This window comes from Amycolatopsis bartoniae, assembly GCF_014191255.1.
Lineage (GTDB): Bacteria > Actinomycetota > Actinomycetes > Mycobacteriales > Pseudonocardiaceae > Amycolatopsis_E > Amycolatopsis_E bartoniae.
The window spans coordinates 399240-456223 of the sequence record NZ_JACHWH010000004.1; the positions used below are offsets into that span (position 1 = coordinate 399240).

Here is a 56984-nt window from a genome sequence, read left to right on the forward strand (position 1 = left end):
AGGACGACCGGCCCCCGCTCGCCGTCGCCGGCGTCCAACCGGTACGGGATCGCCTCGTTCTCCGTCTCGGCCAGCCCGTTGTAGCGCCCGACGTCCAGGTAGACCCACCGCCGCCCGCCACGCCACGCGACCAGGACGACCTCGGCGCGGATCAGCCCGGCCTCGGCGACGACGGCGCGGCCCGGTTCGAGCGCGAGCTGCGGCGGTGTGGGGAAGTGGGCCGCGAGCGAGGCGCGCACGGCGGCCGCGTACTCGGCGAGCGAGGGCACCAGCTCGCGGTAGCGGATGCCGAAACCACCGCCGATGTTCAGGCGCCGCAACCGAATCCCCGCCTCGGCGGCGACCTTCGCGGCGGTGGCGATCCCGGTGTCCCACGCCGACGGGTCCGGCTGCTGCGAGCCGACGTGGAAGGCGAGGCCGGGCACCAGCCCGAGGTCGGCGGCCAGGCGCAGCAGCGAGACGGCCTCGGCGGGGACGCAGCCGAACTTGTGGCCGAACGGGGTCGCCGACGCCGGCCCGTCGACGAGGATTCGCACCGACACCGCGGAGCCGGGCGCGAGCCGGGCGAGCTGCCGCAGGTCGGACTCCGCGTCCGTGGTGAACTCGCGGACGCCGTGGGAGAAGGCGAACGCGACGTCGGCCGCCTTCTTGATCGGGTTGCCGTAGGACAGCGACTCCGGCCGCGCCCCTTCGGCGAGGCACGCGGTGATCTCGCCGGGGCTCGCCACGTCGAACCCGCCGCCCGCGGCCAGCACCGCACGCAGCACGGCGGGTTCCGGGTTCGCCTTGACGGCGTAGAAAAGGCGCGAGCCCGGGAGCTCGTTCGCGAACTCCCGGACCCGCGCCGTGACCACAGCGGGATCGACGACCAGGAACGGCGTCGGCGGTGCCTGCGCCAGGAAGCGGCGGATCCGGTCGGTGCTCACGCCACCCAGCGTGTCAGGTGCCGATGCCGGTCAGCGACCGGACCTCCATCTCGGCCTGCTTCGCCGGGTCGATCTCCTTGCGGCCGACGAACGTGCCGATGAACCCGCACAGGAACGAGAACGGGATCGACACCAGACCCGGGTTCGACAGCGGGAACCAGTGGAAGTCGAGGCTCTTGATGATCGACGTCGAGCTGCCCGACACCACCGGCGAGAAGAGCACCAGCACCACCGAGCAGATGAGCCCGCCGTACATGCCCCACAGCGTGCCCGTGGTGTTGAAGCGCTTCCAGAACAGCGTGTACAGCAGCGTCGACAGGTTCGTCGAGGCGGCGACCGCGAACGCCAGCGCCACCAGGAACGCGACGTTCTGGCCGTTGGCGAGGATCCCGCCGAGGATCGCCAGCAGGCCGATGCAGATCGCGGTGCGGCGCGCGACGCGCACCTCGTCCTCCGGTTCCGCGTTGCCGTGCTTGAAGATGCTGGCGTACACGTCGTGCGCGAAGGACGCCGACGCCGTGATCGTCAGACCGGCCACCACGGCGAGGATCGTGGCGAACGCCACGGCCGAGATGATGCCCAGCAGCACCGTGCCGCCGATGTGCAGCGCGAGCAGCGGCGCCGCCGAGTTCTCGCCACCCGGGGCGGACTTGATCTCGTCGGTGCCGACGAGCGCGGCCGCGCCGAAGCCGATGACCAGGGTGCACAGGTAGAACACGAACATCGCCGACGTGGCCCACACCACCGACCGGCGGGCCTCGGTGGCGTTGGGCACGGTGTAGAAGCGCATCAGCACGTGCGGCAGGCACGCGATGCCCAGGATCAGCGTGACCCCCAGCGACACGAAGTCGAGCTTCGTGGTGCCGTTCTTGCCGTACTGCGCGCCCGGTTCGAGCAGCTTCTCGCCCAGCGGGCTGTGGTAGGCCGCCTGGGAGAGCAGGTTCGACAGGCTGAAACCGAACTTGCCGAACAGGAACACCGTCATCAGCACGACGGCCAGGATCAGGATGGTCGCCTTGATGATCTGCACCCACGTGGTGCCCTTCATGCCGCCGACCAGCACGTAGAGCACCATGACCACGCCGACGACGACGAGCACGATCGACTGGCCGAAGCGGCTGTGGACGTTGAGCAGCAGCGCGATGAGCGCGCCGGCGCCCGCCATCTGCGCGAGCATGTAGAACAGCGAGATGACCAGCGTCGACGTGGCCGCGGCGGCGCGGACCGGGCGCTGCTTCATCCGGAACGCGAGCACGTCGCCCATCGTGAAGCGGCCGGTGTTGCGCAGCAGCTCGGCGACCAGCAGCAGGTCGACCAGCCAGGCCACCAGGAAGCCGATCGAGTAGAGGAAGCCGTCGTAGCCGTTGACGGCGATGGCACCCGCGATGCCCAGGAACGAGGCGGCGGACAGGAAGTCGCCGGAGAGCGCGATGCCGTTCTGCCTGCCGGTGAACGCGCTGCTCGCCGCGTAGTAGTCGGCGCGGGAGGACTTGCCGCTGCTGGCGCGGTACACGACGAAGAGCGTGATCGCGACGAAGATCGCGAACACCGCGGTGTTGAGGATCGGGTTGCTGCCGGCGCTGTCGGCCGCCGCGAGCGCTTTCATCATGGTGTTACTGGACTCCTGCCTGCTGCCGCACGGTCTCGATCTGCGGGTCGAGCCTGCGCCGGGCGAACCGCAGATAGGCGATCGTGATGAGGGCGGTCGAGACGAACTGCAGGACGCCCAGCACGATCGCGACGTTGATCTCGCCGTAGACCTTCTTGCTCATGAAGTCGTGCGCGTACGCGGCGAGGACGACGTACACGAGGTACCAGAGGATGAACAGCAGGGTCATCGGGAACGCGAACCGGCGGAAGCGGCTGCGCAAGGTCTTGAACTCGGGACTGCGCTGGATCGCGACGAAGTCGATCTCGGCGGCGCGGGGACTGGGCTGCGGTGCCTCTTCGCCCGGCCCGAACAGTGCCGGCGCGTGCGCGGCGTTCTCGGCAGAGGTTCTCGTCGCTGGATTCTGGACGACGTTCTGCATGGCTGCCTCCCGGCGAGCTGGCGAACCTTGAGCGGCACATGCTAGCCACGGCAAGATCGGGCCCCCGAAGCAGGCCGGGTTCACTGCGTGAGCGGCCGTTGGTGCTTTTACCTGCTGTGATGGGCCGTTCAGGCTAGCCGCGGTAGGAAGCGCTTTCTGCCGGTGTCACAATGAGTAACGGCGAAGCGTAGACACCACTCGATTGAGTGATAGGTGAACCTTTGACCAACTCGGAGTGTGAAAACGTGAAAGCTACCCGGATAAGCCCTGCTCAGCCTGGTTCCGGCGAAGTTGACCTACCGCCAAAAGCCACATGATCGGGCGTTATTCTTCTGCAACTCACCCGGTGGCAGCACGGTCAGTACGCCTCTGCCGGACCGCTCAGGCCACCCCTGGGCTATGTGGGTGAACGCGGATGAAAGCGGTCTCACCAGGGCTGTCACGCATCCGGAGGTTGCCCGGCGCCACTCTGCCTACTCGCCGGTCAATAGCTTGTAACAAAGGGTATTTCCGCAGGTCGGAGCCACTTTTTCCGCCCGGGTCAACTTCCGCCCCATTGGTGTACGCTTCCTTGGCCACGTTGACTCGCTGTGATCGAAGGTAACCGACCTTGTTCCGACTTCGGTGCACATCGCATGATGCAGAACCAGCGCGGAACGGCGGGTCGACGCGGCCGGGGACAGCGGCGGCGGCCCGGGCGGGGCACACACGGACGAACGTCGCAGGACGCGCACACGAGATGCCGGACAGGGAGTCACTTTCGTGACCGTTGCAGGACAAGGCCAAGTGCCGGTGGGACAGCTACTGGGCCAGCAACCGCGGCGACCAGCCAAGTGGCGCGCGATCACGAGATGGCGTGACTGGAGCATCGCGGGCAAGCTGGCCGCCGTCACGCTGGTCCCCATCATCATCGCGCTGGTGCTCGGTGGCATCACCATCAGCAACCAGGTGCAGCGGTCCACCGACTTCGAACGGATCGACCGCCTGGTCGTGCTCAGCAGCGACGTGCGGGGGCTCGTCGACGCGTTGCAGCAGGAGCGCACGCGCACCGCGGCCCTGCTCAGCCAGGGCACGGTCGGCAGCTCGCCCGAGCTGGACGCCGCCCGCGCCGCCACCGACACCGCGCTCAAGCCGCTGAGCACCGACACCACGCGCGTCACCCAGGTGGACAGCGCGGTATCCGCCCCCGGCGCCGCGAGCAACAACGCGCTCGCCCGGCTCGGCGAGGTGCGCCAGCAGGTCGCCGCGGGCCAGCTCGACTCCGTGCAGGCGCTCGACGCGTACTCCGCGATGACCACCGCGCTGCTGAGCCTCGACACCACGCTCGTCGCGGGCATGGGCGACCCGTCGATCAGCGGCACCGCCAACGCGCTGCACGACCTGCAGGTCGCCAAGGAGGAGGTCTCGACCTCCCAGGTGCTGGTCACCTACGGCATCGCGCGCGGCAACCTCACCCCCACCCAGCTCAACCAGCTGCGCACGGCGGAGGTCCGCCTCGCCGACCGGCTGGAGGACTTCCGCGCCGCCGCGACCGGGACGCAGGGCCAGGACTTCGACCGCACCGTCACCGGGCAGGACTTCGACACCCGCAGCCGGCTGGTCGCCAGCGTGCTGGCCGCGCAGGGCGTCACCGCGAGCGACGCGCTCGACGCGATCTCCGGTGAGCAGTGGACCGCGGTGTCCAACGCGGTCGTCGACTCGCTGCGCGCGGTCAGCACCCGCCTCGGCGACCAGGTCGCCAGCACGTCGGAAGACCTCGTCGACACCTCCGGTACCGACGCGGGCCTGCTCGCCGTGCTGCTGTTCGCCGCGCTGGTCGTCACCGCCGCGGTGGTCTTCCTGATCACCCGCCAGCTGCTGCGCTCGCTGCGGCTGCTGCGCACCAGCGCCCTCGACGTCGCCGACAAGCAGCTGCCCGCGGCGGTGCGGAACATCCAGGAGGGCCGCGAGCAGAGCGCCGAGGTCACGCCGGTTCGGGTCGGCACCGCCGACGAGATCGGCCAGGTGGCCAAGGCGTTCGACGCGGTGCACAGCCAGGCGCTGCGCCTGGCGATCGAGCAGGCCGCGATGCGGACCGGCTACTCGAGCGTGTTCGTCAACCTCTCCCGCCGCAGCCAGAGCCTCGTGCAGCGGCAGCTGCAGCTCATCGAGCGGCTGGAGCGCGACGAGGAGGACGCCGACCAGCTGGCCACCCTGTTCCAGCTCGACCACCTCGCCACCCGCATGCGGCGCAACAACGAGAACCTGATGGTCCTCTCCGGCGCGGAGCCGGGCCGCCGCTCCGGTCAGCCGATCACCATCGCCGACGTGCTGCGTGCCGCGGTGTCGGAGATCGAGCAGTACCAGCGCGTCGTGGTGCAGCCGCCGCCCGACGGCCGGATCGTCGGCTACGCGGCCAGCGACCTGATGCGCCTGATCGCGGAGCTGCTCGACAACGCCACCGCGTTCTCGGCGCCCGAGACGCAGGTGACCGTGGCGACCCGCGTGGCGGACAACGGCGCGCTGGTCGTCGACATCATGGACAAGGGCATCGGCATGAACGAGGCCGAGGTCGCCGAGGCGAACGCGCGGCTGACCGAGGCCGCGACCGTCGACCTCGCCACCTCGCGCCGCATGGGCCTGTTCGTCGTCGGGCGCCTCGCCGGGCGTCACCGCATCGGGGTCACACTGCACGGTGGCAAGGACATCGTCGGCGTGCGGGCCACCGTCACGGTGCCCGCGGACCTGGTGATGGGCCTGCCGCAGGCCGTGCCCGCGCCCGCCCCGGAGTTCCCGCAGGACCCGGCGCTGCCGCGGCGGCGCACCGTCAACGGCGCGGGCCGCGCGGGCGCGCTGACCAGCCTGGCCGGGACGGCGGGCACGCTCGGCGACGGCGCGGCCGCGCCGGAACCGTGGACGCAGAACGGGCACACCGGCCTGCTGCCACCGCGGCCGTCGGACGTCGAGGTCTCGGGCACCGCGTTGTTCAGCCCGATCCAGCCGGACGAGCAGGACGTGCCCGCGCAGCCGGAGTCGCCGGAGGACCTGCCGGGCGGCGCGCTGCCCGCGGGCAAGGCGCTGTTCGAGGCGAACACGAGCTCCGGTGCGCTGACGGAGTGGTGGAGCGCGGCGGCGGCCGAGCCCGCGCCGCCGCCCCCGCCGCCTTCGCCGCGCGAGACGACGCCGATCTTCGACGAGACGCTGTCCGCGTGGTTCCGGAGTGACCGCCCGGCGCCTGCTCCTGCGGCTGGGGCTTCGGGGAAGGCCGCGGAGGCTACTGCTTCGGCCGCGTCGCCCGCGGAAGCGGAGGAGACCGCCGAGGACACGAAGGCGAGCACCGGCTGGGACTTCGCGGTCGACGAGAACTTCCGCGCGGTGCAGGCGGTGTCGCAGGCGGAGCCGACGAGCTTCACCGAGGCCGGGCTGCCGCGGCGTCGTCGTGGCGAGCAGCTCATGCCGGGCAGCGCGACGTCGGCCGAGCCGGAGAGCACGGAGAGCGCGCCCGCGTCGTCGGTGCTGCCGACCCGCGATCCGGCCGACATCCGGGGCCGGTTGAGCAGCTTCCAGCGGGGCATCAGCCGCGCCCGGCACGCTGCCCGCGACGACAGCGCGACCCAGGCTGGTGGGCCGGAGCGGCCCGCGGGTGCCTCGGGGCTGTCCCAGGGGTCGGCGGGTGCTGGCGCTTCGGGGCTGACCCAGGGACCAGCGGGTGCCGGTGCGTCGGGCCTGCCCCAGCGCAGCCCGGCGGAGCAGTCCTGGCCGGACGCGGACCAGGCGGCCGCGGCGGAGGCGAACCCGCTGCCGCAGCGCCGTCCGGCCGGGGAGTCGCGGCGGCCGGAGGGTGGCCTGCCGCAACGCCAGCCGGGTGGAGAAGGTGCGCTACCCCGGCGCCAGCCGGGTGGGAGCGCGGCCTTCGCGTTGCCGCAGCCGAGCGGCGAAAGCCTTTTCTCGACCGGGGGGCGGGGCGGCGAGAGCACGTCCCGGCAGTCTGGCGGGGAGGATGCCTTGTCGCAGCGGCAGTCTCGTGGGGAGAGCGCCCTCTCGAAGCGGCAGCCCGGCGGGGAAGGTGCGCCGGAGCGGCAGTCTGGTGGGGAAGGCGCCCTGCCGCAGCGGCAGTCCGGTGAGGACGGTGCACGCCGGTCGGAGGGTGGGGACGGCTCGCTTTCCCAACGGCGACCGGCGGGTGAGGGCGACCTCGCGCGGCGTGGACAGGAGGCGGGAGAAAGCGCTTCCTCGGACGGCGAGCACGGCGAAGAAAGCGCTCTCCCGCGGCGGCAGCGGAGGGAAAGCGCTTTCTCGCCGGGGAACGAGGAGGAGCTGCCCCAGCGCCAGGGGGGCGAGGGTGGCCTTCCGCGCCGCAAGCCGACCGCGGGAAGCGACCTCCCGCAGCAGGGCGACGAGAGCGGTCTGCCTCGGCGGCGGGGCAGCGAGGCTGGCCTTCCGCAGCGGCAGGGTAGCGAGAGCGGCCTGGCCCAGGAGGGCGACGAGCAGGGCTTGCCCCAGCGGCAGGGCGGCGAGAGCGGTCTGCCCCAGCGGCAGGGCGCGGAAAGTGGCCTGTCCGAGCAGGGCTTGCCCCAGCGAGGCGGCGACACCGGTCTGCCTCGGCGGCGGGGCGGCGAGAGCGGCCTGCCTCAGGAGAGCACCGACACCGGCCTGCCCCAGCGGCGTGGCGGCGAGAGCGGCCTCCCGCAGCGCCAGACCGGCGCCACCGGCCTTCCGCAGCGGCAGGGCAGCGACACCGGCCTTCCGCGCCGCCAGCCGACCGGCGTCACCGGCGAGACTCCGCTGCCCCGCAGGCAGCCCCCGCCGGACCGGACCGCAACACCCGCCGCCGGAGCAGGAAACCCGCCGCGGCGGCACGTGAACGAGCCCCCTCGGCGGCTGGAGCCGCCGGAGGAGCCCGCCGAGACCTCCGGGGCCTTCCTGTGGCGCAAGCCCCAGGAGTTCCCCGAGGACAGCCAGGCCCCGCTGCCCCGACGGCAGCAGGGCGAACCCCAACCGGAGGCCGTCGGCGCGGAGCCGGCTTGGTCCTTCGCCACCGACGAGAGCTGGCGGACCGTGGAAGCGGTTTCCCAGTCCGCTCCGGTGAGCTACACGGCGGCCGGGCTCCCGCGCCGCCGGCGTGGCGAGCAGCTGCTCCCGGGCAGTGCGTCTTCCGCGGGGGTGCCGGGTGCCCGCACCCAGCGCGACCCGCAGGATGTGCGCGGCAGGCTGAACAGTTTCCAGCAAGGTGTCCGGCGTGGACGGCACCGCACGGCTCAGCCCGCCGAGTCTGATCACGAAACGATGGAGGGTGAATGACCTCGCCGCAGCCACAACACAACCAGTTCGGATGGCTGGTCAACGACTTCGCCGAGCGCGTCCCCGGTGTCGCGCACGCCGTGGTCGTGTCGGCCGACGGGCTGCTGCTGACCGCGTCGAACCGCTTGCCCCTCGACCGTGCCGACCAGCTCGCCGCGGTCGCCTCCGGCCTCGTCAGCCTCACGCAGGGGGCGGCGCGCTGCTTCGAAGCCGGAGCGGTCAACGAGACCGTGGTGGAGATGGAGCTCGGCATCATGGTGCTGATGTCCATCAGCGACGGGTCGTGCCTGGCCGTGCTCGCGGCACCCAACTGCGACATCGGTCAGGTGGCCTACGAGATGACCATGCTGGTCGACCGCGTCGGCCAGATCCTGACCCCGGAACTGCGCGCCCAGCTGCAGGGTTCCGGGGGTGCCCTGATCGGCGAACCGGTGGGATGATGCCGCGATGACCCCTCCTGCCGAGGACGACGACGCGACCTTCGCGGACGTCCTCAACGGCTTCACCTTGGATTCCGGCCGCGCGCGCCGGAAGCGCAGGAAGGCCAAGGAGTCCGAAGCCGAGGCGCCGGCCGCGCAGCAGGACGAGCCGGCGCCCGGTCCGGCCCAGGCGCAGCCGCACGAGCCGTCCCAGTACCCCTCACCCGTGCCGCGGACGGGGTACTTCGAGCCCGAGCAGGGGTCGGGTTACTTCCAACCGGCCCGGGGCACGGACTTCGGCACCGGCTACTTCGAGCCCGCCGTGTCCGGCAGCGTCGTGCCGGAGCGCCCCGAGCCAGGGCCCGTCGAGGACGAGACCGCGGCCGTGCGCCCGTACGCTCTGACGGGTGGCCGCACACGGGCCAGTTACGCACTGGAGCTGGAGACCCTCGTCTCCGTGAAGAACACCGTCGCCGCCCGCCTGGACGCGGGGCTCGCGATGCAGTTCGAGCACCGTCAGATAGTGGAAGAATGCCGGACGCCACGTTCGGTCGCGGAGATCGCGGCGCTGCTGCGGGTTCCCGTCGGCGTGGCCCGGGTGCTCATCAGTGACACGGCCGACGCCGGCTTGATCACCGTGCACAAGACCGTGTCCGGCAGTGACAACGCCGAGGCGCATCTCAATTTGATGGAAAGGGTGTTGAGTGGACTCCGTCGGCTTTAAGGCACCGCGGCCTGCCGCGCCGCAGACCATGACCTCGGCCAAGATCGTGGTCGCCGGTGGCTTCGGCGCCGGCAAGACCACCTTCGTCGGGTCGGTGTCGGAGATCGTGCCTCTCACCACCGAGGCGATGATGACCGACGCCAGCCGTGGCATCGACAACCTCGACAACACCCCGAACAAGGCCACCACCACGGTGGCCATGGACTTCGGCCGGGTGTCGCTGGACGAGGACCTGATCCTGTACCTGTTCGGGACGCCGGGCCAGCAGCGGTTCTGGTTCATGTGGGACGACCTCGTGCGCGGGGCGATCGGTGCCGTCGTGCTCGCGGACACCCGCCGGCTCGCGGACTCGTTCGCGCCCGTCGACTTCTTCGAGGACCGCAGGCTGCCGTACATCATTGGCGTGAACACGTTCGACGGGGTGCTCAGCCACGACCTCAACGACGTGCGCGAGGCGCTGGCGGTGGACTCGAGCGTGCCGATCGTGCGCTGCGACGCCCGGGACCGCGAGTCGACCAAGCAGACGCTGATCACGCTGGTCGAGTACGCCATGCGCCAGTGGATCCAGCTGCGGGCGGCCAACGCCCGCTGACGGGTGCCCCGTGGTCCACGTCACGTCGACGCTCGGGTTTAAAACAGTAGGAAGTCCGAGTATTTTAGGGGTATGAACGCGCCCCTGTACAAAGCTGTGCACCCGGTCCGGTTCGTGACGGCGTCGAGCCTGTTCGACGGGCACGACGCGTCCATCAACATCATGCGCCGCATCCTGCAGTCGCAGGGCGCGGAGGTCGTGCACCTCGGCCACAACCGGTCGGTGGACGAGGTCGTGACGGCCGTCATCGCCGAGGACGCCCAGGGCGTGGCGATCAGCGCCTACCAGGGCGGCCACGTCGAGTACTTCTCGTACCTGGTCGAGCTGCTGTGTGAGCGCGGCGCCGGGCACGTGCGCGTGTACGGCGGCGGGGGCGGCGTCATCGTGCGCGACGAGATCGAGCTGCTGCACTCGCGGGGCGTCGCGCGCATCTTCTCCCCGGACGACGGCCTGGAGCTGGGCCTGCCCGGGATGATCAACCTGATGATCCGCGAGTGCGACGTCGACCTGGCGCGGCAGCAGGCCGGCTCGGTGGACGAACTGCTCTCCGGCGATGTCCGCACGCTCGCCAGGGCCATCACGCAGCTGCAGGCGGGCGCGCTGCCCGAAGACTGGCGGAACGCGATCGCCGACGCGGCGAAGTCCCGCACGGTTCCGGTCCTGGGCATCACGGGCACCGGTGGCTCGGGCAAGTCGTCGCTGACGGACGAGCTGATCCGCCGGTTCCGGCTGGACCAGCAGGACAAGCTGCGCATCGCGGTGCTCGCGGTGGACCCGACGCGGCGGCGGGGCGGCGGCGCGCTGCTCGGCGACCGCATCCGGATGAACTCCCTCGGTTCGGCGGTGTACTTCCGTTCGCTGGCCACGCGCGGCTCCACCGGCGAGATTCCCGAGGGGCTCGACGACGCGATCCTCGCGTGCAAGGCGGCCGGCTACGACCTGGTGATCGTGGAGACGCCGGGCATCGGGCAGGGCGACGCGGGCATCGTCGACCACGTCGACCACTCGCTGTACGTGATGACGCCGGAGTTCGGCGCGGCCTCGCAGCTGGAGAAGATCGACATGCTCGACTTCGCCGACGCGGTGGCCATCAACAAGTTCGAGCGCCGGGGCGCCGAGGACGCGCGCCGCGACGTGGCGCGCCAGCTGGTGCGCAACCGCGAGGAGTTCGGCGCCTCGCCGGACGACATGCCGGTGTTCGGGACCAGCGCGGCGAAGTTCAACGACGACGGCGTGACCGCGCTCTACCAGTTCCTGCGGGACCTGTTGGCGGGCAAGGGCCTTCCGGTCACGGCGGGCACGCTGCCGCACGTCGAGGGCAAGGTGTCCAGCGGCGCGAGCACGATCATCCCGACCTCGCGCACGCGTTACCTCGCGGAGATCGCGGACACGGTCCGGAGCTACCACCGGCACACGCAAGAGCAGGTCGAGGCGGTCCGCGAGCGTGACCAGCTGGCCGCGGCGAAGGCGGCGTTGGAGCGCGTGAACGCCGACACGACGGCGATTTCCGAACTGCTCGACGAGGCGGAGTCGCGTGTGGACGGTGAGACGCGACGGCTGCTGGAGCACTGGCAGGAGCTGGCGGAGTCCTACCGCGGCGAGGAGCTCGTGTTTAAGGTGCGCGACAAGGAGCTGCGCACCCAGCTGTGGCGGGAAACCCTGTCCGGCAACCGAATTCCGCGCGTGGCGCTGCCGCGGTACGGTGAGAACGGCGAGCTGCTGTCGTTCCTGCGCCGCGAGCACCTGCCGGGCTACTTCCCTTACACCGCAGGGGTTTTCCCGTTCAAGCGGGAGGGTGAGGACCCGGCGCGGATGTTCGCGGGCGAGGGCGACGCGTTCCGCACCAACCGGCGGTTCAAGTACCTGTCGGCGGAGTCCGAGGCGAAGCGGCTGTCCACCGCGTTCGACTCGGTCACCCTCTACGGACACGACCCGGACACGCGGCCGGACATCTACGGCAAGGTCGGCACCTCCGGCGTGTCGATCGCGTCGCTGGACGACATGAAGGCGCTCTACGACGGGTTCGACCTGACCGCGCCGAACACGTCCGTCTCCATGACCATCAACGGCCCCGCGCCGACCATCCTCGCGTTCTTCCTCAACACCGCGATCGACCAGCGGGTGGACGCCTTCCGCGCCGAGCACGGCCGCGAGCCGACGCCGGAGGAGTTCGCCGAGCTGCGCGAGTGGACGCTGCACCAGGTGCGCGGCACGGTGCAGGCCGACATCCTCAAGGAGGACCAGGGGCAGAACACCTGCATCTTCTCCACCGAGTTCTCGCTGCGGATGATGGCCGACATCCAGGAGTGGTTCATCGAGCACGGGGTGCGCAACTTCTACTCGGTCTCGATCTCCGGCTACCACATCGCCGAGGCCGGGGCGAACCCGATCTCGCAGCTGGCGTTCACGCTGGCCAACGGGTTCACCTACGTCGAGTCGTACCTCGCGCGCGGGATGCACATCGACGACTTCGCGCCGAACCTGTCGTTCTTCTTCTCCAACGGGATGGACGCGGAGTACTCGGTGCTGGGCCGGGTGGCGCGGCGCATCTGGGCGACGGCGATGCGGGAGCGCTACGGCGCGAACGAGCGCTCGCAGAAACTCAAGTACCACGTGCAGACCTCGGGCCGCTCGCTGCATGCGCAGGAGATGAGCTTCAACGACATCCGCACCACGCTGCAGGCGCTGTGTGCGCTCTACGACAACGCGAACTCCTTGCACACCAACGCTTTCGACGAGGCGATCACCACGCCGACGGAGAACTCGGTGCGCCGCGCGATGGCGATCCAGATGATCATCAACAAGGAGTGGGGCCTGTCGAAGAACGAGAACCCGCTGCAGGGCTCGTTCGTCATCGACGAGCTGACCGACCTGGTCGAGGAGGCCGTGCTCACGGAGTTCGACCGGATCTCCGAGCGCGGCGGCGTGCTGGGCGCAATGGAGACGGGCTACCAGCGCGGCCGGATCCAGGACGAGTCGATGCTGTACGAGCGGCTCAAGCACGACGGCACGCTGCCGATCGTCGGGGTCAACACGTTCCGCAACCCGCATCCGGAGGAGGACGAGGTCGAGGTCGAGCTCGCGCGGGCCACGGAGGAGGAGAAGCAGTCGCAGCTGCGGCGCGTCGAGGACTTCCAGAAGCGCCACCGCGCGGAGGCCGAGCAGGCGCTGAAGGCGTTGCGGGAGGCGGCGACCAGCGGGGAGAACGTGTTCGGAGTGCTGATGGACGCGGCACGCGTGTGCACGCTCGGGCAGATCACCGACGCGTTCTTCGAGGTGGGCGGCCAGTACCGGCGCAACGTGTAGCCCGGTGGGAGGGGGCGCGCACCCTGCGCCCCCTCCCGCCCTGCCGCCTCAACCGAGGGGCTGCGGTTTTCCCCCGTCGAGCAGGCCGTAGGGCAGGATGCTGTCCGGGGTTCCGGTGATGGCTCCGGCCGGGTTGTTCATCAACCCGGTGACGAAGTTCGCACCACTGCCGTTGGGTGAGGGCAGCAGGAAGCTCAGCGTGCCTGCCCCACCGGCCAGGCTGTTGACCAGGTCACCGACGCCGCCCAGCCCAGCGGGGTTTTCGGCGCGCGGCCCCGGGTCGGTGACGCGCGTGCCGCTGTCGGCGGCGAAAGCGGGGGCGGACGTGGCCGCGGCCAGTCCCGCGGCGAGCACGGCGGCGCCTGCCCACCGGCTGATCTTCGGCATTTTCCGGTTCTCCTCAGTGTCAGTGTCGGTGTTGCTGGGGCTTCAATCGTTGTGCCGCCTGCTGAAACGGACCACTCGAAACGGCCTCCCGCACCCGATCGGGCGGTGCGGGCGGGAATACGCGGCGGAACCGGGGAGTTGCGCGCAGGTATGGAGTACGGCATCGCGACGTTCGTGACCGACGAGACCATCCAGCCGGCCCCGCTGGCGCGTGCCCTGGAGGAACGCGGCTTCGACTCGGTGTTCCTCGCCGAGCACTCGCACATCCCGGTCAGCCGGGAAACCCCGTACGAGGGCGGCGGCGAGCTGCCCCGCCAGTACTACCGCACGCTGGACCCGTTCGTGGCGCTGGCCGCGATGGCGCCGGTCACCGAGCGCCTGCTGCTGGCCACCGGGGTGGCGCTGCAGATCCAGCGCGACGTGATCCACACCGCGAAGGAGGTCGCGAGCCTCGACCTGATCTCCGGCGGCCGCGTGCTGTTCGGCGTGGGCGTGGGCTGGAACCGCGAGGAGATGCGCAACCACGGCACCGACCCGCGCACGCGTGGCGCGCTGCTGAACGAGCAGATCGAGGCGCTCAAGGCGATCTGGACACAGGACCAGGCGACATACTCCGGTGAACACATCTCGTTCGACCCGATCTTCTCCTGGCCCAAGCCGGTGCAGAAGCCGCACCCGCCGGTCTACGTCGGCGGGGAGAGCCCCAAGGCGCTGGACCGGCTGCTCAAGCACGGCGACGCCTGGCTGCTGCGTGGCTGGACCGACCCCGCCGAGGTCAAGCGGGTCCGGTCGTGGCTCGCCGACAACGGCAGGCCGGATGTGCCGTTCACCGTCTTCGCCGCCGATCCGGACAGGGCCAAGGTCGAGCAGTACGCCGAGGCCGGCGTGGAGCGGGTCACGTTCCTGCTGCCGAGCCTGCCCGAGGCCGGGACGCTCGCCAAGCTCGACGAGTTCGCGGCGCTGCGGTGAAGCTGGGCATCAGCACCTTCGTCACCGACGAGAGCATGTCCGCGGCCGCGCTGGCGCGGGCGGCCGAGGAGCGCGGGTTCGACGCGTTGTTCCTCGCCGAGCACTCGCACATCCCGGTCAGCCGCGAGACGCCGTACCCGCTCGGCAGCGAGCTGCCCCGGCAGTACTTCCGCGCCGCGGACCCGTTCGTGGCGCTGGCCGCGGCCGCGTCGGTGACCACCACGCTGCGTCTGGGCACGGGCGTGAGCCTGCTGGTCCAGCGTGACGTGATCCACACCGCGAAGGCCGTCGCGAGCCTGGACCTCGTGTCCGGCGGGCGGGTGATCTACGGCGTCGGCGTGGGCTGGAACCGTGAGGAGATGCGCAACCACGGCACCGACCCGCGTACCCGCGGGCGGCTGCTCGACGAGCGCATCGAAGCCCTGCGCGCGATCTGGAAGAACGACGAGGCGAGCTACTCCGGGCAGTACGTCCGCTTCGACCCGATCTTCTCCTGGCCCAAGCCTTCGCCGCTCCCACCGGTCTACATCGGAGGCAACAGCGAGGCCGCCGCGGACCGCGCCCGGCGGCTCGGCGACGGCTGGCTGCCCAACGCCGTGCGCGATCCCGCGCAGGTTCCCGCCCAGCTCGCTCTGGTGGCGGACACTGGGTTGCCGGTGACCGCGACTTCGGCGCCGCCGGACGAGCGGTTGCTCGCCGCCTACGCCGAGGCGGGCGCCGAGCGCGTCACCTTCTCGGTGGCGCCGGCACCGGAAGCGGACACGCTGCGCAGGCTCGACGAGCTCGCGCCGCTGCTCCGGAAAGTGGGTAGGTTGGGCACATCCGCAGTCAGAAAGGTTGATGAGGCGTGAGTGACGTTCAGATCGGCATCGCGGCGGCGCTGGAGCAGTTCTCGCCGCGCGAGTCCATCGAGCTGGCCGCGCTGGCCGAGCAGCACGGGTTCTCCGGGCAGATGGCCGCCGACCACTTCCAGCCGTGGGTGCCGCAGCAGGGGCAGGCGTCGTTCGTGTGGAGCGTGCTCGCCTCGCTCGCCGAGAACACCACCGGTGACCTCGGTCCCGGTGTGACGTGCCCGTCGTTCCGGCTGCACCCGGCGATGGTCGCGCAGGCCGCCGCCACGCTCGAAGCCACGTACCCCGGCCGCACGTGGCTGGGCATCGGCTCCGGCGAGGCGCTCAACGAGCACATCATCGGCGGCTACTGGCCGGAGGCGCCGGAGCGCGTGCGCCGCATGTTCGAGGCGCTGGAGATCATCCGCAAGCTGTTCACCGGCAAGGACGTCAAGCACTCCGGCGAGTTCTTCAAGCTGCACACCACGCGGCTGTGGACGCTGCCGGACACCCCGCCGCCGGTGTACATCGCCTCCGCGGGCCCGTACACCTCACGCAAGACCGGCGAGCTGGCCGACGGGCTCATCACGCCCGGCGCCTCGATCGACAAGCTGGCCGGCATCCTCGACAACTTCGGCCAGGGCGCGCGCAAGGCGGGCAAGGACCCCGACACCATGCCGAAGCTGCTGCAGGTGCACCTGTCGTGGGCGCCCACCGACGAGGAGGCGCTGGCCAACGCGATGGACCAGTGGCCCAACGGCGGGATGAAGTTCCCGAAGGCCGACGTGCGCTCCCCGTTCGACTTCGCGCAGATGGCGAAGCTGGTGCGCGAGGAGGACTTCGAGGGCCGCATGGTCATCTCGTCCGACCCCGACGTGCACCGCGCCTCGCTGCAGAAGTACGTCGACGCCGGGTTCAACCGGATCTACGTGCACAACGTGGGCCGCAACCAGAAGGAGTGGATCGAGGTCTTCGGCCGCGAAGTGCTGCCGAAGCTCAAGGGCTGACCACGGACGCGAGCTGGGCGGTGCCGTTCGTGAGGGCTCTGCCCAGCGCGCGGTAGTAGCCCAGCGGCGCCGAGGTCAGCACCACCACGACGTAGCGGGAGTCCTGCCCGACCAGCCCGGTGGTGTTGTAGTAGGCCGTCGAGCCGCTGCTGCCCCAGCCCTGCTTGATCGCCCACGTGGTGCCGGGCAGGCCGTCGGGGATGCCGAAGTACTGGTCGGTGCCGTCCGCGCCGTCGCGTGACGCGTGGTACAGCGCGTCGTAGATCAGGTCGTGCGCGGCGGCCGGGACGTCGTCGGCGAGGTACCGGTAGACGGTGACGAGGTCGGCGGCGGTCACCTTCGTGTCGCCCCACTCACCGGCCGTCGCGGGCGAGCTCGTGCTGGTCAGGCCCATCAGCTCCACGTCACGCGTGATGATCGCGGACCCGCCGTCGCCGACCCAGAACGAGCTGGCGATGGCGTCGTCGCTGGCCGAGAGCATCCGGGTGATCCGGTTCCGCGTCGCGGTGTCGGGCAGGGCCCAGTCGTTCCGCGCGAGCAGGTCGATGGCGATCAGCAGCTTGACCACGGACATGCTGGAGAACGTGGCGTCGGCGTTCAGGCTGGTCACCGTGGTGCCCGTGGCCCGGTCGAACACCTCCAGGCCGACCTTCGCGCCGGGCACCGACCGCCGGACGGCCTGCTGGACGCGTTCGGCGAGCGCCGCCGACTCCGCGGGCGAGAGGGCCGGGGTGGGCGTGGGTGTCGGCGTCGACTGGGTCTTCAGCGCCGGGGCGGTGGTTTCCGTGGTGGGTTCGGCCGTGGTCACCTGTGCGCTCGCCGCCGCCACCTGAGCCGGGTCGTGCACGACCGAGACCACCAGCATGACGGCGGCGCCGACGGCGACCGCTCCGAGGACGGCCCGGGCGGCCGCTGCGCGTTTCACACCCGGTCAAACTCGTCACCCGATCGGCTTGTTGCCGCTTCCCGGAGATACAAACGCAATGCTCAGGGGACTGACAGCGCGCACACAGGCAAGATCACCTTCCGCGCGCGGATGATCACTGCGCGGCGGGACGGTCCAGCAACAGGTGCACCGACAGCTCCAGCCGCGCGGCGACGTCGGCCGCCGAAGCGCGCCGGGTGACCCAGGCGACGAGGTTCGCCATCCACACGTCGGCGATGAGGTGGAAGACCGCCCTGTCGTGCTCCGTCGGGTCCTCGATCCGCATCGCCTTGGCGAACATGTCCTCCATGAGCCTGCCGACCTGCTCGACCTCGGCCGCGGCGGTGGTGTCGGCGAACATGAACGCGCGCACCATCGCCTCGGTCAGGTGCGGGTCGCGCTGCATCATCCGCGTGTTGCGGTTGAGCACGAACACGAGCCGCTCACCCGGGGTCTCGCCGGGGATGGCGCTGCGCTCCAGCTTCTCCTTGGCGCGCTCGAACTCCCGGGACAGTCCCGACACCAGCAGGTGGATCTTCGACGGGAAGTACCGGTACAGCGTGCCCAGCGCGACGTCGGCCTTGTCGGCGACCGCGCGCATCTGCACCGCGTCGTAGCCGCCCTTGGAGGCCAGCGCCAGCGTGGCGTCGATGATGCGCCGGCGCCGGTCCCGCTGCGCGGCGGAACCCAGCTCGTCGCCCAGCCCGTTCCTGGTCTGGGATGTCCTCGTCCTACCGGCCATCGACCTCTACTCCGAAACTTGTTCCACTGTCTGCGCACAGCTTACCTAACGGACCTTCTTCGAAAAAACTGAAACACGTTCTATAGTTGGTTCATGGCCATCGCGGTAACGGCGGAGCAACGGGCGTGGGCGGAGTCGGTCGGCAGCGGTGCGGTCGGCGAGCTGTGCTCGGTGGCGCTGCCCGAGGAGCTGGGCGGAGCGGGCGGCACGGTGACCGACCTCGCGGTGGGGCTCGAAGCCGCGGCCGCCGCGCTGGCGCCCGGACCGCTGTTCGGGACCGTCCTCGCCGGACTGGTCCTGGCCCGCGAACCGGACTCGACGCCGGCGAAGGAGCTGGTCCCGGCGCTCGCGGACGGCAGCGCGCGGGCGGCTGTCGCGTTCGGACCGGGTTCGGTCATCGCGACGCCGACCGAGGACGGGTTCCGGGTGTGCGGCCGGACGGACCCGGTGCTGGACGCGGATTCCGCGGCACACCTCGTCCTGGCGGCGGACTCCGCGGGCGAGACGGTCTGGTTCGTCCTGCCGCCGCGGTCGGTCGAGACGGCCGAGGGGTTCGACCTGACCCGCGAGGTCGGATTCCTGGTGCTGGACGAGGAAGTGCCACGCTCGGCGGTGCTGGCCGGCCCGCCGGTCGCGGAGCTGGCCGCGACGCTCGCCGCGGCCGAGGCGGCCGGTATCGCGGGCTGGTGCGTGCGGACAGCGAGCGAGTACGCGAAGGTGCGTGAGCAGTTCGGCAAGCCCATCGGCTCGTTCCAGGCGGTCAAGCACCTGTGTGCGGAGATGCTGTGCCGCGCGGAGCTCGCCGCGGCGCTGGCGTGGGACGCGGCCGAGGCCGGCGGGGCGCATCCGCTCGCGTCGGCGGTCGCGGCCGCGGGTGCGCTGGACGCCGCGGTCGACAACGCGAAGGACTGCATCCAGGTCCTCGGCGGCATCGGCTTCACGTGGGAGCACGACGCGCACCGGTACCTGCGGCGCGCGGTCACGCTGCGGCAGCTGCTCGGTGGCTCCGGGCGGTGGCGCCGCCGTGCCGCGGAGCTGGCGCTCGCCGGTGAGCGGCGGGAGCTGGGGCTGGTCGTGGACTCGGATCCCGTTGTGCGGGAAGAGGTCGCGAAGATCGTGGCTTCGCCCGAACGGCTGGCCGAAAGCGGTTACCTGATGCCGCACTGGCCGCGGCCGTACGGGCTCGGCGCGGATCCTGCGCGGCAGCTGGTGATCGACGCCGAACTGCGCCGGGCCGGGGTCCGGCGCCCGGACCTGGTGATCGGCGCGTGGGCGGTGCCCACGATCCTCGAACACGGCACCGACGAGCAACGCGCACGGTTCGCCGGGCCGACGTTGCGGGGCGAGATCACGTGGTGCCAGCTGTTCTCCGAACCCGAGGCGGGTTCGGACCTCGCGTCGTTGCGCACCAAAGCGACCAAAGTGGACGGTGGCTGGCGGCTGTCCGGGCAGAAGGTGTGGACCTCGCTGGCCCACGAGGCGGACTGGGCGATCTGCCTCGCCCGGACCGACCCGGAAGCGCCGAAGCACCGCGGGATCACGTATTTCCTTGTCGACATGACGTCTCCGGGGATCGAGATCCGGCCGTTGCGGGAGATCACCGGGGACGTGATGTTCAACGAGGTGTTCCTCGACGACGTGTTCGTGCCCGACTCCGACGTCGTCGGCGAGGTGCACGGCGGCTGGCGCCTGGCTCGGACGACGCTCGCCAACGAGCGGGTGGCGATGGGCAGCGGCACCTCGGTCGGCGAGGCGGTGGAGGAGTTGCTGTCCGCGGTGAGCTCGCCGGACGCCGCCGGGCTGGAACGGCTGGGCGCGCTGGTGGTCGAGGGCACGGCCTGTTCGCTGCTCGACCTGCGGGCCACACTCCGGCGGCTCGCGGGACAGGACCCGGGCGCGGAGTCGAGCGTGCGCAAGCTCGTCGGCGTGCGGCACCGGCAGGCCGTCGCCGAGGCGGCACTGGACCTGCGCGGCCCGGCGGGTGCCGTGGACGCGGCGGCGCAGCACGAGTTCCTGCTGACGCGGTGCCTGAGCATCGCGGGCGGCACCACGCAGGTGCTGCTCACCGTGGCGGCGGAGCGGCTGCTCGGACTGCCTCGCTGAAAACTGTCGGTGGTCCCGCCTAGGGTGGGGCCCGTGCAGCTCACCTCGGACACCAGGGCGGTCTTCGTGCCCTCGGACCCGCCGCGCGACGGCGTGCTCGCGCTGTGGGGGGATGACGCCGGACCCGTGCCGGTGGAGTTCGTGCTGCCCAGGGGAAGGGCGTTCGAGCGGACCAAAGTGGACGCTCATGTGCTGCCGCTGGCCGAGGCGATCCCGCTGTTGTTGTCGGCGCCCGAACCGGTCGCACCCGGCGTCGCGGCGTTGTCGGAGGCGGTGCGGGCCGCGCTCACCCTCGTCGACTCCGGGCGGTTGTCCCCCGGTGGCGTGCTCGACCGTGAAGACGAGGCGCTGCTGCGGGATCTCGCGGCCGCGTTGCCGCCCGAGGCGCACGCGTTGCCGTTGTCGGGGTTGAAAAAGGTCCGCCTGCACTCGCCGGAGACGCTGGTCCGCGCGCTGTGGGACGCGACGGCCGAGGTGCTCGCGCAGCCGGCTGCCCAGTTGCAGCTGCGCATCGAGGTGCGTGAGGAGTCCTTCGTTGCCGTCGTGGCGTGGCGCAGTGCGGCCGATCCGAGCCTGGTCCTCGACGCGGCGGACCTGGCGGAGGCGCCGGAGGTGGTGCTGGCCCGGTTCGGTGACCTGTCTCTTGCCCTGCGGCGAGCGGCCCGGGCGTGGCCGCCGCTGGGCCGGGCGTCCGACGAGGTGGTGCTGACCGACGACGAGGTGCTGGAGCTGCTCGACACGGGCGGGCCGCCCGGGGTGGAAGTGCTGTGGCCGCGCGGGATGTTCGCCGAGGACGTGCGGGTCACTGCGAGCGTCACGCTCGGTGGTGAGCCGGGTGCCTTCCGGCTGACGGATCTGCTCCGGTTCCGCTGGCAGCTCAGCGTCGAGGGGGAGACACTGACCGACGCGGAGGTCACGGTGCTGGCCGAGGCCAAGCGGCCACTGGTCCGGTTGCGGGGCCGGTGGGTGCGTGCCGACGGGTTCGCGCGGTTGCGCCGTCCACTTCGGACGGTTCGGGCCGCGGAAGCGCTGGCCGCGGCGTTGACCGGGACGCTGGAGGTCGAGGGCGAGGAGCTGGACTTCGCGCCGCCGCCGGTGTTGTCGGGGTTGCTGGAGCGGATTCGCGAGAGCCCGTCCACGCGGGTCGAGGTGCCTGCCGATTTGAAGGCGACGTTGCGGCCGTACCAGCGTGCCGGGCTGGCGTGGCTCGCGCGGATGACGGAGCTCGGTCTCGGCGGCGTCCTCGCCGACGACATGGGGCTGGGCAAGACGATCCAGCTCATCGCGCTGCACCTGCACCGGCGTGCGCTCGCCGCGGGGCCGACGCTCGTGCTGTGCCCGGCTTCGCTGCTGGGCAACTGGGAACGCGAGTTCGGGCGGTTCGCGCCGTCGGTCCCGGTGCGCCGGTTCCACGGCGGCAGGCGGCATCTCGACGAGGTGGGGCCGGACGAGGTGGTGCTCGCGACGTACGGGGTGCTCAGGCGGGATCGGGAGGCGCTGGCGGAGGTGGGCTGGGGGCTGGTCGCGGCGGACGAGGCGCAGCACGTGAAGAACCCGCTTTCGGTGACGGCGAAGGAACTCCGGCGGATTCCCGCGGCCGCTCGCGTGGCACTCACCGGTACGCCGATGGAGAACAGGCTCACCGAGCTCTGGTCCATTGTGGACTGGACGACGCCGGGGCTGCTCGGTTCGCTGGAGCACTTCCGCCGCACGGTCGCGCGGGCCGTCGAACGTCACCGGGACAGGGAGAGCACCGAACGGCTGGCGGCCACCGTGCGCCCGTTCCTGTTGCGGCGGCGGAAGAGTGATCCGGACATCGCGCCGGAGCTGCCGGGCAAGACCGAGACCGACCGGTTCGTGCCGTTGACCGCCGAGCAGGCCACGCTGTACGAGGCGGTGGTGCGGGAGAACCTGGCGGTGATCCGCGAGTCGCGGGGCGTGCAGCGGCGGGGGCAGGTGCTGAAGCTGCTCACGGAGCTCAAGCAGATCTGCAACCACCCGGCGCAGTACCTGAAGCAGAGCGGGCCGCTGGCGGGCCGGTCCGGGAAGCTCGCGGCGTTCGAGGAGCTGCTCGACGTGATCCTCGACGAGGGCGAGAGCGTGCTGGTGTTCAGCCAGTACGTGCAGCTGGGGAAGTTGTTGCTGGCGCGACTGGCCGAGCGGGGGTTGCCTTCGGAGCTGCTGTCGGGCTCGACACCGGTGAGCCACCGGGACGAGTTGGTGCGCCGGTTCCAGGCCGGGGACATCCCGGTGTTCGTGCTGTCGCTCAAGGCGGGTGGCGTGGGCCTCAACCTCACCCGGGCGACGCACGTGATCCACTACGACCGCTGGTGGAACCCGGCGGTGGAGGACCAGGCGACCGACAGGGCGTACCGGATCGGCCAGACCCACCCCGTGCAGGTGCACAGGCTGATCGCGGAGGGCACGCTGGAGGAGCGCATCGCCACGCTGCTGGCGACGAAACGCACCCTGGCGGACGCCGTGGTGGGCGCGGGGGAGGACTGGCTGACAGAGCTGTCGGACGAACAACTGGCCGACCTGGTGCGGTTGGGAGGCCGATAGAGCGGAAGCGATAACGGCCCCACCTCCGCCGCCCGGTGCCCGCTGCCCGCATCGCGGTGCGCGGCGTCCGGCACCGTCCCGCCGCTCGTCCGCCACCACGTGCTTGGCCTCCGCCGCCCGGCCTGTGGCACCGGCCGCCAGCTACCCGCCACCGGCCGCCAGCCACGGGGCATCCGGCAGGTGCCCTCCACCCGCCGCCCGTAACGACCGGCGCCTGCCGTCCCAACCACCCCCGCCCCGAGACCACCCCGCCCCACCTCCTCAAAACGGGACCGACCGCTGGCCAGTGTCACCCAGCGCAGGTCTGTGACTCCTCCATCGCGAACGTCACCCCGACCGGCCCCAGCCGCTGTCCTTCACGCCTCCGAAGGGCATTTGCGGCTCGTGATTGATGGGCTGGTCGTTGACGTGCACGATGCCCGCCTCCAGCCGGTCCGCCAGCGCCAGCCGCGCTCCGGGTCGCCCGTCAGCACGCCCGCCGTCAGCCCGTACCGCGAGTCGTTCGCCTGCCGGACCGCCTCGTCGTCGTCCACCGCCGCCGCGAGCACCACCGGGCCGAACGTCTCGTGCCGCGCCAACTCCGCCGACTCCGGCACGTCCACCAACACCGTCGCCGGATAACACCGGCCCCGCGCCCGGCCCCCGGCGAGCACCCGCGCGCCATCGGCCACCGGTGAGGTTGATTCCGCCGGCGCCGGCGGAAGCGGGAAGGTGTTGAAGATTTCGCAGTTCTCCGCCTTGAACCGGGCGATTTGTGCCGAGTAGGCGACGGCTGCCCCTCCTTGGCGCCGCGGCCGAAGTACCAGGTCTCCCAAGGGTGTTGGTCGACCTGCGGGGCATACCGGCGGCTTCGCACGCGTCGGAGGCGGGGTTGACCGTCTCCGGGGTCGAGGTCGCGAGCAGCAGGTCCACGCCGTTGCTGTTGATCAGGTCGTTGGTCACCTGGGCGCTGCGCTGCCGTCCGACTCGCCGAACGCCGCGGTGGATCCCGTGCGCGGGCTGACGAACCCGATGGTGATCTTGTCGCCGCTGCCGGAGGAACTGCCGAGACCACCGGAACAGGAGGCGGCGAGCGGACCGGAGACGGCGAGCCCGGCGGTGCCGAGCAGGCACGACCTTCGGTTCGAGGGCGTGGGAGAGCGCACCGCGACACCTCCGTCGTCGCAGGTCACCGGGAGGTCGCGAAGCATTGCACCGCGGGTCGGGACTGTCAATACTGCGGTTCGACCATGCGGAACCCGTGATCTGCTCGATGCCGGAATGGGGGCGCCGATGCCCGTCGAGGACCAGAGTCACCGGAGCCAGTCCCAGTCCCTCGAACGGGGACTCGCCATCCTGGCGTGTTTCGGCGAGTCCCGGCCCGTGCTCGGCGCGATCGAACTGGCGCGGCTGGCCGGGCTGAACAAGAGCACCGCGCACCGCTACCTGACGACGTTGACGAATCTCGGGTACCTGCAACAGGAACCGGGCAGCCGCAAGTACCGGCTCGGCCCGCGCGTGGTCGACCTCGGGTTCGCGGCGCTGAACTCCATGGAGATCACCAAGGTCGCGGGACCACACCTGCAAGCGCTTTCCAACGAGACCGGGTACGCCGTCAGCATGGCGATCCTCGACGGCACGGAAGTCCTCTACATCCAGCGGTGCCGCAGCACCCGGGAGGGCCGGTGCGGCATCGACCTGAACCTGCACGTAGGTTCGCGCCTGCCCGCGTACTGCACCGCGATGGGCAAGGTGCTGCTGGCCTACCGCAAGGCCGACGAGCTGCGCGCGCTGCTCGACCGCATCGACCTCGCCCGCCGCGGCCCCAACACGATGACCGCGCGCGAGGCTCTCCTCATCGCGCTCGGGCAGGTGCGCGCGACCGGGCTCGCGGTCAACGACGAGGAGCTCGCCGCCGGCCTGCGTTCGCTCGCGGTACCGGTCCGCGACGGCTTCGGGCAGGTGCTCGCCGCCGTGAACGTCGCGGTGCACCTGTCGATCTGGCACGCGTCCATGGAGTCCATCCAGCGCCGCCTGGAACACCCGTTGCGGCACACCGCCGACCAGATCAGCAAGCGGATGGGTTATCCGGCCAGCGACCGCAGATAGGCCCACTCCAGGAAACGCTCCACCCCGCGGACGACGTGCGCGCTGCGGATCGACGGGAAGACGTCGAAAGCGTGTTGCGCGCCGGAGATCTCCGCGTACGCCACCGGGTTCGGCGACGCCTCCCGCAGTCGCCGGACGAACTCGCGGGCCTCGGCGACCGGCACCATCGTGTCGCGCTCGCCGTGGATGACGAAGAACGGCGGCGCCTTGTCGTTGATGCGGTCAAGCGGGGAGGCGGCGATGTAGTCGTCCAGGAACTGCACCGGGTCCTTGCCGACGACGTAGCGCGCGAGCAATGTCTTGAGCCGGTACTCGCTGGCGCTGGCCCCGCTGGTGGCCGCGAAGTCGTACACGCCGTAGTGCGGGGCGCACGCCTGGATCGTCGTGTCCGCGTCCTCGAAGCCGGGTTGCAACGAGGGGTCGTTCGGCGTCAACGCGAGCAGCGCCGCGAGGTGCCCGCCCGCGGACCCGCCGGTGGCGGCGAGGAACGCCGGGTCGCCGCCGTAGCCGTCGATGTGCTCGCGGACCCACGCCACGGCGCGCTTGACCGCGACGATGTGGTCCGGCCAGCGCGCCTTGGGGGACAGCGGGTAGTTGACCGCCACGCACACCCAGCCGCGCTGCGCCATGTGCTGCATGAGCGGGATGCCCTGGTGGTCCTTGCTGTCGACCATCCACGCCCCGCCGTGGATCTGCAGCAGCACCGGCCTGCCCTGGACGAGCTCGCGGGGGCGGTAGATGTCGAGCAGGAAACGCCTGCCGCCGGGTGCGTACGCCACGTTCCGGTCGCGGCGGACCTCCGGGTTGTGCATCCGGAACGGCAGCACGAGCTGACCCCACGGCGTCGCGAGGTCCTTCGGGTCCGGCGGCCTGCGCAGGTCCTTCAGGTACTGCTCGCCCAGCGCCTCGGCGAGCGCGTGCTCGATCTCGCCGCGGGCGCGCTGCGAGTCGGCGATGAGCGCGCCGAGCCCGGCCATCGAGGCGAGCGAGAGGGCGAGCCCGACGCGGTCCGGCCGCGTGCGGGTGCCGTGGCGCGCCAGGTGCGCGGCGGTGTCGGCGGCCGTGAGGGCGAGCAGGTGCGGCGCCAGCTCGCCCGTGAGCCAGCCGGCGAAGAACGCGGGGATCGCGGCCCGTTCACCCGGCAGCGGGCGGAGCGCGTTCGCGGTGAGGGCGAGCTGGATCGCCCTTCGGGTGAGGAAACGCGGTCGCATGAGGTGGATCTTATTCGGTCGACCTACGATGAGCAGGTGCAACCGCTCAGTGGCCTGGACGCCAGTTTTCTGTACCTGGAAACACCTTCGCAGGTCCTGCACATCTGCGGCCTGCTCACGCTGGACGGCTCCACCATGCCCGGCGGATATCGCTTCTCCGTGTTCCGGGAGAAGCTCGCCGAGCGGGTCGCCGACATTCCGGAATTCCGCCGGAAACTGCACAATTCGCCGCTGAACTTCCTGCACCCGGTGTGGGTCGAGGACGAGACGTTCGACATCGACCGGCACCTGCACCGGGTCGCGGTGCCCAGCCCCGGCGACCGCGAGACGCTCGCGGAGCTGTGCGCGCATTTCGCCGGGCAGTCGCTGGACCGCGGCCGCCCGCTGTGGGAGATGTACGTCATCGAAGGGCTGCCGGAGGACGGCGTCGCGGTGCTGCTGAAGATGCACCACGCGATGGTCGACGGCGTGAGCGGGGCGAACCTCATCGCGTACCTGTGCGGGCTCGAACCGGATTCGCTGCTGCCACTGCCGGAGCGGGAGGAGAACCTGGCGCCGCCGAGCCACCTCGACCTGCTGCGCTCCAGCGTGTCGTCGCTGGCCCGCCGTCCCGTCGAGGTCGCGAAGTTGCTGCCGGACCTGCTGGAGATGGCGCCGCGCTGGCTCGGCCGCGCACTCAAGGGCACCGGGATGCCGGTGCCGTTCACCGCGCCACGCACGTCGTTCAACAGCACCATCACGGGCCTGCGCACGGTCGCGTACACGAGCCTGGAGCTGGACGAGGTCAAGGCGGTGAAGAACGCGTTCGGGGTCACGGTCAACGACGTGGTGCTCGCGCTGTGCGCCGGGGCGCTGCGGCGGTACCTGGACACGCGCGGGGAGCTGCCGGACGAACCGCTGGTGGCGACGGTGCCGGTGTCGGTGTCCGACCGCGTGGAGAACGAGGAGGGCAGCAACCAGGTCTCGGCGTTCTTCGCGTCGCTGCCCACGCAGCTGGCCGACCCCGCGGCGCGGGTGTACGCGATCGCGGAGAGCAACCGTGTCGCGAAGGAGCACCACTTCAGCATCAAGCCCGACATGCTGCAGGACTGGGCGCAGTTCGCGGCGCCGCGGCTGTTCGGGTGGGCGGTGCGGGCGTACTCGGCGTTGCGGCTCGCGGAGAAGCACCCGGTGGTGCACAACCTGGTGGTCTCCAACGTGCCGGGGCCGCCGACGCCGCTGTACCTGCTGGGCGCGAAGGTCACCGGGCTGTACCCGCTCGGCCCGGTGTTCCACGGCGCGGGCCTCAACATCACGGTGCTGTCGAACGCCGGGCGCGTCGACGTCGGGCTGCTCGGCGCACGAGAACTCGTTCCAGAGTTGTGGTCGCTCGCCGACGCGCTGTCGGACGAGCTGAAAGATCTGTTGGAGGCTGCTCGCGGCCTTGCCTGATCACGGCTCCTCGGCTAGAACTAGAACAGGTTTCAGTTCCAGCCTGAGGAGCCGGCGTGGACTTCACCCCCGACGAGACCCAGCGGGACGTCGCCGGCCTGGCCGCCGACGTGCTCGCCCGCGAGATCGACTTCGGCAGGCCGGCCGGTCCGGACGGGTACGACGAACAGGTGTGGCGTGCCCTGGCGAAGGCGGGGCTGCTGGGGCTCGCGCTGCCGCCCGAGCTGGGCGGGGACGGCCTGGGCGTGGCCGAGGTGGCGGCGCTGCTCACCGAGCTCGGCCGCTCCGCCGCGCCGGTCCCGGCGTTGACGCTGGCGCTCGGTCTGCTGCCCCTCCAGGCGCTCGGCACGCCTGACCAGCGGGCGTGGCTCCTGCCGGAGATCGCGGCCGGGGACGCCCTCGTCACCGCGGCAGTGTGCGAGCCGTCGCCGACGCAGGTGGTCGCCGAGGACGGCCGCTGGCTGCTCACCGGTGTCAAGACGAACGTGCCCTTCGCGAGCGTGGCGACGCGGGTGCTGGTGCCCGCCGGTGGCGGGGTGTTCCTGGTCGACCCGCAGGCCGAAGGCGTCACGGTCGCGGGCAGCACGCTGCGGCTCGACGGCGTCGCGGTCGACGAAGCCGACCAGCTGGGCGGCGGCGACGCCGTCGAGGTGTCGAGGCGATTCGCGGTCGCCGGAATGCTGGCGTTGGGCGACGGCGCGCTGGCCGGGGCCCTGGCCCTGACCACGCGACACGTCGCCGAGCGGCACCAGTTCGGCCGTCCGCTCGCCACGTTCCAGGCGGTCGCGCAGCAGATCGCCGACGTCTACATCGCCTCGCGGACCGTGCACCTGGCCGTGCAGTCCGCCGTGTGGCGGCTGGCCACCGGCCGGGACCCGCAACCCGATCTCGACATCGCCGCGTACTGGCTCACGCGGGAGGGACCACCCGCACTGGCGACCTGCCATCACCTGCACGGCGGACTGGGCGTCGACATCACCTACCCGCTGCACCGGTACTACGCGGCGATCAAGGAGGTGAGCGCGTGTTTGTCGAGCTGACGCCGGCACAGCGACGGCTGCGAACCGAGCTGCGGGACTACTTCTCGGGGCTCATGACGGCCGACGAGCGGCGCGCGCTCCTGCGGGAACGCCACGGCGAGACGTACCGCGGGATCGTGCGGCGGATGGGGCAGGACGGCTGGCTCGGCGTCGGCTGGCCGGAGGAGTACGGCGGACGCGGGTTCGGCGAGATTGAGCAGCACATCTTCGTCGACGAGGCCGCCCGCGCGGACGTCCAGCTGCCCTCGGTGACGTTGCAGACCGTGGGCCCGACGCTGCAGGAGTACGGCACGGAGGCGCAGAAGAAGGCTTTCCTGCCGCGGATCCTGGCCGGGGAGGTGCACTTCGCGATCGGCTACACCGAACCCGACGCGGGCACCGACCTGGCGTCGCTGCGCACCACCGCGGTCCGCGACGGCGACGCCTACGTGGTCAACGGGCAGAAGATCTTCACCACCGGCGGGCACGACGCCGACTACATCTGGCTCGCCGCGCGCACCGATCCCGGGGCGCCGAAGCACAAGGGCATCTCGATCCTCATCGTCGACACCCGCGACCCCGGCTACTCGTGGACGCCGATCATCACCTGCGACGGGGCGCACCACGTCAACGCGACCTACTACTCCGACGTGCGCGTACCCGCGGACATGCTCGTCGGCGAGGAGAACCGGGGCTGGAAGCTGATCACGACGCAGCTCAACCACGAGCGCGTGATGCTCGGCCCGGCGGGGCGCATCGGCGGGCTGTACGACCGGGTGCGGTCCTGGGCTGCGCGGCGCGGACTGCTCGACGAGCCGGACGTGCGGGAGGTGCTGCGCGAGGCGGCGGCCACCACCCGGATCAACGAGCTGCTGAACTGGCAGGTCGCGGCAGCACCGGCGGTGGACATCGCCGACGCGTCCGCGACGAAGGTCTTCGGTTCGGAACGCATCCAGCGGATCGGGCGGCTGCTGGAGGCGGTCGTCGCGCGGCACGGCGACCTGACCGACCCGGAGACGGCGGAGCTGGCCGAATGGCTGGACGTGCTCGCGCGGCGGAACCTCGTGCTCACGTTCGGCGGCGGGGTGAACGAGATCCAGCGGGAGCTGATCGCGTCCGCGGGCCTGGGACTGCCGAGGGTGCCGCGATGAGCATCGAGGAGGACGCGGCCCGCATCGCCGCGCAGGGCGAGTCCCGGCCGCGCCTGGCGCGGGACCCGGTGAACCCGGCGATGATCAACAACTGGCTGGAGGCGCTCGGCGACGGCAACCCGCGCTACGCGGCGGAAGGTGTGGCGCCGCCGGCGATGGCACAGGTTTGGACCATGCCGGGCCTGCACGGGCAGCGCGCCGAGGACGACCCGATGGGCGCGATGATGGCCGTGCTCGACGAAGCCGGGTACACGTCCGTCGTCGCGACGAACTCCGAGCAGAGCTATCGCAGGCACCTGCGTCACGGCGAGCACGTCTCGGCGACCACGCGGCTCGACGACGTCGTGGGTCCAAAGAGGACAGCGCTCGGCGAGGGGTATTTCGTCACCACGACCACCACCTGGTACGTCGGCGACGAGGTGGTCGCGGACATGATGTTCCGGGTCCTGAAGTTCAAGCCGAAACCCGTGCAGGCGGGCGTGTTGCGGCCGGTGGTCAGCAAGGACACGGAGTTCTTCTGGGCGGGCACCAAGGCGGGGGAGCTGCGGATCCAGCGCTGGGGCGACGTGCTGCGGCACCCACCGGGGCCGATGCCGCCCAACGGTGACCTCGACGCGAAGCCGGACTGGGTCGTCGCGAGCGGGCGCGGCACTGTGTACAGCTACGTCGTGCACCACCGCCCGGCGGTTCCCGGTAAGCGGCTGCCGTTCGTGATCGCGCTGGTGGAACTGGAGGAGGGCGTGCGGATGGTGGGCGAGGTGCTGGACGTGACTTCTGTCGCTATTGGACAGTCAGTGCAGGTGGAGTTCGTCCGGGTGGACGACGAACTGACTCTTCCGGCGTGGCGGGTGGTCTCGTGATCGGCACGCGGCTGCCCCAGCTGACCATCGACGTCACGCCCACGTTCGTGATCAGCACGGCCCTCGCGACGCGCGACTTCCAGGACGTGCACCACGACCGTGACGCCGCTGTCCTGCGCGGGTCGAAGGACATCTTCCTCAACATCCTCACCGATACGGGCCTGGTGCAGCGGTTCGTCACCGACTGGGCGGGGCCGGAGGCGTTCGTGCGGTCGATCCGCATCCGGCTGGGGGTGCCGTGTTACGCGTACGACACGCTCGTGCTGTCGGGTGAGGTGGTCGGGCAGGAGGGGGACGAGGTGACGGTGTGGGTCTCGGGTCGCGGGAACCTGGGCGAGCACGTCGCCGGCACTGTCGTGGTGGGAGGCGTGTCGTGACGTTGTCAGGTGCGGCGGCGATCGTCGGGCTGGGTGCGACGGAGTTCTCGAAGGACTCCGGGCGCAGTGAGCTGCGCTTGGCGGCGGAAGCGGTGCAAGCGGCACTGACCGACGCCGGGCTCTCGGCGTCCGATGTGGACGGTTTGGTGTCCTTCACGATGGACTCCAACGCGGAGATCGCGGTGGCCAGGGAGCTGGGCATCCCCGAGCTGACGTTCTTCAGCCGGATCCACTACGGCGGCGGCGCCGCGGCGGCGACGGTGCAGCAGGCGGCGATGGCGGTGGCGACCGGGGTGGCGGAGGTCGTGGTGGCGTACCGGGCGTTCAACGAACGTTCGGGCCTGCGGTTCGGTCAGGTGTCGTCCGCGGCGGCGGGGCAGGTCAACTCCTCGGGTGTGGACAACAGCTTCCATTACCCGATGGGCTTGGGCACCCCGGCGGCGACGGTGGCGATGGTGGCGCAGCGGTACCTGCACGAGTACGGCGCGACGAGCGAGGACTTCGGCCGGGTGGCGGTGGTCGATCGAAAGCACGCGGCGACGAACCCGCGGGCGTGGTTCTACGGGAAGCCGATCACGCTGGAGGAGCACCAGGAGTCGCGGTGGATCGTGGAGCCGCTGCACCTGCTGGACTGCTGCCAGGAGACGGACGGGGCGGTGGCGCTGGTGGTGACGAGCCGTGAGCGGGCGCGGGACCTGCCGCACCCGCCGGCGATCGTCGCGGCGGCGGCGCAGGGCAGCGGGCCGGACCAGTACATCATGACCAGTTACTACCGGGAGGATTTGGCGGCGCTCCCGGAGATGACCGCCGTGGGCCGGCAGCTGTGGGCGCAGTCGGGCCTGCGCCCGGAGGACGTGGACGTCGCGGTGCTGTACGACCACTTCACGCCGTATGTGTTGCTGCAGCTGGAGGAGCTGGGTTTCTGCGCCCGCGGCGAGGCGAAGGACTTCATCCGCGACGGCACCCTGGAGTTGGACGGCCCTCTGCCGTTGAACCCCCACGGCGGCCAACTGGGCGAGGCGTACGTCCACGGCATGAACGGCATCGCCGAAGCCGTACGGCAACTCCGCGGCACAGCGGTGAACCAGGTCACCGACGCGTCCCGCGTCCTGGTGACCGCAGGCACCGGCGTCCCCACAAGCGGCCTGATCCTGACGGGGGAGTGAGGTCCGCTCGCCTGGGTGCTGGGTGCTGGGTGCTGGGTGGGCCTGCACTTGGACTACGGCCTGCTTCTGGCCCAAGTAGGCTCGCCCGCCAGCCCGCCAGCCCGCCAGCCCGCCAGCCGCCAGCCCGCCAGCCCGCCAGCCCGCCAGCCCGCCAGCCCGCCAGCCCGCCAGCCCGCCAGCCCGCCAGCCCGCCAGCCCGCCAGCCCGCCAGCCCGCCAGCCCGCCAGCCCGCCAGCCCGCCAGCCCGCCAGCCCGCCAACCCGCCAACGTCGCGCGTGGTGAGCAACGGTGCGTCTGGCGACCAGCCACCGCGCCCTCACCAAACCCAGTCGGTCACGCACCGTGTGGTCGCCCAGTCTCCCGGCCACCCCCCTACTCGGTCAGCGACCACCGGCCCGGCCGCCGCCACCTGGTCATCCTCCCGCCGAGTCACCCCCACCTGGCGTCCGCAGCATCCCATCGACCCGTCGGCGAACCACAGCGCGTAACCGTCGCTTCACCTGCTTGACCTCTAGCTCCTCCGCCGCGTGGTCGGCGAACGTAAAGGCATGCGCATCCCGGACGTCCTCGCGTGGAGCCTCACCGTGCTCTTCGCGCTACTGGCCGTGCCGAGTGTGTACCGCCTGGTGCGCCCGGGCCGGCACGACCCCGACCTCCGTCAGATGGACCTCGCCGAGCTGCTCATGGTCGTCGCCATGGTCGCGATGGTCTCGCCGCTGGGCGGGCCCATCCCCGCCGCGGGGTGGCAGGCGATTCTGGCGCTCACGGCCGGGTGGTTCTTCGTCGCCGCGCTGCGGGGGAGGCGGTGCTGCGCAGTGCACCACGTGATCTCCGCCGCCGCGATGTTGTACATGATCACCGCGATGCCCCAGCACGACGGCGACCACGGCCCGTGGCTCACGATGTCCGAGATGCCCGGCCGCCTCGGCTGGCCCGCGCTCGCGGTGCTCGCCGTCGCCTATTTCGCCGTCGACTCGACGAAATCGGGCTTCACCGCAGCCCGCCTGGTCCGCGGCGCTTCCGTTCGCGAGGCACTCCTGGCGCGGCCGATCTACCGCGCGGCCATGGGAGCCGGGATGGCGTACATGCTCGTCGCCGGGATCATGCCGACGTGAGCACGGCGTCGGCCAGCGCCAGCGCCTCCCGCTCGACCGTGGACGTGGCAAGCACCAACTGCTCCCCGTCCCGCCACACCCGCGTGCGCAGCGTCTCCCCGGGGAACACCACGCCCGCGAAGCGCGCAGAGAACGACTTCACCCGTGTCACGTCCCCGTCCAGCATCGCGTCCGTGACCGCCTTCGCGACGATCCCGTACGTGCACAGGCCGTGCAGGATCGGCGCGTCGAACCCCGCCGCCCGGGCGAACTCGGGGTCGGCGTGCAGCGGGTTGCGGTCCCCGCACAACCGGTACAGCAACGCCTGCTGGGGTAACGTCGGCGTGTCGATCGTGACGTCGGGCTCGCGGTCGGGTCGCTCGACCTTCTCCGAATTGCCGCGTTTGCCGCCGAACCCGCCCTCACCTCGCGCGAAGATGCTCGACCGCGCCGTCCACAATGGAGCGCCGTCCGAGCTGGCGACGGTGGTCTCGTTGATCACCACGGCCGCCTTGCCCTTGTCGAGCACGTCGACGATCCGCGTCCGGGCGACCGCCTTGCCCTCCACCGGAATCGGTCCGGCCACGGTGACGGACTGCGTACCGTGCACCACCTTCGCCAGGTCGATGTCGATGCCGGGCATCTGCACCGAGGGAGCGGAAACCGTGTGCAGGTTCGCCGCCACCGTCGCGAACGTCGGCAGCACCCGCAGGTCCCGCTCGTAGGCGTAGCGCAGCTCCTTCGGGTCCCCCGGATCCGCGCCGGCCCCCAGCGCGACGTGATACAGCAGCACGTCCGAAGCGTTCCAGGCGAACGTCACCTCGCCGAGGTCGGCGCCGACGGCGAGCTCGGGATCGATGGGCACGCGGCACTCCTACTCGTAGGTGACCGAGACCTCGTCGGTCAGCGGCACCGACTGGCAGGCCAGCACGATGCCCTCGGCGATGTCCTCGGAGTCCAGGATCTCGTTGTTGAGCATCTTGACCTCACCCGAGACGATCCGGCAAGCGCACGCGCTGCACTGGCCTTCACGGCACGAGTACGGCGCGTCCAGCCCCTGGTCGAGCAGGAAGTCCAGCAGCTTCCGCTGTCGTGGCCACGCGTACTCGTGCTGCGCGCCGTCCAGGTCGACGCTCAGCTTCGTGGTTTCGCCGGTGAGGACCGGTGTCGTTTCGAACGGGTTGCCTCCGAGCGAAACGAACTTCTCCAGGTGGATCCGCTTCTTCGCCACGCCGAGGTCGATCAGCGCCTGCTTGGCCGCTGTCATGAACGGCGCGGGGCCGCAGAGGAACGCCTCGAACTCCGCGAACGGCTTCGCCAGCGCACGCAGCTGCTCGACGGTCGGCAGGCCCTGCACCGTCTCCAGCCAGTGCAGCACTGTCAACCGTTCCGGGAACTCCCGCGACAACGCCGCGAGCTCCGCACCGAAGATCACCGACCGCTCGTCCCGGTTGGCGTAGATCAGCGTGATCCGGCCGTCCCCCTGCCGCAACGCGGTCTTCAGGATGGACATGACCGGCGTGATCCCGCTGCCCCCGGCGAACAACAGCAGGTCCTCGCCGAAGTCCGCGGGCGTGAACACCCCGGCCGGGGCGAGCACGTCGACGGTCAGCCCGGCGCGGAGGTTGTCGCAGATCCAGTTGGACCCGTAACCGCCCTCGGTGCGCTTCACCGTAACCTTCAGGCGCGAACCCTCGTGCGGCGCGCTCGACAACGAGTAGCACCGAGCCGCCGTGCCCACGCGCAGCGTCAGGAACTGACCGGGCCGGTAGCGGAAGGCTTCCTCCTGCTCCGGGGTCAGCTCGAAGACCACCGACCGGGCGTCCGGGGTTTCGGCGATCACCTCGGCCACCGTCAGCGTGTGGATCTCAGGCATCCAGGACCCCGAAGTCGCCGCTGCGCACCGATTCCGCGATGCTCACGGTCAGCTTCTCGCACGTGTCCAGCAGTGCCGTGCTCTCGCCGGCCGCCGCGTGCTCGGCGAACACGGGGCAGCTCTCAGCCGCGTCAGTGGTCCACTGGATGCTCGTGTGCTTCCAGCTGTTCTTCTTCACCAGCACGCAGGTGCCGCAGTGCGCGCACGTGTGCGGTCGCAGCCCGGCGGTGAGGAACTCGGTGCTCTCGGCGGTGGTCATCGGTCAGACCCCCGCCTGCTGCCGGGCCAGGTTCTCGGCCACCTCCTGCGCCCAGATCTCGTTCGCCTTCGTCGTGTCCACTTCGAACTCGAAGCGGCGCGTCATGTCATCCGTTACCTCCTCGACGTCCACATAGAACTGGTCGTACCAGCGCCGCAACTGGTACACCGGCCCGTCCTCCTCGCAGAGCAACGGGTTGTCGATCCGGGTCTTATTCTTCCAGATCTCGACGTCCTGCAGGAAGCCCACGCCTATGCTTTTGGCGAACTTTCCCGCGATTTTGTCCGCCTGTTCGTCCGAAACGCCGGGCAGCTTCTTCACGCTGACACCCCATTGGAGGACAAAGGAGTTCGGCGTCACCGGATAGTGGCAATTGATGAGCACGTTCTCGATTTCGAAGCCCTTGAACGTGTTCACCAGCTTGTTGATCATGTAGGACGGGCCGAAGTACGACGCCTCCGAGCGCAGCAGGTTCTCCTCGCCGCCGTAGTTGGACGCCATGCCGACGTCCGGCCGCCCCTTGGTGTTGAGGTACTGCGTCGCGATGTGGCCTTCGAAGACGTTCTTGAAGTAGGTCGGGAAGGCGTAGTGGATGTAGAAGAAGTGCGCCATGTCGACCATGTTGTCCACGATCTCGCGGCAGTTGGAGCCCTCGATGAGCACGGAGTCCCACGTCCAGTTGCTCCACTCGCCGCTGAAGATGCCGTCGATGCGGGGGATCACGACGTCCTCGGGCGGCGGGTTGCCCTGCGGGTCGTGCCAGACGAACAGCTGCTTGTTCTCCTCGAGCGTCAGCCACGAACGCGTCCGTGCCCGCAGCGGAACCCTTTTTGCGTAAGGGATCGAGGCGCACTTGCCGTTGCCGGCCCAGCGCCAGTCGTGGAACGGGCACGCGATCTCGTTGCCCTTGACGCTTCCCTGCGTCAGGTCCCCGCCCATGTGACGGCAGTACCCGTCGAGGACGTTGAGCTTGCCGTCCCCACCCTGGAAGACCACGAGCTTCGTGCCGAAAGCCGTGACGGCGTGGGGTTTGCCGTCCTTGAACGTGTCGGACAGGCCCAGGCAGTGCCACCCGCGGGCGAAGCGCTCCGGTGGTGCGCCGGCGTCGATGGTGCGGATTTCAGTCATCGTCGACCTCCAGTGCGATTCTCGGTGGCCAGGTGTGCGGCCGCAAGGTAGCCGAAGACCATCGCGGGACCGATGGTCGCGCCGGGTCCCGCGTAGGTGTGGCCCATGACGGCCGCGCTGGTGTTGCCCGCCGCGTACAGCCCGGGGATCACGGAGCCGTCCTCGCGCAGGACACGGGCGTGCGGATCGGTGCGCAACCCGCCCTTGGTGCCCAGGTCGCCGGGCACGATGCGGACCGCGTAGTACGGCGCCTGGTCGAGCGGGCCGAGGCTGGGATTGGGCTTGTTGCGCGGATCTCCGTAGTAGTGGTCGTAGGCGCTCTGCCCGCGTCCGAAGTCCTCGTCGACACCGTTGCGCGCGAAGCCGTTGAACCGTCGCACGGTCTGTTCGAGGGCGTCGGGCGGTATCTCGATGCGCTCGGCGAGGCTTCGGAGGCTGCTCGCCTTCGCGGCGACGCCGGCCTTGAACCACCGGCCTGGCAACGGCTGTCGCGGCCCGATGCCCGTGAACATGTACCGGTTGCGGTAACGCTGGTCGAACACGAGCCAGGTCGGGATGTGCTCGCCGGGACCGTCGCCGGGGCCGTACATCGCGTGCACGGCTTCGACGTAGGGCGCGGACTCGTTGACGAACCGTTCCCCGCGCGTGTCGACCATGAGGCAGCCGGGCCGGGAGCGTTCGGCGAGCGCGAACCAGGGGCCGCCGGTGAGCGGGATGGTGGGTCCCCACCAGGCGTCGTCCATCAGATCGACGGCGGCGCCCAGCTTCATGCCCGCGGTGATGGCGTCGCCGGTGTTGGCCCGCGCGCCGACGGTCCACGCCGTGCCGATGGGCTGACGCTGGTACTTGGTGCGCATCTCCTCGTTGTGCTCGAACCCGCCGGCGGCGAGGACCACGCCCAGCCGGGCGCGGACGACGTCACCGTGCTGGGTGACGACGCCGGTCACGCGCCCGTCCTCGGTGACCAGGTCGGCGAACGGGGTGTCGAGCCCTACCGGCACTCCGGCTTGCAGGAGGCCCACTCGCAGTCCGGCCGCAAGCGCTTGCCCCATCGCGAGCAGCTGCTTCCGGGTGATGCGTCCGGCGAACCAGCGGCCGCCGAGGCTGAGCAGCCGGGCCACGCCGTGAGGGTGCCGGGCGATGAGGCTCAGCCAGCGGTAGTCCGCCTGGGTGATCGGGACGCCCAGCGGGGCCGCGCTGTAGGGCGGTTCGAGGTGGGTGAGTTCCTCGCCGAGCAGCCGCCCGTCGAGTGGCACGGGCTCGACCGATCGTCCGGAAGCGCGGCCGCCCGGAGCTTCGGGGTGGTAGTCGGAGTAGCCCGGCACCCACTGGAACCGCAAGGGCGTGGTCCGCTGGACGAACGAGACCACCTCGGGCCCCCGCTCGAGGAAGGTGTTCCGCAGCTCGGCAGGGACGACGTCGCCCACGATGGCTTCGAGGTAGGCACGCGCCTGCTCGGGGGTGTCCGGATCGCGCCTCCTGCTGTCGGCCGCCTGCAGCACCTCGTTGTTCGGGATCCAGACCCCGCCGCCGGACCGGGCGGTCGACCCGCCGAACTTCGCGGCCTTCTCCAGCACGACGGCCCGCAGGCCCTGTTCGGCGGCGGCGAGCGCGGCGGTCATCCCGGCGGCGCCGCTGCCGACCACGACCACGTCGTACTCGCCGTCCGCGGCCTCGCGGTGCATGTGCCCTCCGAAGTGAAACTCGTTCCACTTGTACGCGCGCCTGCTCGCGCTTCCTGTCGTCACCATAGACGAGAACGTGTTTCAGTTCTAGGGTGAGCAGAATGAGCGGTTCTGTGGACGTGATCGTGATCGGCTTCGGCGCTGCCGGGGCCTGCGCCGCGATCGAGGCGGCCGACGCCGGTGCCTCCGTGCTCGTCCTCGACAGGTTCGTCGGCGGCGGGGCGACGGCGCTTAGCGGTGGCGTCGTATACGCCGGCGGCGGCACCGAGTACCAGCGCGCGGCCGGCGTGGACGACTCCGTGGACGCGATGCACGACTACCTGCGGCTCGAAGTCGGTTCGGCCGTGTCGGACGAGACGCTACGGAGGTTTTGCGAGCAGAGCGCGGACATGATCGGCTGGCTGGAGGGCAACGGCGTGCCCTTCGGCTCCAGTCTCTGTCCGTACAAGACCTCGTACCCGAACGACGACTACTACCTCTACTACTCCGGCAGTGAGACCGCGGGCGGTTTCCGCGAGGCTGCGAAGCCGGCTGCCCGCGGGCATCGAGTGAAGGGGCCGGGGACGTCGGGGAAACTGCTGTTCGCCCGCCTCGCGGCCGCCGCCCGCCGCCGTGGAGTGGAGGTATTGCCGGGCACCAGAGCCACTGAGCTGGTGACGGACGCGGACGGCCGGGTCAACGGCGTCCGCGTGCGCACGCTCCGCGACGCGCCCCGGTGGGTGCGCTCGGCCCACCGCGCCCTCGGGCGGTATGCGGCGAAACCGGGGATCTACGTTCCCGTGGTGCGCAAAGCGCTGTCCCGTCGTGCTGAACGCCTGGAGCGCCGGTATGCGCGGGAGGACGTCCTGCGCGCCGAACGGGGCGTGGTGATCACGGCCGGGGGTTTCATCGCGAACCGCGCGATGGTGCGCGAGCACGCCCCGGCCTACCGCGGTGGCCTCGCACTGGGTACGACGGCCGATGACGGCTCCGGTATCCGCCTGGGTACGGCCGTGGGAGGCGCGACCGCGATGCTTGACCGCGTCACGGCCTGGCGGTTCGTCACCCCGCCCAGCGTCTTCGTGCGTGGGCTGATCGTCGACGCCGCCGGGCAGCGGGTGATCGACGAATCGCGCTACGGCGCCGCGGTCGGCGAAGCCCTTATCACGCGGCACGACGCGAAGGGGTGGCTGCTCGTCGACGATGAGATCGTGAAGGCCGCCGAACGCACCACGCGCCAGGAAGCCCAGTGGTTCCAGTGGCTTCAGATGCTGCACATGCTCCGGCGCGGCCGCGTTCACGGGTCGTCGCTCGCCGACGTGGCGAACCGTGCCGGCATCGATCCGGACGGTTTGCAAGCCACCGTCGAGGCGTACAACGCGGCGGCGTCGACGGGTGCGGCGGATCCGGCGGGCAAGCCGGGCGAGTACGTCCAGGCGTTGCGGACGCCGCCGTACTCGCTCCTGGACATCTCGATCAAGCCCAGCCTGAGCTTCCCCTGTCCGATGCTCACGCTCGGCGGCTTGGTCGTGGACGAGCACACGGGTCAGGTGCGCGACGAAACCGGCGCTCCGATCGCGGGTCTCTACGCCGCCGGGCGGTCTGCGGCAGGAATCTGTTCCAGGTCCTATGTCAGTGGCCTCTCTCTGGCGGATTGTGTGTTCTCCGGGCGGCGAGCGGGCGTGCACGCGGCCCGGCGTGATGACAAAAACGAGAACGTGTTCTAGTCTTGGCGACGGAAGCGCAGGTCTGACGAGGACGGGGCAACGCCGATGAGCGAGCAGGACACGCGCCGAGTGATCGCCGGAGTCGCCGAGCTCCTGCCGGTCCTGCGGGAGCGCGCACAGGAGACGGAGGACGGCCGGCGCATTCCGGACGAGTCGATCAAGTCCCTGCAGGAGACCGGTTTCTTCAAGCTCCTGCAGCCCACGACCTACGGCGGTTACGAGGCCGATCCCGTCACCTTCTACACCGCGGTCAAGATGATCGCGAGCGCCTGCGGATCGACGGGCTGGGTCGCGTCGATCCTGGGCGTGCATCCCTGGCACCTGGCGCTGTTCGACGCGCAGGCGCAGGAAGACGTGTGGCGCGACGACTTCGACACCCGCATCTCGTCGTCCTACGCACCGATGGGCAAGGCCACGGTGGTGGACGGCGGATACCGGTTGTCGGGCCGGTGGAGCTTCTCCTCCGGCTGCGGCCACGCGACCTGGGTGCTGCTGGGCGGCCCCGCTTTCGCCGACGGCAAGCCTGTCGACTTCTGCACCTACCTCCTTCCGTTGGGGGATTACAAGATCATTGACGTGTGGGACACGGTCGGGCTGCGCGGCACCGGAAGCAACGACATCCTCGTCGAGGACGTGTTCGTGCCACAGCACCGCGCCCTGAGCTTCCGGCTGACGTCGAAGTGCAAGACGCCGGGCCAGGAGGTCAATCCAGGCCCGCTGTACCGCCTGCCATACGGTTCGGTGCACCCGTCGACCATCACGGCACCGATCATCGGCATGGCGCAGGGTGCCTACGAGGCGCACGTCGAACACCAGCGGCAGCGGGTCCGCGCCGCCTACGCGGGGGAACAGTCCAAAGAGGATCCTTTCGTCAAGGTGCGTATCGCCGAGGCCGCGAGCGAGATCGACGCGGCCTGGCTCCAGCTGACCCGCAACATCGACGAGCTGTACCAGCACGCCTGCCGCGGGGAGAAACTCCCGTTCGCCTCCCGTCTGCGCGTGCGACGGGACCAGGTCCGGGGCACCGAACGCGCGATCTCCGCGGTGGACCGGCTCTTCGAGAACTCCGGTGGCCGCGCGCTGAAGGCCGGAACCCCGATCCAGCGGTTCTGGCGCGACGCGCACGCCGGTCGCGTCCACGCCGCCAACGATCCCGAACGTGCCTACACCATGTTCGGTACCGGCGAGTTCGGACTTCCTGTCGAGAACGCGATGGTGTGACCATGGTCGAAGGCAAGTACGTCGAGGCGGGCGAAGGTCTTCGCCTGCACTACCACGAAGCCGGCACCGAGCACGCCGAGACGGTCGTCCTGCTGCACGGCGGTGGACCGGGAGCGTCCGCGTGGAGCAACTTCGGCCGCAACATCCCCGTGTTCGCCAAGGCGTACCGCACCATCGCCGTGGACCAACCCGGGTTCGGTCGATCCGACAAGCCGACGGAACATCCGCAGTACTTCGCGCACAGCGCTCGAGCCGTGGTCGGCCTGCTGGACCGCCTCGACATTGCCAAGGCCCACCTCGTCGGCAACTCACTCGGAGGCGGCACGGCGGTCCGTCTTGCCCTGGACCACCCGGACCGCGCCGGACGACTCGTCCTCATGGGCCCCGGTGGTCTGACGTTGAACGTGTTCGCACCGGATCCCACCGAGGGCGTGAAGAACCTCGGCCGGTTCGCCGCACCCCCAGGACCGAGCAAGGAAAAGCTCGAGGCCTTTCTCCGCGTGATGGTCCACGACCAGTCACTGATCACCGAAGAGCTCGTCGCCGAACGGTTCGCCGCCGCGAGCACTCCGGAATCACTGGCCGCCATGCGTGCCATGGGCGCGTCCTTCATGCGTCCCGACAGTTTCGAGCAGGGCATGCTCTGGCGGGACGCACATCGCCTGCGCCAGCGGGTACTGCTCGTTTGGGGCCGGGAAGACCGCGTCAACCCGCTCGACGGCGCGCTCGTCGCCCTCAAGATGATCCCGCGTGCGCAGTTGCACGTGTTCGGTCAGTGCGGGCACTGGGCCCAGCTGGAGAAGTTCGACGAGTTCAACAGGCTGACCCTCGACTTCCTCGGGAGCTGATGATGGGTATCAGGTCATTGGGGTACCTCCGGATCGAAGCCACCGACATGGACAAGTGGCGGGAGTACGGACTGAAGGTGCTGGGCATGGTCGAGGGACGGGGCAGCAACCCCGAGGCCCTGTATCTCCGCATGGACGACTTCCCCGCACGCCTGGTGATCGTGCCTGGCGAGACCGACCGCCTGGCCCAGGCCGGCTGGGAGGTCGCGAACGCCGCCGAACTCGACGAGGTCCGCGCGAGCCTCGAGACGCACGGCATCCCCTACAAGGAGGGCAGCGCCGAGCAGCTCGCCGACCGCCGTGTCGTCGAGATGATCACGTTCGAGGACCCCTCGGGCAACACGCTGGAGGTGTTCCACGGTGTCGCGTTGGAACACCGCCGTGTCGTGAGCCCCTACGGGCACCGCTTCGTCACGGAGGAGCAGGGCCTGGGCCACGTCGTGCTGTCCACTCACGACGACGAGGCTTCACTGCACTTCTACCGCGACGTACTCGGATTCCGGCTGCGGGACTCCATGCGGCTGCCTCCGCAGATGGTGGGACGCCCTGCGGACGGCCCGCCCGCCTGGTTGCGGTTCTTCGGCTGCAACCCACGCCATCACAGCCTGGCGTTCCTTCCGATGCCGACCCCGAGCGGGATCGTGCACCTGATGGTCGAGGTGGAGAACACCGACGACGTGGGACTGTGCCTGGACCGCGCGAAGCGGCGCAACGTACCCATGTCGGCGACACTGGGCCGGCACGTCAACGATCTGATGTTGTCGTTCTACATGAAGACTCCCGGTGGGTTCGATGTCGAGTTCGGTTGTGAGGGCCGCCAGGTCGACGACGCCGATTGGATCGCCCGCGAAAGCACCGCCGTGAGCCTGTGGGGTCACGACTTCAGCGTGGGCATGCAGTGACCGTGCGAACGGTCGACCCGGCACGGTTCCGCACCGTGCTGGGCCATTTCTGCACCGGCGTCACGGTGATCACCGCGCACGACGGCGTGGCACCTGCCGGTTTCGCCTGCCAGTCGTTCGCCGCGCTCTCGCTCGACCCGCCGCTGGTGCTGTTCTGCCCTGCCCGGCATTCCCGCACCTGGCCGGCCATCCGCGACGCCGGAAGCTTCGCGGTGAACGTCCTGGCCGAGGAACAGCGCGAGCTGAGCGCTGTGTTCGGCACCCGCGGAACTGACAAGTTCGGTTCCGTCGACTGGTCCCCCGCGCCGTCCGGAGCGCCTGTCCTGGCCGGAGCCCTGACCTGGATCGACTGCCGGCTGGAAGCCGTGCACGAAGCGGGGGACCACTATGTGGTGGTCGGCGAGGTGACCGCACTCGGCGAACAGTCGAGCGGTCGTCCGCTACTGTTCTACCAAGGTCGGTACACGACAACGGAACCGGTGGGAGCAGATCTCGGCGGACTGCTCGCCTGGGCCGGTCCCGACGACTGGCTCTGATCACGATAGCGTCCGGCGGCGGACTCGTAAATCCCTAATTCGGATGATGCGCATGAACGCGTGTTCGATTAGAGTCTGCGTCATGTGTGGGGCGCCCTGACGGGCGATCTGCCCCGAAACCCTTGGTGCAGCGCCAATTCTGTCATTCTGCGTGGAGGACTCATGGAATACGAGAACGTCCTGGTCCCGGCCCGGGCGGCGAGCGACGGTCGTCGGCCGGCCGGGTACACACGGGCAACGATCGAGCGCCGTCAGCCGGGAGACGCACATGGAGCCAGAGCACCCGGTGCCTGGTCCGGCTGATTCCGCGCTCGCCTGGCCTGGCGTGTTTTCACGGCATCTGGTGCACAAAGTGAAGCCGGACAACGTGTCCCGGCTGCGCGCGCAAGGACGCGTGTTCGGTCTCGCCGAGTGCGGCGCTGCCTGTGTGCCCGTCGCTCCCACGTCCGGCCGGGTTCGTTGTCCTCGATGTTGGCCTTGGCCCGTCTGATCGACACGGTTGCCGTGGGCACGAGGTGTTCGTCGTGTCGTCAGGAAGGGCCTTCCGGGAAAGGAGTTGATGCCATGGCGCTCGAAGGAACGACGCGTCGAAGGTGGTGGTGTGGCTGACCGAAGAGATGGGTGGTGCCGTGCGCCCGCTTGAAGAAGCGGTGGGCGTCATGCTCCCAGGTGATGGCGATGCCGCCGTGGAGCTGGATCATCTCCGCGGCAACGGTCGAGAGAACCTCGGAACAGTAGGCTTTGGCGACTGCGGCCAGGCGTGAGACGTCCACGCCTGGCTCGGAGACCGCGAAGGCCGCGGACCGGGAGGTCTCGACCAGCACGTGAAGATCGGCCATCCGGTGCTTCAGGGCCTGGAAGCCGCCGACGGGACGACCGAACTGTTCCCGCTGTTTGGTGTAGGCGACGGTGAGCTCCAACGCTCGGGCGGCCGTACCGGCCTGCTCCGCGGCGAGAACAGCGCAGGTGATGTCCCGAGCACGGCGGAGTCCGGGCCGGAAATCACCGGACCCGATCTGCACGGCGGGAGCCCGGTCGAAGCCGACCTCGGTTAGACGACGGGTTTCGTCCATCGAAGTCGAGGCGGTGCGGCGAACTCGTTGTGGATCGACCTCGAACAAGCCGAGGCCGCTGGGGGTCTGGGCGACGACGAGGACTGTGTCGGCCTCCTCTCCGTCGAGAACGTAGTGGGCGCGCCCGTCCACGACGGAGTCCGAGGCAACACACGCGGCCTGGCCGGGATCCCAATCGCCATCACGTGACGTCCAGGCGAGTGCTGCGACTGAGCCTTCGGCGAGGTTCGGCAGCAGGCGAGTCGCAGCCACCTCCTCCCGTGCCTCGAGGAGGGCGGAGGTGGCAAGCACGGCTGAGCCGAGGAACGGGGACGGGGCCAGTGCCCTGCCCAGTTCCTCGGCCACCACCTGAAGCTCCCGCAGATCCGCGCCCAGGCCGCCGTACTCCTCGGGTATGGCCAACGCGGCAACGCCTACTTGCCCACACAGAATCGGCCAGGGCTGCGGGTGTCGTTCCACCACGGCGCGCACCGTCTTCTGTAACGCCAGTTGTTCGTCGGTGAAGGTCATGCCAGCTCTTTCAGCAGACGCGTGCGGTGGAAATGGGAGGTTCCCCAGGCGCCGACGAGGGCCCGGACCTTGGTGAGCCGCAGGCCGAGTGGATGTTCGGCGGTGTAGCCGATTGCTCCGTGAACCTGGAGACCTATGCGGGCAGCGAGATAGGCGGCGTCGGTCGCGGCGGCTTTTGCCGCGGACACGTCGCGGGCCCTAGTTGGTGAGTGCTCGGCGACGGCCGCGCCGTGGACGAGGGGACGAGCGAGTTCGAGTTTCGTGGCCACATCTGCAAGGAGGTGTTTGATGGCCTGATAACGACCGATCTCCCGGCCGTACTGGCGGCGCTGCGTGGCGTACGCGACGCTTGTGTCGAGCAACCACTGGGCGGCCCCCAGTAGTTGGGCCGCGGTGGTGAGCGCGCCGAAGTCGAAGGCGCGGTCGAAGTCCCGCGCGGTGCCGATCTGGTCACCCGGTTGGGTCCGGAAGAGACGGCGGGCCGCGTCCACCGACCGCAATTGTGTGCCTGGTGTGAAGACATGCAGGGCGTTCGGCGCGACGAACACCCGGAGGTCGGCGATGTCGGCGTCCAGTGCGTAGGGAACTTCGGGAGGCGCGGCGATCGAAGCCAGGGTTTCCCCGGTCGCGATGCCCTCCAGGACCTCGTCGTCCAGCAACGCCGGTAGGACTGCGACGGTGTCCACCCAGGGGCCGGGAACGGCGTGATAACCGAGGCGCTCGAAGGCGACGACGAGGTCGACGGCGCTTGCGCCGAGGCCGCCGTATTCCTCCGGAACGGACAACGCGGTGACGCCGAGTTCGGACAGGCTGCGCCACACTTTCAGACCGGGACCGTGCTCACCCGCGGCCCAGGACTGGATCGCGCCGCGAAGGTCCAGGCCGGACAGGAGACGGTCCAGGCTGGTGGCGAAGTCCTGCTGCTCGGAGGAGAGGAGGAATTTCATCGGTCACCTCGCGGTAGGCCCAGCAGGCGTTCGGCGATCGTGTTGCGCTGGACCTGGTCGGTACCGCCGTAGATGGTGCCGGCGAGGGAGAACAGCCAGCCGTCGAGCCACTGGTCGTCACGTGCGTCGTTGGCGTACGTCCGTTCGACGGCGCCGCTGTTCTGGGCTGGGCGTTGGGGGCGTGACGAGTTTCCCGCCGCGGTGAGGAGGTGATGGACGGTGTCGCTGGAGGGTGGAGCGTTGCCCGTCGTGACCTGCTCGGGGTACAGCTCGGCGGCAGGGCCGAGCAGTTCAAGCGCGGTCTCGTGCAGAGCCACGTCGAGGTGGGACCAGAACAGCTTGTTGACGCTCGACTCGGGGCCGAGGGCGCCGCCTTCGGCGAGACGTGCCACCGTACCGTAGGTGTAGAGCTGATAGGCACGAGCGCCGATCCAGGCGTCCGCGACCCGGTCGGCTGTCGCGGTGGGTTCGTCCTGGGCTCGCCAGAGGTCGACAAGCCGGTTGGCCGCTGCCAGGAAACGGCCCGGGCTGCGCAAGGAGAGACCTCGTTCGTTGTTGGCCGTGGTCATTGCTACGCGCCAGCCGTTGCCCGGCTCGCCGATCACGTCGCGGTCCGGCACGAAGACGTCATCAAGGAAGATCTCTGCGAAGCCGGGCTCGCCGTCGAGCTGGGCGATGGGGCGGACATCGACGCCGGAAGCCCTCAGGTCGAACATGAAGTACGTCAGACCACGGTGACGTTCGCTCTCCGGATCGCTGCGGAAGAGGCCGAAAGCACGGTCCGCGAAAGCCGCGCGGGAGCTCCACGTCTTCTGACCCGACAACAGCCAGCCACCCTCGGTCTTGACGGCGGTACTGCGAAGAGAGGCGATGTCGCTGCCGGCTTCGGGTTCCGACCACGCTTGCGCCCAGATCTCCTCGCCGCGGGCCATGGGCGGCAGGATACGTCTGCGTTGCTCGGGAGTGCCGTGGGAGAAGAGAGTCGGCGCGAGCATGAAGATTCCGTTCTGGCTCACCCGGCCGGGAGCGCCCGCGGCGTAGTACTCCTCCTCGAAAAGAACCCACTCCAGCAGGCTCGCGTCCCGGCCACCGAACTCACCGGGCCACGACACGACCGACCACCGGGCATCGGCGAGTTCGGCCTCCCACCTCCGGTGTTGCTCGAACCCTGCTGCGGTGTCGAAGGACGCCAACGGTTGCCGCGGGACGTTGGCCGCCAGCCAGGCGCGGGCTTCGTCGCGAAACGCGCGCGTGCGTTCGTCGAGATCGAGGTCCATGGACTGTGTGCCTCACTCTCGTCATGAAAGTGCACCGGTGGAGGGGGGACGAACCACAGCGGGTGGACCGCCTACTTCGCGTTGTTCGTGTCGCGCATCGACCGGGCGGTCTGGCCCGCCAAGGAGTCGCCGCCGACCTCCGCATTGTGCGCGTGCGCGAGGTGATGCAGGCCGAACACCGAGTCCATTCCCGAGCGCAGCCCCATCAGATCCTCGGCCTGGTTGACCGCCTTCTTCGTGAGCGCGAGACCGAACGACGGCATCTCGGCGATCTTCCCGGCGAGGGTGAGAGTTTCCGATTCGAGATCCGCACGCGGTACGACGCGGTTCACCATCCCCCATTCACGTGCCTGGTGTGCCGTGAAACGCTCGCCGGTGAACAACACTTCCTTGGCCGCCCGGGGGCCGAGAACCCATGGATGGGCGAAGTACTCGACGCCGGGAATGCCCATCCGCACCACGGGATCCGCGAAGAACGCGTCGTCCGAGGCGACGATCAGGTCGCAGGTCCAGGCGAGCATGAGCGCGCCCGCGATGCAGGCGCCCTGCACGCTGGCGATCGTGGGCTTCGGAATTTCGCGCCACCGGCGGCACATACCCAGGTACACCTCGGACTCGCGGGCGAACCGCTGATCCGCCCCCGCCTTGTCGACGTGATCCCACCACAGCACGGCTTTGCGATCGAATGACACATCGACATCACGCTCCGGAGTACCAATGTCGTGCCCGGCGGAAAAGTGCTTGCCCGCACCGGCGAGCACGATCACTTTGACCTCCACATCGTCGACCGCCCGGGTGAACGCCGCATCGAGCGCGTAGGTCATGGCCGAGTTCTGCGCGTTCCGGTACTCGGGCCGGTTCATCGTGACCACGGCGACCGGTCCGCGTCGTTCGTAACGGACGACTTCGCTCATCGGCTCTCCTTCAGCAGTCGCTTCAGCACCTTGCCGGACGCGTTCCGGGGGAGTTCGCCGCAGAACTCCACCTGTCGCGGTACCTTGTAGTTCGCCAGATTTCGTTTGCAGTGAGACAGAATGTCCTCCGTAGACACGGAAGCTTCCGGCTGCAGCACGACGAATGCCTTGCCGACCTCGCCGAGCCGCGCGTCGGGCACACCGACGACCGCTGTCTCGGCTATTCCGGGAACTCGCGCCACGACCTGCTCGACCTCCGCCGGGTAGACGTTGAAGCCGCCGCAGATGTACATGTCCTTGATGCGGTCCGTGATCGTCAGATAACCGCGCTCGTCGAGGCTGCCCACGTCGCCGGTGTGCAGCCAGCCGTCGCTGTCGATTGCCTTCGCCGTCGCGTCGGGGTCGTCGAGGTAACCGAGCATGACATTGGGACCGCGCAACAGGATCTCGTTCGTCCGGGGATCCGTGCGGACCTCGAATCCCGCCGTGGCACGGCCCGACGTGTGTGCGACCGTCGTCGGATCGTCTCCTGGGCGGCACATCGTGGCCACGACGGCTTCGGACAGCCCGTAAGCGGTGAGTACCGTGTCGAAGGCGAGCTCCGCCTGCATGCGTTCGACCAGCGCGACCGGAACCGTCGCCGCACCGGTCACGGCGAGCCGCAGACTGTTGAGATCGCGATCGTTCCGGAGGGGACTGTCCAACAGCATCTGGTAGATCGTGGGCGCACCGGGCAATACCGTGATGTGCTCGGTTTCGATCAGCCGCAGGGTCCGGGTGACGTCGAAGATGCGCTCCGGAACGAGCGTCGCGCCGGTGAGCAAAGCAGCCAAAATACCTGCCTTGTAGCCGAAACTGTGGAAGAATGGGTTCACGACCAGATAGCGGTCGCTGGGCTGGAGATCGCCGCATTCGGCCCACGCGCGTGCGACCGCCAATGCCTGCCGATGAGCAGACATCGCACCCTTGCTCCGGCCCGTCGTGCCGGAGGTGAACAGGATGTCGCTGACGTCGTCCGGCCGTACGGCCGCGGCGACCTCGTCGACGCCTGTGGTGTCCCCGTCCCAGTTCGCCGGCTGGGTCAGGTCCACCCGCAGCACTGTGTCCGGAAGCTTCGCGCCCGATTCTTCCAGCAGTGCCAACCGGTCCACGCCCAGGAACGTCGACGCGACGATCAGTGCCCGGGCGTGTGTGCGGTCGAGGAGATCGCGCATTTCGGGGCCGGTGAACCGGGTGTTGAGCGGCACGAGTGTCGCGCCGACGTGCAGGGCGCCGAGCGCCGCCACGACCCAGTGGTGGGTGTTGGGCGAACAGATGACGACCCGGTCTCCGGGGCGGATTCCCTCGGCGAGCAACAGGCCGGCGCAGTGGCGGACGCGTTGGTGCAGCTGTGTGTAGGTGAGCCGGAGCGGTCCGTCGACCACCGCTTCGCGATCGCCGAAGCGTTCCGCTGCACGGACGACGGCGGCCGGGATGGTTTCCATGAAGCTCTCCCTAGCAAGTGCTTGGTAGGGTAGCCTACGCAGGACGCCGGGTTTTGAACAGAGGCCCGGGACGAGAACGGTGCACGGACATCGGGGCTGACTCGGTGGGTGTACGGGAGGGATTTTGCGGCTCCTGGGCAGGAGTTGCCGGCTTGGCGACTGTTGGGCCGGAATTGCCGGTGCGCTCGAGGCAGCGGGTAGCGCTGGCAGAGAACCGGGCCAAGGACTGGGTTGCTGGTGCGGTGGAGTTGCTGGGTGTCGGATGGCGAGTCGAGACGGACGGTGTGCAGCGGCCTGGCGACTGGGGCGGCGGTGATGTGTCCGCTCGGTGCTCGGTGTTCGGCGAGGCGCAGAGGCCGGATGCGGGACCGAACAGGCCCGGCCGGCGATCGTGGCTCGGGACGTGGAAAGACCCGCGGCGCTCGAACTGCCGCGGCGGCGCCGTTCGAGCTGCGGGAGCGCTTGAGCGCGGAGGGCAGGGCCGTGGACGAAAGGGGCGGAGATGGCTGAGCTCAGGGAACGGCTGCGAGCGTGGCTGGAGGAGAACCTGAACGGGCCGTTCGCTCACGTCCGCGGGCTCGGCGGTCCCGGCCGCGAGCACGAGGCCTTCGACGAGCGCGTGGCGTGGGAACGGCACCTCGCCGCGGCGGGATGGAACTGCCTCGGCTGGCCCGTCGAGCACGGCGGCGCCGGCGCGAGCTTGGCCGACCAGGTGGTGTTCCACGAGGAGTACGCACGGGCGGACGCGCCGGCGCGCGTCAGTCATCTCGGGCAGGAGCTGCTCGGGCCCACGTTGATCGCCTTCGGCACGGCCGAGCAGCAACGGCGGTTCCTGCCGAAGATCCGCGATGTCGAGGAGCTGTGGTGCCAGGGGTACTCCGAGCCGGGCGCCGGTTCCGATCTCGCGGCTGTCTCCACCTCGGCGCGGCTCGATGGGGACGAGTGGGTGCTGCAGGGCCAGAAGATCTGGACCTCCCTCGCGCACGTCGCCGACTGGTGCTTCGTCCTCGCCCGCACCGAGCCGGGATCGAAGCGCCACCACGGGCTTTCGTACCTGCTCGTGCCTTTGCGGCAACCCGGCGTCGAGGTCCGGCCGATCCGGCAGCTGACCGGCACCAGCGAGTTCAACGAGGTGTTCTTCGACGGCGCGCGCACCGCGAAGGAGCTCGTCGTCGGCGCGCCCGGCGACGGGTGGCGGGTCGCCATGGGCACGCTGGCGTTCGAGCGGGGCGTGGCCACGCTCGGGCAGCAGGTCGGCTTCCGTCGGGAGCTGACGGCGCTCACGGATCTTGCGCGCGACAACGGGGCCGCTGACGATCCGGTGATCGCGGAGCGGCTCGCCCGGGCGTGGATGGGCCTGGAGGTGATGCGTGCCCACGCCGTGCGCACGCTGGGCTCCACGGAACCCGGTGTGGCGGAAGTGTCCAAACTGGTCTGGGCGAACTGGCACCGCAGCCTCGGCGAGCTGGCGATGACGGTGCGGGGTGCGGCGTCCATGGTCGAGGAGGACGTCTGGCGCCGAGTGTACCTGTTCAGCAGGGCGGACACCATCTACGGTGGATCCAACGAGATCCAGCGGAACATCATCGCCGAGCGGGTGCTCGGCCTGCCGCGGGAGGTGCGTCCGTGATCCCCGTTCCCGGCTACCCCAAGGGGGCGAACCTGTTGCAGGACAAGGTCGTCGTGGTGACCGCGGCGGCCGGTACCGGCATCGGGTCGGCGGTGGCGAAACGCAGCCTCGAGGAAGGGGCGCGTGTCGTGTTGAGCGACTGGCACGAGCGCCGGCTGCGAGAGAAGGCCGAAGAACTGGGAGAAGTCCACGCCATCCCCTGCGACGTAACGAAAGAAGACGATGTGCAGCGGCTGATGGACGGCACTGTCGCGGAGTACGGTCGCATCGACGTGCTCGTGAACAACGCCGGTCTGGGTGGCAGCAAATCCATTGTGGACATGTCCGACGAGGAGTGGTCGCGGGTCCTCGACGTCACCCTCAACGGCACCTTCCGCGCCACCCGCGCCGCGGCCCGGGCCTTCATCGCCCAGGGTGAAGGCGGCGCCATCGTGAACAACGCGTCCGTCGTCGGCTGGCGGGCACAGGCCGAGCAGGCCCACTACGCCGCCGCGAAGGCCGGGGTCATGGCGCTCACCCGGTGCGCCGCCGTGGACGTGGCACCGTACGGGATCCGGGTGAACGCCGTCGCGCCGAGCCTGGCGATGCACCCGTTCCTGGCCAAGGTCACCACGGAGGAGCTGCTGGCCGAACTCACCGCCCGCGAGGTCTCGGGGAGGGCCGCGGAACCGTGGGAAGTGGCGAATGTGATGGTATTCCTCGCCAGTGACCACGCGTCGTACCTGACCGGTGAGGTGATCTCCGTGAGCAGCCAGCATGCCTGACCAGAACTCCGGCCGCCGGGCCGAACTGCTGACCCTGGCCGCGCGCCTGTTCGCCGAGCACGGCTACCGGTCCACGACCGTCCGCGACATCGCCGACGCCGCCGGCATCCTGTCCGGCAGCCTCTACCACCACTTCGACTCGAAGGAGTCGATGGCCGACGAGATCCTCGCCGGCTTCCTCGACGAGCTCTTCGGCACCTACGCCGAGATCGTCGCCGCCGGGTTGGGGCCGCGCAAGACCCTGGAAGCCGTCGTGGTGGCCTCGTTCGAGGCGATCGACGCGCACCCGGACGCTGTCGCAATCTACCAGAACGAGGCCAAGCAGCTGGCGAAGCTGCCCCGGTTCGAGTACCTCGACCGGCGCAACACCGAGTTCCGCGAGCTGTGGACCGGCCTGCTGTCCGAAGGCGTGCGGGAGGGCGCGTTCCGCGCCGACCTCAACGTCGAGCTGACCTACCGGTTCATCCGCGACACCGTCTGGGTCGCGGTCCACTGGTACGACCCGAAGGGATCGCTGTCGGCGGAGGGCATCGCCCAGCAGTACCTGGCGATCGTGCTCGACGGGATCGCCGCCCGCCGCCGACCGGTGAAGAGGAGGCCCGATGGCTGAGGCGTATCTGCTCGACGCGGTCCGCACCCCGGTCGGCAGGCGAGGTGGTGCACTGAGCGCCGTGCACTCCGCCGACCTCGGTGCGCACGTGATCAAGGCGGTCGTCGAGCGCACCGGCGTCGACCCGGCGCTGGTCGACGACGTGATCCTCGGCTGCACCGACACGCTCGGCCCGCAGGCGGGCAACATCGCGCGTACCGCGTGGCTCGCCGCGGACTACCCGGACCACGTGCCCGGCGTGACAGTCGACAGGCAGTGCGGATCGAGCCAGCAGGCGGTCCACTTCGCGGCGCAGGCGGTGTTGTCCGGGACGATGGACCTCGTGCTCGCCGGTGGCGTGCAGAACATGAGCCGGATCCCGATCAGTGCCGCGATGCTGGCGGGCCGGGAGTTCGGCTTCGACGACCCGTTCTCGGGTTCCAAGGGCTGGCAGGAGCGGTACGGCAGTGTCGAGGTGTCCCAGTTCCGCAGCGCCGAGATGATCGCCGAGCACTGGGGGATCAGCCGCGAGACGATGGAGGAGTACGCCTACCGCAGCCACCGGCGGGCGATCGCGGCCATCGACGAGGGACGGTTCGACGCGGAGATCGCGCCTCTCGACGGTTTCCGCCACGACGAGGGGCCGCGGCGGGACACGACCCTCGAACGGATGGCCGCGCTCAAACCGCTGAGTGAAGGCTCGCGGCTCACGGCCGCGGTGGCGAGCCAGATCTCTGACGGTGCGAGTGCCGCGTTGCTCGCCTCGGAGGCTTTCGTGCGTGAACACGGTCTGACACCGAAGGCACGCGTGCACCACCTGTCCGTGCGAGCGGCCGACCCCGTGTGGATGCTGACCGGTCCCATTCCGGCGACAGCGCACGCCTTGCGCAAGACCGGGTTGAGTGTCGACGACATCGATCTCTTCGAGGTCAACGAAGCCTTCGCGAGCGTCGTGCTCGCCTGGCTGGAGGAAACCGGCGCCGACCCGGAACGGGTCAACGTCAACGGCGGGGGAATCGCGCTGGGCCACCCGATCGGGGCGACCGGTACGAAGCTTCTGGCCACGCTCCTGCACGAGCTCGAACGGCGCGGTGGCCGCTACGGTCTGCAGACGATGTGCGAAGGCGGGGGGACCGCGAACGTGACGATCATCGAACGGCTGTGAGCCCGGCTGGTCACCGGGGCAGGACGGGAGACCAGAAGTCCAGCGGCACGCGGGCCCGGGCGTGGCCGGTCTCGTCGAGGAGGGCGCCCATCAGCTTCACCGTCCGCAGCGTCACCGCCCGGTCGACGATCTCCACCCACGGCAGCTTGGTCACCATCGCGCCCTCCAGGCCCGTCGAGTCCGCCGGCGTCCGCAACCACGCCACCACCAGCAGGTTCGCCGCCCCGCTGATCGCCGCGCACATCCGGATCTCCGGCAGGGTCGCGAGCGAGCGGGCGGTCGACTCGAGCCGGTCGGGCGGCACGCGCAGCCACAGCATCGTCGTCACCGGGGCGGGTGACAGGGAGCGGGCGAGCTCACACCGCAACCGAAGCGCCCCGCTCGCCAACGCGATCTCCACGCGCCGCCGTACGGTGCTCGCGCTCGTGCCCAGCCGAGTCGCCAGTTCGGCGTACGGCAGGCGGCCGTCTTCGCCGAGCACGAGCAGGAGCGAGCGGTCCAGCTCGTCGAACCGCGGTGCCCCCGCCGGTGGGCGGACACGCGTCGCCAGCGCTTCCTGTTGTCCCGGGGAAATCGCGCGCACCTGCCACCGGCTGCCCTCGCTGAACAGCCGCGCCGACACGAGGGTCCGCGTACGCGCCACGCCCGGCAACGACGACAGCCGGTGCACCACGTACTCCGCCACGCTGCCGAACTCCGCCCCCACGACGTGGACGAGCAGGTCGCACGGCCCGGCCACGCACTCGACCGTCGGCACGTGCGGGTCCGCCGCGAGGGCGGCGCCGGCCTCCAGCGCCCGGCCGGGCGCGCAGTCGACCTGCACGAACGCGACCGCCATCCGGGACGCCAATGGTCCGGCCGGGTACGCCGACAGCCAGGCCCGGCCTTCGTCGACCAGTGACTCCCACCGCCGGGCAGCCGTGGCCGCCCCGATGCCGAGGGTCTCCCCGACGAGTGACCACGGCGCTCGCGGGTCGATTTGCAGAGCGTTCACCAAACTGAGGTCGGTCTCGCTCAACATGGTCGATCCTTCTCCTCAGGCGGCTCGAGATGACGGAATCCTCGCATTCGCCACGTGCTCCTGCCCGTTACCGCAACATCGACGATCAAGCACGGGGAAGGAGACCGATGGACCTGTGGAACGAAGCGGTCACGCTGAGCGACGAGCTGGTACGCCTGCGGCGTGAACTGCACCAGATCCCGGAGCTCGGTCTGCAGCTGCCCCGGACCCAGGAGAAGGTCCTCGAAGCGCTCGACGGGCTTCCGCTGGAGATCAGCACCGGCCGTGACGTCACGTCCGTGACCGCGGTCCTGCGGGGCCAGGGCGGCGAAGGCGAGGTCGTGCTGCTGCGCGGTGACATGGACGCCCTGCCGGTCACCGAGCAGACCGGCGCCGAGTACTCCTCCCGGCACGAAGGCCGGATGCACGCCTGCGGACACGACCTGCACACCGCCGGCCTGGTCGGCGCCGCCCGGCTGCTGTCGCAGCACCGCGACCGGCTCGCCGGGGACGTCGTGTTCATGTTCCAGCCCGGTGAGGAGGGCTGGGACGGCGCGGGCCGGATGGTCGACGAAGGCGTGCTCGACGCCGCCGGGAGGCCCGTCGACGTCGCCTTCGGGCTCCACGTCATGTCGTCGGGCTTCGCCAAGGGCGTGTTCGCCTCCCGCCCCGGTCCGTTGATGGCCGCTTCCGACGGGCTGTTCGTGCGGGTCGTCGGCGCGGGCGGGCACGGCTCGCGTCCGCACCAGGCGCTCGACCCGGTGCAGGTCGCGTGCGAGATGGTCACCGCACTGCAGACGATGATCACCCGGCGGTTCGACGTGTTCGATCCGGTGGTCGTCAGCGTCGGCACCTTCCACGCGGGCACCCAGCGGAACATCATCCCCGACGACGCGCGGTTCGAAGCCACCGTTCGCAGCTTTTCCGCGCAGGCAAGGGAACTGGCCGCGAAGTACACCGTCCAGGTCTGCCGGGAGGTCGCGGCCGCACACGGGCTCGAAGCCGAGGTCGACTACGTGCTCGAGTATCCGGTGACGGTGAACTCCGGGCCCGCGTACGACTTCGCGGCCGCCACGGTGCGCGACGTGTTCGGCGAGGAGCGCTTCCAGCCGTTGCCCAACCCGGTCACCGCGTCGGAGGATTTCTCCCGGGTACTCGACCGTGTGCCGGGCGCGTTCGTCTTCCTCGGCGCCTCCCCGGCCGAGAACCCCGAAACCGCCCCCTTCAACCATTCCCCCCTCGCGGTGTTCGACGACAGCGTGGTCGCCGACGCCGCAACCCTGCTGGCAGAGCTCGCGGTGAGGCGGCTCGCACCCCGATAGGAGGCAACTCCGTGCGCCCGTACTACTTCGTGCCCCTGGTTCCCGCGCTGGCGCTGACGGTCATGCCGTTCCTGCCGTTCGTCAACAGCACCGGACTGTGGTTCGGGCTGCCGAAGATGATGGTGTGGGGCGCGGCCTGGTGCGTGCTGTGCACGCCCGCGCTGCTCGTCGCCGAACGGATGATGGCCAAGCGGGGGGAGGACGAGTGACGGTCACCCTCGTCTTCACCTTCGCCGGGATCCTGCTGATCGGCGTGCTCGGTTTCCTCGGCCGCCGCACGCCCGCGGCCGACCTGTCCGAATGGGCGGTCGGCGGGCGGAAGTTCGGCGCCATCACCATGTGGTTCCTGCAGGCCGGGGAAGTGTTCACCACCTTCACGTTCCTCGGCATGGCGGGGCTGGCGTTCAGCGGCGGGGTCGCGGCGATGTACTCGCTGCCGTACGTGCCGATCGGTTACCTGGTGCTGTTCTTCCTCGCCAAACGCCTGTGGTCGCTGGGCAAGGAACGCGGCTACCTGACGCAGAGCGACTTCCTCGCCGACCGCTTCGGCAGCCGGTTCCTCGGCACGCTCTCGGCGGTCCTCGGCGTGTTGTTCGTCCTGCCGTACCTGCAGCTGCAGATCACCGGGCTCGGCCTGATCGTCAAGCTGGTCACCGGCGACACGGCGTCCTCGACGCTGTCCATGGTCGCCGGCTGCGTGCTGGTGGTCGCGTTCGTGCTGTGGGCCGGGCTGCGCGGCGTGGCCGCCACGTCGTACTTCAAGGACGTGATGATGCTGGTCGTGCTGGTGGTCCTGCTGGTCACGGTGCCGGCGCACTTCGCGGGCGGCATCTCCGGTGTGTTCCACCGGATCGACCAGCTGCACCCGCAGCTGCTCACCGTGCACGCGGGCAGCAACGACCACACGTGGTTCATCACGAGCATGCTCGTCAGCGCGATCGGCGTGGGC

49 protein-coding genes and 1 pseudogene (2 of these 50 cut by a window edge) are annotated in these 56984 nt (G+C 70.1%); 30 read left to right on the plus strand and 20 right to left on the minus strand.

Annotated elements, in window-relative coordinates; genetic code table 11:
- The 3 genes in view from FHX82_RS23265 to FHX82_RS23275 are tightly spaced (at most 13 nt apart) and all read right to left on the minus strand, a layout consistent with a single transcriptional unit that may run on beyond the window.
- A protein-coding gene (locus FHX82_RS23265; protein WP_145938347.1) for a type III PLP-dependent enzyme crosses the window boundary here: on the minus strand, positions 1-926 show its 5' portion. The gene continues 178 nt to the left of window position 1, outside the view; 926 of the gene's 1104 nt are visible here — the first part of the coding sequence; its start codon is at positions 924-926; the stop codon falls past the left edge of the window.
- 13 nt (positions 927-939) lie between these two features.
- A complete protein-coding gene (locus tag FHX82_RS23270; protein ID WP_145938360.1) occupies positions 940-2532 on the minus strand; it encodes a monocarboxylic acid transporter in 1593 nt (530 codons plus the stop codon).
- Between the two features lie 7 nt (positions 2533-2539).
- Positions 2540-2956 (minus strand): DUF485 domain-containing protein, encoded by a 417-nt coding sequence (locus FHX82_RS23275; RefSeq protein WP_145938346.1) that lies wholly within the window; start codon positions 2954-2956, stop codon positions 2540-2542.
- Positions 2957-3718: 762 nt separating this feature from the next.
- Between FHX82_RS23275 and FHX82_RS23280 the strand changes: the two genes are divergently transcribed.
- From FHX82_RS23280 to icmF, 5 genes are all read left to right on the plus strand, one after another.
- Entirely contained in the window at positions 3719-8236 is a 4518-nt protein-coding gene (locus tag FHX82_RS23280; protein WP_229881440.1) for a sensor histidine kinase, read from the plus strand.
- Positions 8233-8676, plus strand: a complete 444-nt coding sequence (locus FHX82_RS23285; RefSeq protein ID WP_145938345.1) for a roadblock/LC7 domain-containing protein — start codon at positions 8233-8235, stop codon at positions 8674-8676. Before FHX82_RS23280 ends, FHX82_RS23285 begins: the two co-directional genes overlap by 4 nt.
- A gap of 7 nt (positions 8677-8683) precedes the next feature.
- Positions 8684-9379 (plus strand): DUF742 domain-containing protein, encoded by a 696-nt coding sequence (locus tag FHX82_RS23290; protein WP_145938344.1) that lies wholly within the window; start codon positions 8684-8686, stop codon positions 9377-9379.
- Entirely contained in the window at positions 9360-9971 is a 612-nt protein-coding gene (locus tag FHX82_RS23295) for a GTP-binding protein (RefSeq protein WP_183176781.1), read from the plus strand. The genes FHX82_RS23290 and FHX82_RS23295 overlap by 20 nt, the downstream gene beginning before the upstream one ends.
- 72 nt (positions 9972-10043) lie before the next feature.
- Positions 10044-13277, plus strand: coding sequence for a fused isobutyryl-CoA mutase/GTPase IcmF (gene icmF / locus FHX82_RS23300; RefSeq protein ID WP_145938343.1), 3234 nt, complete (start codon positions 10044-10046; stop codon positions 13275-13277).
- A gap of 48 nt (positions 13278-13325) precedes the next feature.
- Here icmF and FHX82_RS23305 read toward each other — a convergent pair whose 3' ends face one another.
- On the minus strand, positions 13326-13664 hold the full coding sequence (locus FHX82_RS23305) for a hypothetical protein (RefSeq protein ID WP_145938342.1): 339 nt from the start codon (positions 13662-13664) through the stop codon (positions 13326-13328).
- A gap of 150 nt (positions 13665-13814) precedes the next feature.
- Here FHX82_RS23305 and FHX82_RS23310 point away from each other — a divergent pair, with 150 nt between their 5' ends.
- From FHX82_RS23310 to FHX82_RS23320, 3 genes are read left to right on the plus strand one after another with little or no spacing between them, the layout of a single operon-like run.
- Positions 13815-14633 carry an LLM class F420-dependent oxidoreductase gene (locus tag FHX82_RS23310; protein ID WP_145938341.1) on the plus strand — a complete coding sequence of 273 codons (819 nt, stop codon included), beginning with the start codon at positions 13815-13817 and terminating at the stop codon, positions 14631-14633.
- Positions 14630-15484 (plus strand): LLM class F420-dependent oxidoreductase, encoded by an 855-nt coding sequence (locus FHX82_RS23315; protein WP_145938340.1) that lies wholly within the window; start codon positions 14630-14632, stop codon positions 15482-15484. The genes FHX82_RS23310 and FHX82_RS23315 overlap by 4 nt, the downstream gene beginning before the upstream one ends.
- Positions 15481-16470, plus strand: a complete 990-nt coding sequence (locus tag FHX82_RS23320; protein WP_145938339.1) for a TIGR03557 family F420-dependent LLM class oxidoreductase — start codon at positions 15481-15483, stop codon at positions 16468-16470. Before FHX82_RS23315 ends, FHX82_RS23320 begins: the two co-directional genes overlap by 4 nt.
- Here FHX82_RS23320 and FHX82_RS23325 read toward each other — a convergent pair.
- Positions 16460-17395, minus strand: coding sequence for a serine hydrolase (locus tag FHX82_RS23325; RefSeq protein WP_229881443.1), 936 nt, complete (start codon positions 17393-17395; stop codon positions 16460-16462). The two genes, FHX82_RS23320 and FHX82_RS23325, sit on opposite strands and share 11 nt — an antisense overlap.
- Positions 17396-17510: 115 nt before the next feature.
- Complete coding sequence (gene kstR / locus FHX82_RS23330) at positions 17511-18137, minus strand: cholesterol catabolism transcriptional regulator KstR (protein WP_145938338.1); 627 nt, start codon at positions 18135-18137, stop codon at positions 17511-17513.
- 93 nt (positions 18138-18230) lie between these two features.
- On the opposite strand from kstR, the gene FHX82_RS23335 reads away from it, so the two are divergent.
- Together FHX82_RS23335 and FHX82_RS23340 are read left to right on the plus strand one after the other, a co-directional pair.
- Positions 18231-20240 (plus strand): acyl-CoA dehydrogenase family protein, encoded by a 2010-nt coding sequence (locus FHX82_RS23335; protein ID WP_145938337.1) that lies wholly within the window; start codon positions 18231-18233, stop codon positions 20238-20240.
- A gap of 33 nt (positions 20241-20273) precedes the next feature.
- The gene (locus FHX82_RS23340) at positions 20274-22802 is read left to right on the plus strand and encodes a DEAD/DEAH box helicase (RefSeq protein ID WP_373308687.1); all 2529 of its coding nucleotides are present in this window, start codon (positions 20274-20276) and stop codon (positions 22800-22802) included.
- Between the two features lie 327 nt (positions 22803-23129).
- Here FHX82_RS23340 and FHX82_RS23345 read toward each other — a convergent pair.
- Both FHX82_RS23345 and FHX82_RS23350 read right to left on the minus strand, forming a co-directional pair.
- Positions 23130-23473: pseudogene (locus FHX82_RS23345) on the minus strand (aldehyde dehydrogenase family protein).
- Positions 23474-23740: 267 nt separating this feature from the next.
- The gene (locus FHX82_RS23350; RefSeq protein ID WP_145939287.1) at positions 23741-23947 is read right to left on the minus strand and encodes a hypothetical protein; all 207 of its coding nucleotides are present in this window, start codon (positions 23945-23947) and stop codon (positions 23741-23743) included.
- A gap of 127 nt (positions 23948-24074) precedes the next feature.
- On the opposite strand from FHX82_RS23350, the gene FHX82_RS23355 reads away from it, so the two are divergent.
- On the plus strand, positions 24075-24890 hold the full coding sequence (locus FHX82_RS23355; protein WP_145939286.1) for an IclR family transcriptional regulator: 816 nt from the start codon (positions 24075-24077) through the stop codon (positions 24888-24890).
- Here the strand turns inward: FHX82_RS23355 and FHX82_RS23360 are convergent.
- On the minus strand, positions 24866-26101 hold the full coding sequence (locus FHX82_RS23360; protein ID WP_145939285.1) for an alpha/beta hydrolase: 1236 nt from the start codon (positions 26099-26101) through the stop codon (positions 24866-24868). The two genes, FHX82_RS23355 and FHX82_RS23360, sit on opposite strands and share 25 nt — an antisense overlap.
- A gap of 36 nt (positions 26102-26137) precedes the next feature.
- Between FHX82_RS23360 and FHX82_RS23365 the strand changes: the two genes are divergently transcribed.
- From FHX82_RS23365 to FHX82_RS23395, 7 genes are all read left to right on the plus strand, one after another.
- Positions 26138-27532, plus strand: a complete 1395-nt coding sequence (locus tag FHX82_RS23365) for a WS/DGAT/MGAT family O-acyltransferase (RefSeq protein WP_145939284.1) — start codon at positions 26138-26140, stop codon at positions 27530-27532.
- Positions 27533-27588: 56 nt separating this feature from the next.
- Positions 27589-28572, plus strand: coding sequence for an acyl-CoA dehydrogenase family protein (locus FHX82_RS23370; RefSeq protein ID WP_145939283.1), 984 nt, complete (start codon positions 27589-27591; stop codon positions 28570-28572).
- Complete coding sequence (locus FHX82_RS23375) at positions 28557-29702, plus strand: acyl-CoA dehydrogenase family protein (protein WP_145939282.1); 1146 nt, start codon at positions 28557-28559, stop codon at positions 29700-29702. Before FHX82_RS23370 ends, FHX82_RS23375 begins: the two co-directional genes overlap by 16 nt.
- A complete protein-coding gene (locus FHX82_RS23380) occupies positions 29699-30562 on the plus strand; it encodes a bifunctional MaoC family dehydratase N-terminal/OB-fold nucleic acid binding domain-containing protein (protein WP_145939281.1) in 864 nt (287 codons plus the stop codon). Before FHX82_RS23375 ends, FHX82_RS23380 begins: the two co-directional genes overlap by 4 nt.
- Complete coding sequence (locus FHX82_RS23385) at positions 30544-30939, plus strand: MaoC family dehydratase (protein WP_222426009.1); 396 nt, start codon at positions 30544-30546, stop codon at positions 30937-30939. The genes FHX82_RS23380 and FHX82_RS23385 overlap by 19 nt, the downstream gene beginning before the upstream one ends.
- The gene (locus tag FHX82_RS23390; protein WP_145939280.1) at positions 30936-32105 is read left to right on the plus strand and encodes a lipid-transfer protein; all 1170 of its coding nucleotides are present in this window, start codon (positions 30936-30938) and stop codon (positions 32103-32105) included. The genes FHX82_RS23385 and FHX82_RS23390 overlap by 4 nt, the downstream gene beginning before the upstream one ends.
- Positions 32106-32653: 548 nt before the next feature.
- The gene (locus FHX82_RS23395) at positions 32654-33220 is read left to right on the plus strand and encodes a DUF5134 domain-containing protein (protein WP_145938015.1); all 567 of its coding nucleotides are present in this window, start codon (positions 32654-32656) and stop codon (positions 33218-33220) included.
- On the opposite strand, the gene chsH3 is transcribed toward FHX82_RS23395, so the two are convergent.
- The 5 genes from chsH3 to kstD are packed head-to-tail and all read right to left on the minus strand — an operon-like array spanning position 33207 to position 38147.
- On the minus strand, positions 33207-34064 hold the full coding sequence (gene chsH3 / locus FHX82_RS23400) for an enoyl-CoA hydratase ChsH3 (protein WP_145938014.1): 858 nt from the start codon (positions 34062-34064) through the stop codon (positions 33207-33209). The two genes, FHX82_RS23395 and chsH3, sit on opposite strands and share 14 nt — an antisense overlap.
- 9 nt (positions 34065-34073) lie before the next feature.
- Positions 34074-35075, minus strand: a complete 1002-nt coding sequence (locus FHX82_RS23405) for a ferredoxin--NADP reductase (RefSeq protein WP_145938013.1) — start codon at positions 35073-35075, stop codon at positions 34074-34076.
- A complete protein-coding gene (locus FHX82_RS23410) occupies positions 35068-35334 on the minus strand; it encodes a hypothetical protein (RefSeq protein WP_145938012.1) in 267 nt (88 codons plus the stop codon). The genes FHX82_RS23405 and FHX82_RS23410 overlap by 8 nt, the downstream gene beginning before the upstream one ends.
- Before the next feature lie 3 nt (positions 35335-35337).
- Positions 35338-36462: a 3-ketosteroid-9-alpha-monooxygenase, oxygenase component gene (locus FHX82_RS23415; RefSeq protein WP_145938011.1), complete on the minus strand. Its 1125-nt coding sequence runs from the start codon at positions 36460-36462 to the stop codon at positions 35338-35340.
- Positions 36459-38147: a 3-oxosteroid 1-dehydrogenase gene (gene kstD, locus FHX82_RS23420; protein WP_145938010.1), complete on the minus strand. Its 1689-nt coding sequence runs from the start codon at positions 38145-38147 to the stop codon at positions 36459-36461. The genes FHX82_RS23415 and kstD overlap by 4 nt, the downstream gene beginning before the upstream one ends.
- A 101-nt stretch (positions 38148-38248) precedes the next feature.
- On the opposite strand from kstD, the gene FHX82_RS23425 reads away from it, so the two are divergent.
- From FHX82_RS23425 to hsaB, 5 genes are read left to right on the plus strand one after another with little or no spacing between them, the layout of a single operon-like run.
- Positions 38249-39853, plus strand: a complete 1605-nt coding sequence (locus FHX82_RS23425; RefSeq protein ID WP_145938009.1) for an FAD-binding protein — start codon at positions 38249-38251, stop codon at positions 39851-39853.
- A gap of 45 nt (positions 39854-39898) precedes the next feature.
- Positions 39899-41074: a 3-hydroxy-9,10-secoandrosta-1,3,5(10)-triene-9,17-dione monooxygenase oxygenase subunit gene (gene hsaA / locus FHX82_RS23430; RefSeq protein ID WP_145938008.1), complete on the plus strand. Its 1176-nt coding sequence runs from the start codon at positions 39899-39901 to the stop codon at positions 41072-41074.
- Positions 41075-41076: 2 nt separating this feature from the next.
- Positions 41077-41922: a 4,5:9,10-diseco-3-hydroxy-5,9,17-trioxoandrosta-1(10),2-diene-4-oate hydrolase gene (gene hsaD / locus FHX82_RS23435; RefSeq protein ID WP_183176782.1), complete on the plus strand. Its 846-nt coding sequence runs from the start codon at positions 41077-41079 to the stop codon at positions 41920-41922.
- Between the two features lie 2 nt (positions 41923-41924).
- Positions 41925-42824: an iron-dependent extradiol dioxygenase HsaC gene (gene hsaC / locus FHX82_RS23440; protein WP_145938006.1), complete on the plus strand. Its 900-nt coding sequence runs from the start codon at positions 41925-41927 to the stop codon at positions 42822-42824.
- The gene (gene hsaB, locus FHX82_RS23445) at positions 42821-43360 is read left to right on the plus strand and encodes a 3-hydroxy-9,10-secoandrosta-1,3,5(10)-triene-9,17-dione monooxygenase reductase subunit (protein ID WP_145938005.1); all 540 of its coding nucleotides are present in this window, start codon (positions 42821-42823) and stop codon (positions 43358-43360) included. The genes hsaC and hsaB overlap by 4 nt, the downstream gene beginning before the upstream one ends.
- A 530-nt stretch (positions 43361-43890) precedes the next feature.
- Here the strand turns inward: hsaB and FHX82_RS23450 are convergent.
- From FHX82_RS23450 to FHX82_RS23470, 5 genes are all read right to left on the minus strand, one after another.
- Positions 43891-44943 (minus strand): acyl-CoA dehydrogenase family protein, encoded by a 1053-nt coding sequence (locus FHX82_RS23450; RefSeq protein WP_145938004.1) that lies wholly within the window; start codon positions 44941-44943, stop codon positions 43891-43893.
- Complete coding sequence (locus FHX82_RS23455; protein WP_145938003.1) at positions 44940-45890, minus strand: acyl-CoA dehydrogenase family protein; 951 nt, start codon at positions 45888-45890, stop codon at positions 44940-44942. The genes FHX82_RS23450 and FHX82_RS23455 overlap by 4 nt, the downstream gene beginning before the upstream one ends.
- Positions 45887-47167 carry an acyl-CoA dehydrogenase family protein gene (locus FHX82_RS23460; protein ID WP_229880959.1) on the minus strand — a complete coding sequence of 427 codons (1281 nt, stop codon included), beginning with the start codon at positions 47165-47167 and terminating at the stop codon, positions 45887-45889. The genes FHX82_RS23455 and FHX82_RS23460 overlap by 4 nt, the downstream gene beginning before the upstream one ends.
- Positions 47168-47238: 71 nt before the next feature.
- On the minus strand, positions 47239-48081 hold the full coding sequence (locus FHX82_RS23465) for an enoyl-CoA hydratase (protein ID WP_145938002.1): 843 nt from the start codon (positions 48079-48081) through the stop codon (positions 47239-47241).
- On the minus strand, positions 48078-49565 hold the full coding sequence (locus tag FHX82_RS23470) for a FadD3 family acyl-CoA ligase (RefSeq protein ID WP_145938001.1): 1488 nt from the start codon (positions 49563-49565) through the stop codon (positions 48078-48080). Before FHX82_RS23470 ends, FHX82_RS23465 begins: the two co-directional genes overlap by 4 nt.
- A 502-nt stretch (positions 49566-50067) precedes the next feature.
- On the opposite strand from FHX82_RS23470, the gene FHX82_RS23475 reads away from it, so the two are divergent.
- The 4 genes from FHX82_RS23475 to FHX82_RS23490 are packed head-to-tail and all read left to right on the plus strand — an operon-like array spanning position 50068 to position 53713.
- Entirely contained in the window at positions 50068-51195 is a 1128-nt protein-coding gene (locus FHX82_RS23475) for an acyl-CoA dehydrogenase family protein (RefSeq protein WP_145938000.1), read from the plus strand.
- A complete protein-coding gene (locus FHX82_RS23480) occupies positions 51192-51959 on the plus strand; it encodes an SDR family oxidoreductase (protein WP_145937999.1) in 768 nt (255 codons plus the stop codon). Before FHX82_RS23475 ends, FHX82_RS23480 begins: the two co-directional genes overlap by 4 nt.
- Positions 51952-52569, plus strand: coding sequence for a TetR/AcrR family transcriptional regulator (locus tag FHX82_RS23485; protein WP_145937998.1), 618 nt, complete (start codon positions 51952-51954; stop codon positions 52567-52569). Before FHX82_RS23480 ends, FHX82_RS23485 begins: the two co-directional genes overlap by 8 nt.
- A complete protein-coding gene (locus FHX82_RS23490; RefSeq protein ID WP_145937997.1) occupies positions 52562-53713 on the plus strand; it encodes an acetyl-CoA C-acetyltransferase in 1152 nt (383 codons plus the stop codon). The genes FHX82_RS23485 and FHX82_RS23490 overlap by 8 nt, the downstream gene beginning before the upstream one ends.
- 10 nt (positions 53714-53723) lie before the next feature.
- Here FHX82_RS23490 and FHX82_RS23495 read toward each other — a convergent pair whose 3' ends face one another.
- The gene (locus FHX82_RS23495; RefSeq protein ID WP_145937996.1) at positions 53724-54734 is read right to left on the minus strand and encodes an Lrp/AsnC family transcriptional regulator; all 1011 of its coding nucleotides are present in this window, start codon (positions 54732-54734) and stop codon (positions 53724-53726) included.
- Between the two features lie 107 nt (positions 54735-54841).
- On the opposite strand from FHX82_RS23495, the gene FHX82_RS23500 reads away from it, so the two are divergent.
- The 3 genes in view from FHX82_RS23500 to FHX82_RS23510 are tightly spaced (at most 11 nt apart) and all read left to right on the plus strand, a layout consistent with a single transcriptional unit that may run on beyond the window.
- On the plus strand, positions 54842-56035 hold the full coding sequence (locus tag FHX82_RS23500) for a M20 metallopeptidase family protein (RefSeq protein ID WP_145937995.1): 1194 nt from the start codon (positions 54842-54844) through the stop codon (positions 56033-56035).
- 11 nt (positions 56036-56046) lie between these two features.
- Positions 56047-56244 carry a hypothetical protein gene (locus tag FHX82_RS23505; RefSeq protein WP_145937994.1) on the plus strand — a complete coding sequence of 66 codons (198 nt, stop codon included), beginning with the start codon at positions 56047-56049 and terminating at the stop codon, positions 56242-56244.
- On the plus strand, positions 56241-56984 hold the 5' portion of the coding sequence (locus FHX82_RS23510) for a sodium:solute symporter family protein (RefSeq protein ID WP_145937993.1). Its footprint extends 690 nt past the window's final position; only the first 744 of its 1434 coding nucleotides appear in the window; its start codon is at positions 56241-56243; its stop codon lies off the right edge, out of view. Before FHX82_RS23505 ends, FHX82_RS23510 begins: the two co-directional genes overlap by 4 nt.

What these genes read in the sequence shown, in the direction of transcription:
- FHX82_RS23270 (WP_145938360.1), bottom strand. Translation starts at nt 2,532, where the DNA reads ATGAAAGCGCTCGCGGCGGCCGACAGCGCCGGCAGCAACCCGATCCTC.
- FHX82_RS23275 (WP_145938346.1), bottom strand. Translation starts at nt 2,956, where the DNA reads ATGCAGAACGTCGTCCAGAATCCAGCGACGAGAACCTCTGCCGAGAAC.
- FHX82_RS23285 (WP_145938345.1), top strand. Translation starts at nt 8,233, where the DNA reads ATGACCTCGCCGCAGCCACAACACAACCAGTTCGGATGGCTGGTCAAC.
- FHX82_RS23290 (WP_145938344.1), top strand. Translation starts at nt 8,684, where the DNA reads ATGACCCCTCCTGCCGAGGACGACGACGCGACCTTCGCGGACGTCCTC.
- icmF (WP_145938343.1), top strand. Translation starts at nt 10,044, where the DNA reads ATGAACGCGCCCCTGTACAAAGCTGTGCACCCGGTCCGGTTCGTGACG.
- FHX82_RS23305 (WP_145938342.1), bottom strand. Translation starts at nt 13,664, where the DNA reads ATGCCGAAGATCAGCCGGTGGGCAGGCGCCGCCGTGCTCGCCGCGGGA.
- FHX82_RS23310 (WP_145938341.1), top strand. Translation starts at nt 13,815, where the DNA reads ATGGAGTACGGCATCGCGACGTTCGTGACCGACGAGACCATCCAGCCG.
- kstR (WP_145938338.1), bottom strand. Translation starts at nt 18,137, where the DNA reads ATGGCCGGTAGGACGAGGACATCCCAGACCAGGAACGGGCTGGGCGAC.
- FHX82_RS23335 (WP_145938337.1), top strand. Translation starts at nt 18,231, where the DNA reads ATGGCCATCGCGGTAACGGCGGAGCAACGGGCGTGGGCGGAGTCGGTC.
- FHX82_RS23355 (WP_145939286.1), top strand. Translation starts at nt 24,075, where the DNA reads ATGCCCGTCGAGGACCAGAGTCACCGGAGCCAGTCCCAGTCCCTCGAA.
- FHX82_RS23360 (WP_145939285.1), bottom strand. Translation starts at nt 26,101, where the DNA reads ATGCGACCGCGTTTCCTCACCCGAAGGGCGATCCAGCTCGCCCTCACC.
- FHX82_RS23380 (WP_145939281.1), top strand. Translation starts at nt 29,699, where the DNA reads ATGAGCATCGAGGAGGACGCGGCCCGCATCGCCGCGCAGGGCGAGTCC.
- FHX82_RS23395 (WP_145938015.1), top strand. Translation starts at nt 32,654, where the DNA reads ATGCGCATCCCGGACGTCCTCGCGTGGAGCCTCACCGTGCTCTTCGCG.
- FHX82_RS23405 (WP_145938013.1), bottom strand. Translation starts at nt 35,075, where the DNA reads ATGCCTGAGATCCACACGCTGACGGTGGCCGAGGTGATCGCCGAAACC.
- FHX82_RS23410 (WP_145938012.1), bottom strand. Translation starts at nt 35,334, where the DNA reads ATGACCACCGCCGAGAGCACCGAGTTCCTCACCGCCGGGCTGCGACCG.
- FHX82_RS23415 (WP_145938011.1), bottom strand. Translation starts at nt 36,462, where the DNA reads ATGACTGAAATCCGCACCATCGACGCCGGCGCACCACCGGAGCGCTTC.
- kstD (WP_145938010.1), bottom strand. Translation starts at nt 38,147, where the DNA reads ATGCACCGCGAGGCCGCGGACGGCGAGTACGACGTGGTCGTGGTCGGC.
- FHX82_RS23425 (WP_145938009.1), top strand. Translation starts at nt 38,249, where the DNA reads ATGAGCGGTTCTGTGGACGTGATCGTGATCGGCTTCGGCGCTGCCGGG.
- hsaA (WP_145938008.1), top strand. Translation starts at nt 39,899, where the DNA reads ATGAGCGAGCAGGACACGCGCCGAGTGATCGCCGGAGTCGCCGAGCTC.
- hsaD (WP_183176782.1), top strand. Translation starts at nt 41,077, where the DNA reads ATGGTCGAAGGCAAGTACGTCGAGGCGGGCGAAGGTCTTCGCCTGCAC.
- hsaC (WP_145938006.1), top strand. Translation starts at nt 41,925, where the DNA reads ATGGGTATCAGGTCATTGGGGTACCTCCGGATCGAAGCCACCGACATG.
- FHX82_RS23450 (WP_145938004.1), bottom strand. Translation starts at nt 44,943, where the DNA reads ATGACCTTCACCGACGAACAACTGGCGTTACAGAAGACGGTGCGCGCC.
- FHX82_RS23455 (WP_145938003.1), bottom strand. Translation starts at nt 45,890, where the DNA reads ATGAAATTCCTCCTCTCCTCCGAGCAGCAGGACTTCGCCACCAGCCTG.
- FHX82_RS23460 (WP_229880959.1), bottom strand. Translation starts at nt 47,167, where the DNA reads ATGGACCTCGATCTCGACGAACGCACGCGCGCGTTTCGCGACGAAGCC.
- FHX82_RS23465 (WP_145938002.1), bottom strand. Translation starts at nt 48,081, where the DNA reads ATGAGCGAAGTCGTCCGTTACGAACGACGCGGACCGGTCGCCGTGGTC.
- FHX82_RS23470 (WP_145938001.1), bottom strand. Translation starts at nt 49,565, where the DNA reads ATGGAAACCATCCCGGCCGCCGTCGTCCGTGCAGCGGAACGCTTCGGC.
- FHX82_RS23475 (WP_145938000.1), top strand. Translation starts at nt 50,068, where the DNA reads ATGGCTGAGCTCAGGGAACGGCTGCGAGCGTGGCTGGAGGAGAACCTG.
- FHX82_RS23485 (WP_145937998.1), top strand. Translation starts at nt 51,952, where the DNA reads ATGCCTGACCAGAACTCCGGCCGCCGGGCCGAACTGCTGACCCTGGCC.
- FHX82_RS23490 (WP_145937997.1), top strand. Translation starts at nt 52,562, where the DNA reads ATGGCTGAGGCGTATCTGCTCGACGCGGTCCGCACCCCGGTCGGCAGG.
- FHX82_RS23495 (WP_145937996.1), bottom strand. Translation starts at nt 54,734, where the DNA reads ATGTTGAGCGAGACCGACCTCAGTTTGGTGAACGCTCTGCAAATCGAC.
- FHX82_RS23500 (WP_145937995.1), top strand. Translation starts at nt 54,842, where the DNA reads ATGGACCTGTGGAACGAAGCGGTCACGCTGAGCGACGAGCTGGTACGC.